Origin of the sequence: Bacillus sp. BS98 (genome assembly GCF_008432245.1) — a bacterium.
GTDB classification, from domain to species: domain Bacteria; phylum Bacillota; class Bacilli; order Bacillales; family Bacillaceae_G; genus Bacillus_A; species Bacillus_A toyonensis.
The window spans coordinates 90001-147671 of sequence record NZ_CP043830.1 but is presented as its reverse complement, the minus strand read 5'-3'; the positions used below and the strand labels follow the sequence as shown (position 1 = coordinate 147671).

General features: G+C 39.6%; 70 protein-coding genes, 2 rRNA genes and 2 other annotated features (2 of these 74 only partly in view). All 72 genes read right to left on the bottom strand.

Going from position 1 to position 57671, the window contains the following annotated elements; all coding sequences use genetic code 11:
* A protein-coding gene (locus F0362_RS00865; RefSeq protein ID WP_000256621.1) for an Mrp/NBP35 family ATP-binding protein crosses the window boundary here: on the bottom strand, nt 1-710 show its 5' portion. It extends 358 nt beyond the left edge of the window; the window shows 710 of its 1068 coding nt (coding positions 1-710); its start codon is at nt 708-710; the stop codon falls past the left edge of the window.
* Between the two features lie 143 nt (nt 711-853).
* On the bottom strand, nt 854-1567 hold the full coding sequence (cwlD, locus tag F0362_RS00860; RefSeq protein ID WP_000822443.1) for an N-acetylmuramoyl-L-alanine amidase CwlD: 714 nt from the start codon (nt 1565-1567) through the stop codon (nt 854-856).
* 66 nt (nt 1568-1633) lie between these two features.
* On the bottom strand, nt 1634-2062 hold the full coding sequence (locus F0362_RS00855) for a DUF2521 family protein (RefSeq protein ID WP_001101000.1): 429 nt from the start codon (nt 2060-2062) through the stop codon (nt 1634-1636).
* A 162-nt stretch (nt 2063-2224) separates the two neighbouring features.
* A complete protein-coding gene (rpsI, locus tag F0362_RS00850) occupies nt 2225-2617 on the bottom strand; it encodes a 30S ribosomal protein S9 (protein ID WP_000079986.1) in 393 nt (130 codons plus the stop codon).
* 21 nt (nt 2618-2638) lie between these two features.
* Nucleotides 2639-3076: a 50S ribosomal protein L13 gene (gene rplM, locus F0362_RS00845; RefSeq protein WP_001260795.1), complete on the bottom strand. Its 438-nt coding sequence runs from the start codon at nt 3074-3076 to the stop codon at nt 2639-2641.
* A gap of 152 nt (nt 3077-3228) precedes the next feature.
* Nucleotides 3229-3972: a tRNA pseudouridine(38-40) synthase TruA gene (truA, locus tag F0362_RS00840; RefSeq protein WP_000439681.1), complete on the bottom strand. Its 744-nt coding sequence runs from the start codon at nt 3970-3972 to the stop codon at nt 3229-3231.
* A gap of 14 nt (nt 3973-3986) precedes the next feature.
* The gene (locus F0362_RS00835; protein WP_001186520.1) at nt 3987-4781 is read right to left on the bottom strand and encodes an energy-coupling factor transporter transmembrane component T family protein; all 795 of its coding nucleotides are present in this window, start codon (nt 4779-4781) and stop codon (nt 3987-3989) included.
* The gene (locus F0362_RS00830; protein WP_149889612.1) at nt 4769-5650 is read right to left on the bottom strand and encodes an energy-coupling factor ABC transporter ATP-binding protein; all 882 of its coding nucleotides are present in this window, start codon (nt 5648-5650) and stop codon (nt 4769-4771) included. Before F0362_RS00830 ends, F0362_RS00835 begins: the two co-directional genes overlap by 13 nt.
* Nucleotides 5626-6468, bottom strand: a complete 843-nt coding sequence (locus tag F0362_RS00825) for an energy-coupling factor ABC transporter ATP-binding protein (protein WP_000711788.1) — start codon at nt 6466-6468, stop codon at nt 5626-5628. The genes F0362_RS00830 and F0362_RS00825 overlap by 25 nt, the downstream gene beginning before the upstream one ends.
* 103 nt (nt 6469-6571) lie before the next feature.
* Nucleotides 6572-6934 carry a 50S ribosomal protein L17 gene (rplQ, locus tag F0362_RS00820; RefSeq protein ID WP_000331490.1) on the bottom strand — a complete coding sequence of 121 codons (363 nt, stop codon included), beginning with the start codon at nt 6932-6934 and terminating at the stop codon, nt 6572-6574.
* A gap of 35 nt (nt 6935-6969) precedes the next feature.
* The gene (locus F0362_RS00815) at nt 6970-7914 is read right to left on the bottom strand and encodes a DNA-directed RNA polymerase subunit alpha (RefSeq protein ID WP_000569643.1); all 945 of its coding nucleotides are present in this window, start codon (nt 7912-7914) and stop codon (nt 6970-6972) included.
* Between the two features lie 181 nt (nt 7915-8095).
* A complete protein-coding gene (rpsK, locus tag F0362_RS00810; RefSeq protein WP_000101797.1) occupies nt 8096-8485 on the bottom strand; it encodes a 30S ribosomal protein S11 in 390 nt (129 codons plus the stop codon).
* Nucleotides 8486-8509: 24 nt separating this feature from the next.
* Nucleotides 8510-8875, bottom strand: coding sequence for a 30S ribosomal protein S13 (gene rpsM / locus F0362_RS00805; RefSeq protein WP_000090793.1), 366 nt, complete (start codon nt 8873-8875; stop codon nt 8510-8512).
* A 21-nt stretch (nt 8876-8896) separates the two neighbouring features.
* Nucleotides 8897-9010, bottom strand: coding sequence for a 50S ribosomal protein L36 (rpmJ, locus tag F0362_RS00800; RefSeq protein ID WP_000868344.1), 114 nt, complete (start codon nt 9008-9010; stop codon nt 8897-8899).
* A 35-nt stretch (nt 9011-9045) separates the two neighbouring features.
* On the bottom strand, nt 9046-9264 hold the full coding sequence (gene infA / locus F0362_RS00795) for a translation initiation factor IF-1 (RefSeq protein ID WP_001029884.1): 219 nt from the start codon (nt 9262-9264) through the stop codon (nt 9046-9048).
* 68 nt (nt 9265-9332) lie between these two features.
* Entirely contained in the window at nt 9333-10079 is a 747-nt protein-coding gene (map, locus tag F0362_RS00790; protein ID WP_000582534.1) for a type I methionyl aminopeptidase, read from the bottom strand.
* Nucleotides 10079-10729, bottom strand: a complete 651-nt coding sequence (locus tag F0362_RS00785) for an adenylate kinase (RefSeq protein WP_001048991.1) — start codon at nt 10727-10729, stop codon at nt 10079-10081. The genes map and F0362_RS00785 overlap by 1 nt, the downstream gene beginning before the upstream one ends.
* 54 nt (nt 10730-10783) lie before the next feature.
* Nucleotides 10784-12085, bottom strand: coding sequence for a preprotein translocase subunit SecY (gene secY, locus F0362_RS00780; RefSeq protein WP_000490120.1), 1302 nt, complete (start codon nt 12083-12085; stop codon nt 10784-10786).
* Nucleotides 12085-12525 (bottom strand): 50S ribosomal protein L15, encoded by a 441-nt coding sequence (gene rplO / locus F0362_RS00775; RefSeq protein ID WP_000766083.1) that lies wholly within the window; start codon nt 12523-12525, stop codon nt 12085-12087. Before rplO ends, secY begins: the two co-directional genes overlap by 1 nt.
* A gap of 33 nt (nt 12526-12558) precedes the next feature.
* Entirely contained in the window at nt 12559-12741 is a 183-nt protein-coding gene (gene rpmD / locus F0362_RS00770) for a 50S ribosomal protein L30 (protein WP_001085231.1), read from the bottom strand.
* A gap of 13 nt (nt 12742-12754) precedes the next feature.
* Nucleotides 12755-13255: a 30S ribosomal protein S5 gene (gene rpsE, locus F0362_RS00765; RefSeq protein WP_000554646.1), complete on the bottom strand. Its 501-nt coding sequence runs from the start codon at nt 13253-13255 to the stop codon at nt 12755-12757.
* Between the two features lie 21 nt (nt 13256-13276).
* The gene (gene rplR, locus F0362_RS00760; RefSeq protein ID WP_000628818.1) at nt 13277-13639 is read right to left on the bottom strand and encodes a 50S ribosomal protein L18; all 363 of its coding nucleotides are present in this window, start codon (nt 13637-13639) and stop codon (nt 13277-13279) included.
* A gap of 31 nt (nt 13640-13670) precedes the next feature.
* The gene (gene rplF / locus F0362_RS00755; protein WP_000086552.1) at nt 13671-14210 is read right to left on the bottom strand and encodes a 50S ribosomal protein L6; all 540 of its coding nucleotides are present in this window, start codon (nt 14208-14210) and stop codon (nt 13671-13673) included.
* Between the two features lie 32 nt (nt 14211-14242).
* The gene (gene rpsH / locus F0362_RS00750; RefSeq protein WP_000245511.1) at nt 14243-14641 is read right to left on the bottom strand and encodes a 30S ribosomal protein S8; all 399 of its coding nucleotides are present in this window, start codon (nt 14639-14641) and stop codon (nt 14243-14245) included.
* A 29-nt stretch (nt 14642-14670) separates the two neighbouring features.
* Entirely contained in the window at nt 14671-14856 is a 186-nt protein-coding gene (gene rpsN / locus F0362_RS00745) for a 30S ribosomal protein S14 (protein WP_001085700.1), read from the bottom strand.
* Between the two features lie 33 nt (nt 14857-14889).
* Entirely contained in the window at nt 14890-15429 is a 540-nt protein-coding gene (rplE, locus tag F0362_RS00740) for a 50S ribosomal protein L5 (protein WP_001080829.1), read from the bottom strand.
* Nucleotides 15430-15455: 26 nt separating this feature from the next.
* Nucleotides 15456-15767 (bottom strand): 50S ribosomal protein L24, encoded by a 312-nt coding sequence (gene rplX / locus F0362_RS00735; RefSeq protein WP_000558200.1) that lies wholly within the window; start codon nt 15765-15767, stop codon nt 15456-15458.
* Between the two features lie 38 nt (nt 15768-15805).
* Nucleotides 15806-16174 carry a 50S ribosomal protein L14 gene (rplN, locus tag F0362_RS00730; protein ID WP_000615912.1) on the bottom strand — a complete coding sequence of 123 codons (369 nt, stop codon included), beginning with the start codon at nt 16172-16174 and terminating at the stop codon, nt 15806-15808.
* A 43-nt stretch (nt 16175-16217) separates the two neighbouring features.
* Nucleotides 16218-16481: a 30S ribosomal protein S17 gene (gene rpsQ, locus F0362_RS00725; RefSeq protein WP_000004106.1), complete on the bottom strand. Its 264-nt coding sequence runs from the start codon at nt 16479-16481 to the stop codon at nt 16218-16220.
* A 20-nt stretch (nt 16482-16501) separates the two neighbouring features.
* Entirely contained in the window at nt 16502-16702 is a 201-nt protein-coding gene (rpmC, locus tag F0362_RS00720; RefSeq protein ID WP_000855718.1) for a 50S ribosomal protein L29, read from the bottom strand.
* Nucleotides 16692-17126 (bottom strand): 50S ribosomal protein L16, encoded by a 435-nt coding sequence (rplP, locus tag F0362_RS00715; protein ID WP_000928969.1) that lies wholly within the window; start codon nt 17124-17126, stop codon nt 16692-16694. Before rplP ends, rpmC begins: the two co-directional genes overlap by 11 nt.
* A 1-nt stretch (nt 17127) precedes the next feature.
* The gene (gene rpsC / locus F0362_RS00710; protein ID WP_000529958.1) at nt 17128-17787 is read right to left on the bottom strand and encodes a 30S ribosomal protein S3; all 660 of its coding nucleotides are present in this window, start codon (nt 17785-17787) and stop codon (nt 17128-17130) included.
* Between the two features lie 3 nt (nt 17788-17790).
* On the bottom strand, nt 17791-18132 hold the full coding sequence (gene rplV, locus F0362_RS00705) for a 50S ribosomal protein L22 (protein ID WP_001148024.1): 342 nt from the start codon (nt 18130-18132) through the stop codon (nt 17791-17793).
* A gap of 17 nt (nt 18133-18149) precedes the next feature.
* Nucleotides 18150-18428 carry a 30S ribosomal protein S19 gene (gene rpsS, locus F0362_RS00700; protein ID WP_000124454.1) on the bottom strand — a complete coding sequence of 93 codons (279 nt, stop codon included), beginning with the start codon at nt 18426-18428 and terminating at the stop codon, nt 18150-18152.
* 60 nt (nt 18429-18488) lie between these two features.
* Nucleotides 18489-19319: a 50S ribosomal protein L2 gene (rplB, locus tag F0362_RS00695; RefSeq protein WP_000511583.1), complete on the bottom strand. Its 831-nt coding sequence runs from the start codon at nt 19317-19319 to the stop codon at nt 18489-18491.
* Between the two features lie 28 nt (nt 19320-19347).
* Nucleotides 19348-19638: a 50S ribosomal protein L23 gene (rplW, locus tag F0362_RS00690; RefSeq protein ID WP_001205558.1), complete on the bottom strand. Its 291-nt coding sequence runs from the start codon at nt 19636-19638 to the stop codon at nt 19348-19350.
* Nucleotides 19638-20261, bottom strand: a complete 624-nt coding sequence (rplD, locus tag F0362_RS00685; protein WP_001127258.1) for a 50S ribosomal protein L4 — start codon at nt 20259-20261, stop codon at nt 19638-19640. Before rplD ends, rplW begins: the two co-directional genes overlap by 1 nt.
* Nucleotides 20262-20286: 25 nt before the next feature.
* A complete protein-coding gene (rplC, locus tag F0362_RS00680) occupies nt 20287-20919 on the bottom strand; it encodes a 50S ribosomal protein L3 (RefSeq protein WP_000160209.1) in 633 nt (210 codons plus the stop codon).
* Nucleotides 20920-20953: 34 nt separating this feature from the next.
* Nucleotides 20954-21262, bottom strand: coding sequence for a 30S ribosomal protein S10 (gene rpsJ / locus F0362_RS00675; protein ID WP_001040595.1), 309 nt, complete (start codon nt 21260-21262; stop codon nt 20954-20956).
* A 397-nt stretch (nt 21263-21659) separates the two neighbouring features.
* Nucleotides 21660-22847: an elongation factor Tu gene (gene tuf / locus F0362_RS00670; RefSeq protein WP_001029617.1), complete on the bottom strand. Its 1188-nt coding sequence runs from the start codon at nt 22845-22847 to the stop codon at nt 21660-21662.
* 117 nt (nt 22848-22964) lie between these two features.
* On the bottom strand, nt 22965-25043 hold the full coding sequence (gene fusA / locus F0362_RS00665; RefSeq protein ID WP_000196385.1) for an elongation factor G: 2079 nt from the start codon (nt 25041-25043) through the stop codon (nt 22965-22967).
* Nucleotides 25044-25249: 206 nt separating this feature from the next.
* On the bottom strand, nt 25250-25720 hold the full coding sequence (gene rpsG, locus F0362_RS00660) for a 30S ribosomal protein S7 (protein ID WP_001137492.1): 471 nt from the start codon (nt 25718-25720) through the stop codon (nt 25250-25252).
* A 29-nt stretch (nt 25721-25749) separates the two neighbouring features.
* Nucleotides 25750-26172: a 30S ribosomal protein S12 gene (gene rpsL / locus F0362_RS00655; protein ID WP_001142341.1), complete on the bottom strand. Its 423-nt coding sequence runs from the start codon at nt 26170-26172 to the stop codon at nt 25750-25752.
* Between the two features lie 114 nt (nt 26173-26286).
* Nucleotides 26287-26535: a 50S ribosomal protein L7ae-like protein gene (locus F0362_RS00650; protein WP_000121831.1), complete on the bottom strand. Its 249-nt coding sequence runs from the start codon at nt 26533-26535 to the stop codon at nt 26287-26289.
* Nucleotides 26536-26648: 113 nt separating this feature from the next.
* Nucleotides 26649-30260: a DNA-directed RNA polymerase subunit beta' gene (gene rpoC / locus F0362_RS00645; protein ID WP_000567945.1), complete on the bottom strand. Its 3612-nt coding sequence runs from the start codon at nt 30258-30260 to the stop codon at nt 26649-26651.
* A gap of 37 nt (nt 30261-30297) precedes the next feature.
* Complete coding sequence (rpoB, locus tag F0362_RS00640; protein ID WP_000147560.1) at nt 30298-33831, bottom strand: DNA-directed RNA polymerase subunit beta; 3534 nt, start codon at nt 33829-33831, stop codon at nt 30298-30300.
* 291 nt (nt 33832-34122) lie between these two features.
* Entirely contained in the window at nt 34123-34722 is a 600-nt protein-coding gene (locus F0362_RS00635) for a class I SAM-dependent methyltransferase (RefSeq protein WP_000763276.1), read from the bottom strand.
* Nucleotides 34723-34796: 74 nt separating this feature from the next.
* A complete protein-coding gene (rplL, locus tag F0362_RS00630) occupies nt 34797-35156 on the bottom strand; it encodes a 50S ribosomal protein L7/L12 (protein WP_000159737.1) in 360 nt (119 codons plus the stop codon).
* A gap of 67 nt (nt 35157-35223) precedes the next feature.
* Nucleotides 35224-35724 carry a 50S ribosomal protein L10 gene (rplJ, locus tag F0362_RS00625; RefSeq protein ID WP_000048718.1) on the bottom strand — a complete coding sequence of 167 codons (501 nt, stop codon included), beginning with the start codon at nt 35722-35724 and terminating at the stop codon, nt 35224-35226.
* 39 nt (nt 35725-35763) lie between these two features.
* Nucleotides 35764-35908, bottom strand: a sequence feature (ribosomal protein L10 leader region).
* Between the two features lie 49 nt (nt 35909-35957).
* On the bottom strand, nt 35958-36650 hold the full coding sequence (gene rplA / locus F0362_RS00620) for a 50S ribosomal protein L1 (RefSeq protein WP_002093855.1): 693 nt from the start codon (nt 36648-36650) through the stop codon (nt 35958-35960).
* A gap of 179 nt (nt 36651-36829) precedes the next feature.
* Nucleotides 36830-37255, bottom strand: coding sequence for a 50S ribosomal protein L11 (gene rplK / locus F0362_RS00615; protein WP_001085872.1), 426 nt, complete (start codon nt 37253-37255; stop codon nt 36830-36832).
* Nucleotides 37256-37422: 167 nt separating this feature from the next.
* Complete coding sequence (gene nusG, locus F0362_RS00610; RefSeq protein ID WP_000415793.1) at nt 37423-37956, bottom strand: transcription termination/antitermination protein NusG; 534 nt, start codon at nt 37954-37956, stop codon at nt 37423-37425.
* Nucleotides 37957-38087: 131 nt separating this feature from the next.
* Nucleotides 38088-38267: a preprotein translocase subunit SecE gene (gene secE / locus F0362_RS00605; RefSeq protein WP_001241321.1), complete on the bottom strand. Its 180-nt coding sequence runs from the start codon at nt 38265-38267 to the stop codon at nt 38088-38090.
* Nucleotides 38268-38290: 23 nt separating this feature from the next.
* Nucleotides 38291-38437, bottom strand: coding sequence for a 50S ribosomal protein L33 (gene rpmG, locus F0362_RS00600; RefSeq protein WP_012260172.1), 147 nt, complete (start codon nt 38435-38437; stop codon nt 38291-38293).
* Between the two features lie 130 nt (nt 38438-38567).
* Complete coding sequence (locus F0362_RS00595) at nt 38568-39227, bottom strand: RNA polymerase factor sigma-70 (protein ID WP_000387198.1); 660 nt, start codon at nt 39225-39227, stop codon at nt 38568-38570.
* 67 nt (nt 39228-39294) lie between these two features.
* The gene (locus F0362_RS00590; protein WP_000997879.1) at nt 39295-39807 is read right to left on the bottom strand and encodes an NYN domain-containing protein; all 513 of its coding nucleotides are present in this window, start codon (nt 39805-39807) and stop codon (nt 39295-39297) included.
* A 3-nt stretch (nt 39808-39810) separates the two neighbouring features.
* Nucleotides 39811-40554 carry a 23S rRNA (guanosine(2251)-2'-O)-methyltransferase RlmB gene (rlmB, locus tag F0362_RS00585; protein WP_000093761.1) on the bottom strand — a complete coding sequence of 248 codons (744 nt, stop codon included), beginning with the start codon at nt 40552-40554 and terminating at the stop codon, nt 39811-39813.
* Entirely contained in the window at nt 40551-40958 is a 408-nt protein-coding gene (locus F0362_RS00580; RefSeq protein WP_000564265.1) for a Mini-ribonuclease 3, read from the bottom strand. Before F0362_RS00580 ends, rlmB begins: the two co-directional genes overlap by 4 nt.
* A 2-nt stretch (nt 40959-40960) precedes the next feature.
* Complete coding sequence (gene cysS / locus F0362_RS00575; RefSeq protein WP_000152286.1) at nt 40961-42358, bottom strand: cysteine--tRNA ligase; 1398 nt, start codon at nt 42356-42358, stop codon at nt 40961-40963.
* Nucleotides 42339-43004, bottom strand: a complete 666-nt coding sequence (cysE, locus tag F0362_RS00570) for a serine O-acetyltransferase (protein WP_000476498.1) — start codon at nt 43002-43004, stop codon at nt 42339-42341. The genes cysS and cysE overlap by 20 nt, the downstream gene beginning before the upstream one ends.
* A gap of 145 nt (nt 43005-43149) precedes the next feature.
* Nucleotides 43150-43398: a binding site (T-box leader), on the bottom strand.
* 47 nt (nt 43399-43445) lie between these two features.
* Entirely contained in the window at nt 43446-44903 is a 1458-nt protein-coding gene (gltX, locus tag F0362_RS00565) for a glutamate--tRNA ligase (protein WP_000415161.1), read from the bottom strand.
* An 89-nt stretch (nt 44904-44992) separates the two neighbouring features.
* Nucleotides 44993-45469: a 2-C-methyl-D-erythritol 2,4-cyclodiphosphate synthase gene (gene ispF / locus F0362_RS00560; protein WP_080326879.1), complete on the bottom strand. Its 477-nt coding sequence runs from the start codon at nt 45467-45469 to the stop codon at nt 44993-44995.
* A 116-nt stretch (nt 45470-45585) separates the two neighbouring features.
* Nucleotides 45586-46266 (bottom strand): 2-C-methyl-D-erythritol 4-phosphate cytidylyltransferase, encoded by a 681-nt coding sequence (gene ispD, locus F0362_RS00555; RefSeq protein ID WP_000288308.1) that lies wholly within the window; start codon nt 46264-46266, stop codon nt 45586-45588.
* Nucleotides 46267-46282: 16 nt separating this feature from the next.
* Nucleotides 46283-47386 carry a PIN/TRAM domain-containing protein gene (locus tag F0362_RS00550; protein ID WP_000919680.1) on the bottom strand — a complete coding sequence of 368 codons (1104 nt, stop codon included), beginning with the start codon at nt 47384-47386 and terminating at the stop codon, nt 46283-46285.
* A gap of 160 nt (nt 47387-47546) precedes the next feature.
* On the bottom strand, nt 47547-48620 hold the full coding sequence (gene disA, locus F0362_RS00545) for a DNA integrity scanning diadenylate cyclase DisA (RefSeq protein ID WP_000392164.1): 1074 nt from the start codon (nt 48618-48620) through the stop codon (nt 47547-47549).
* 3 nt (nt 48621-48623) lie between these two features.
* On the bottom strand, nt 48624-50000 hold the full coding sequence (radA, locus tag F0362_RS00540; protein ID WP_001085199.1) for a DNA repair protein RadA: 1377 nt from the start codon (nt 49998-50000) through the stop codon (nt 48624-48626).
* Nucleotides 50001-50095: 95 nt separating this feature from the next.
* On the bottom strand, nt 50096-52531 hold the full coding sequence (clpC, locus tag F0362_RS00535) for an ATP-dependent protease ATP-binding subunit ClpC (RefSeq protein WP_000971171.1): 2436 nt from the start codon (nt 52529-52531) through the stop codon (nt 50096-50098).
* A gap of 22 nt (nt 52532-52553) precedes the next feature.
* The gene (locus F0362_RS00530; protein WP_000050835.1) at nt 52554-53618 is read right to left on the bottom strand and encodes a protein-arginine kinase McsB; all 1065 of its coding nucleotides are present in this window, start codon (nt 53616-53618) and stop codon (nt 52554-52556) included.
* Between the two features lie 4 nt (nt 53619-53622).
* The gene (locus tag F0362_RS00525) at nt 53623-54171 is read right to left on the bottom strand and encodes a protein-arginine kinase activator protein McsA (RefSeq protein WP_000128388.1); all 549 of its coding nucleotides are present in this window, start codon (nt 54169-54171) and stop codon (nt 53623-53625) included.
* Nucleotides 54172-54341: 170 nt separating this feature from the next.
* Nucleotides 54342-54803, bottom strand: coding sequence for a transcriptional regulator CtsR (gene ctsR, locus F0362_RS00520; protein WP_001244560.1), 462 nt, complete (start codon nt 54801-54803; stop codon nt 54342-54344).
* A gap of 208 nt (nt 54804-55011) precedes the next feature.
* Nucleotides 55012-55127 (bottom strand): 5S ribosomal RNA (gene rrf, locus F0362_RS00515).
* A gap of 49 nt (nt 55128-55176) precedes the next feature.
* Nucleotides 55177-57671, bottom strand: a 23S ribosomal RNA gene (locus tag F0362_RS00510) (it continues 427 nt past the right edge of the window).

Sequence of the window (57671 nt, the reverse complement as noted above, 5' to 3'; positions counted from 1 at the left end):
AACATGGAATGCAAGTCTAGCGCAACATCACCTGTACCTGGCGGTAAATCTAATACTAAGTAATCTAAATCACCCCATTCTACTTCTGTGAAGAAATGATTTAACATTTTCCCAAGCATAGGTCCTCTCCAAATAACCGGTGCATTATCTTCCACAAAGAATCCCATTGAGATTACTTTTACACCTAGACGCTCCACTGGGATTATTTTATCTCCTCTTACAATAGGACGTTTTTCTATCCCCATCATATCAGGTACACTAAAACCGTAAATATCCGCATCAATGATACCAACTTTTTTCCCTAGACGAGCTAAAGCAATGGCAAGGTTAACGGAGACTGTTGATTTTCCCACTCCACCTTTTCCACTCGCAACTGCTAAAAATGTCGTTTTTGAATTCGGTGACAATAAAGATTCAATTTGCTCTTCTTCTTGCGGTGGTACAAACTGAGCTGATTCCTCTTCTGTAAATTCTGCAAAACGAAGTCCAACTGTTGCTGCCCCAAGTTCCTTCACTAACTTTACGATGCCCGACTGCAACTGCATTTGTTCCGCAGTACCTGTTTTTACAATTGCAATTTTAACACTCACATGTTCCTTCTCCGGCTTGACTGTTACCTCTTTAATTGCATTTGTTTCTTTTAACGTTTTATGTAAAAACGGATCTACAATCCCTTCTAACGCTTCCACTACTTGCTCTTTCGTTACCATAATTAGCCCAGCCCCCTGTATGAAAAATAACGTAATGTTAATTGAATTTATCTCTCTTTATCCTTGAAATAAATGCGTTTACATTTTCAGTATAACATATTTTCCGAAAACTTCGTTAACGAGAGAAACTCAAAAAATCCCCCTTATTCTGGAGGATTTCCTTTTTCCGTGAAATAACGTAATATACCTCGATATACGGCAGCCGCTACCTTTTGCTGATATTTTTCCGAATTTAACATATACCTTTCGTTCACATTCGATAAAAATCCAGCTTCAATTAAAGCGCCTGGTGTTTTCGCATACTTTAATAAATACACATGAGAAATCGTTTTAGCAGAACGGTTCGTATTTTCTAAACTCGTTCTCAATTCAGCTTGTATAAACTTCGCAGCACGTTCATTTTCAGTTAAAGAACGGTAGTAGAACGTTTGTGCTCCTTTAGAACCACTACTAGTTAATGCATTTAAATGAATACTTGCAAAGAAATCGACATCTGGCTTATTAATAATCTCCACACGTCTTCTTAAATCCTCTGCTTTACGTCTACTGTACGACTTTGTATCTTTGTTAGCTAAATCATAATCTCCTTCACGTGTCAAAATAACTAATGCACCTTGCTCTTGCAAATAATCTTGCACTTTTTTTGTAATTTCAAGAGTTATGTCTTTTTCTATAATATCCTTTCCACCAACAGCTCCTCCGTCTGGTCCACCATGCCCTGCGTCTAATACAATTACTTTCCCTGATAAGGGTAAATTCCACGCTCGCCACGATTTTGTAATTTGAAATTCTTGTTTGACTAAAAAAAACAAAACAACCGCAGCGAGCGCAAAAGAGATAATTCGAATTCTCTTCATACCTTTCCTCCTCCAGCTAGTCCCTCTAATTACTTATATGGGACAAGAGGAAAGTTTATGCTTGTCTTAATGTAGCTTTAAACGATATCTTCTTTCACCTTTTTCATATCCTTCCTGCCACCACAATCCGATAAACTGCTGACAAGATTCAAAAAGTAATTCCTCATCTTTTAACTTAATTTCTCGTATAGTCATACTCGTTAAAAATTGAAATAGTGTTTCCGTTAATTGTTGCTCTTCTTCTAAAGCCCTATATTTCACATCAAAGAACGATTCGCCATAATAACCAAACTTACTGTATCTCGCTCCTAATAAATAAGATTCTATTCCTAGTTCAATACAGTAATCTTCATACTGACGATGAAGCTCTTGCATGTGAAAGGCATCACGAATATTTGAACGCAACGTTTTTAATGATAATTCTCGTAGCATCTTCCGCTCGTATTTTAATTGCTTTTCTTTTTGTTTTTCTTTTAAGCTGACAATGACATTCATAGTACTTATAAAACCTCCCTAATACGTATTAGTCTAAACTTCTAAAGAAGAAGCATACGCGGGACGGTAGCACTAAAATATTCCAAACCTCAAAAATAAATAAGAGGAATTAAATATAAAAAAACCCCAACCAAAATGGTTGAGGTTTGTAGTTCGCAAAAATTAACGTTTTGAGAACTGAGGTGCACGACGTGCGCCTTTAAGACCGTATTTTTTACGCTCTTTCATACGTGCGTCACGAGTTAATAGACCTGCACGTTTTAGTGTTAGACGGTATTCTGGATCAGCTTTTAATAAAGCGCGAGAAATACCGTGACGAATAGCACCAGCTTGACCAGTGTATCCACCACCATTTACGTTTACAAGTACATCGTAGTTACCTAAAGTTTCTGTTGCAACTAGAGGTTGTTTAACTACTTCACGTAATGCAGCAAATGGGATATAGTTTTCAAAATCACGACCGTTAATGATAACGCGTCCTTCGCCTGGAACTAGGCGTACGCGCGCTACTGAACTCTTACGACGTCCAGTGCCATAGTATTGAACCTGTGCCAAAGTAAGCCCTCCTTTAATTAATTATCCGCGAAGTTCGTAAACTTCTGGTTTTTGTGCTTGGTGTGGATGCTCTGCTCCAGCATACACGTTTAATTTCTTAGATACTTGACGTCCTAAACGTCCTTTTGGAAGCATCCCTTTAATTGCAAGCTCTAACATTTGTACAGGGTAGTTTGTACGCATTTCTAGAGCTGTTCTTTGCTTAAGTCCACCTGGGTGGTTAGTGTGACGGTAGTAAATTTTATCGTTTAATTTATTACCTGTTAAATGAATTTTCTCAGCGTTAATAATAATTACATGATCACCCGTGTCAACGTGTGGTGTAAATGTAGGTTTGTTTTTACCACGTAAAATGGATGCTACTTCAGTAGATAGGCGACCTAAAGTTTGACCTTCAGCATCAACCACATACCATTTACGCTCAACTTCGTTAGCTTTTGCCATAAAAGTCGTACGCATGTGTTTCCCTCCTCGTTATCTTTTCCATAGAAAAAATCTATTGTTTATCTTAAACACGATTTCCTTCCGGGGCTAATCGTGGTTTTAGAAACAATACCATATGTTATGATATACTTTTGAGTTTCTAATGTCAAGCAAATGTTACACCAGGATTAGTTGTTATAGTTTACTTGCCATAAGTAAAGTCCATGACCTGGAGCCATCTTTCCAGCAAACTGGCGATTTTGTTTTGCTAAAATCTCTGGAATGCTATCAGGATCAAGCTTTCCTTGCCCTACGTTAAGTAACGTACCAACAATAATTCTGACCATATTATATAAAAATCCATTACCTACAAAACGAAAAATTAATTCATCATCTTGCTCAATTAACTCGATTTCAAAAATTGTTCGCACTTTATCTTTTTTGTCAGTTTTTGCCGAACAAAAAGAAGTGAAATCATGCGTTCCAATAAAATAAGGAATCGCTTTTCTTATAGAGTTTATTTCAAGCGGATATGGATATTGATATACGTAATTTCTACGGAATACATCCGCAGTCTTTGATAATAATACACGATAACGATATTCTTTTCTCTCAACACCGTAACGTGCATGAAATTCTTCTGTTTTCTTCTCTACTTGCCTGATAACAATATCATCTGGCAACATTGTGTTTAAAGCATTACTCCATTGCCACTCTTCAAGAGACAAAGGTGTATCAAAGTGTATGACTTGTCCTTTCGCATGAACGGTAGAATCCGTTCTGCCTGATGCCTGAACACGAACAAGTTCACCCTTATGCAATTTCTGTAATGCCTTCTCTATTTCTTGTTGAACAGTACGATGCTGTGGTTGAATTTGGTAACCACAAAAATGCATGCCATCATATGCAACTGTACATTTTATTCTTTCCATCTTTCCGTTCTCCATTACAATCGCAACCATACTAAAATACAAGCTAAACAAAGTAAACTTATAATTGTTACTGTATCGCTCATTTTCCAGCGTAGTTGCCTAAATTTAGTTCGTCCTTCACCATTTCGATATCCACGTGCTTCCATCGCAATTGCTAAATCCTCAGCACGCTTAAAAGCACTAATAAAAAGTGGAACGAGTAGTGAAATAATTGCCTTCATCCTATCTTTTATCGGACCTCCAGCAAAATCAATACCACGTGACGCTTGTGCTTTCATAATTTTACTCGTTTCATCCATTAATGTCGGAATAAAACGAAGAGAAATAGACATCATTAATGCGATTTCATGAACAGGAACCTTTATACGCTTCAACGGCTTTAATAACGTCTCCAAACCATCTGTAATCTCAATAGGTGTCGTTGTTAACGTTAATAATGTCGTCATTAAAATAATAACAAAGAATCGTATAGAAATGTATATCCCTTGCTCTAATCCCTTTTCATGTATTGAAAACCAACCAAGCTGGAATAGTACATCCCCTTCTTTAGTTGTGAAGATATGCAGGAAAAATGTAAAAAGAAAAATCCATAAAATTGGTTTTAAGCCCGAAAGTACATAACGAATCGGCACTTTTGCAAAAAATAAAGCAATGAGTGCATATAAAAATAAAAATCCATATGAAATCGCATTATTTGCTAAGAAAACAACAAATACATATAAAAAGACAATCAACAGCTTCGTACGAGGATCAAGTTGATGAATGAGTGACTTACCTGGAATGTATCTCCCAATAATCAACTGCTGCATGATTCATGACCACCTTTTCGTAACACCTGTACAACTTCATGAGTAAGATCCTCTAAAGATAAGGTAGCCTTTGGAATTGAAATACCAAACTTCTCTTCAATTGCACGTTTATACTTTAAAGACATCGGAAGGTCCACACCAATTTGTTCTAGTTCATCAGCATGTGAAAATACTTCCTCTGCACTTCCTTGCAAAAAGACCGTTCCTTTATGCATGACCACAATTTGATCTGCATACTTAGCGGCATCCTCCATATTATGGGTAACAAGAATGACTGTAAGCCCCTGCTCCTTATGCAAACTATAAAACATCTCCATAAGCTCGTGCTGTCCTTTCGGATCAAGCCCCGCTGTAGGTTCATCTAATACAAGTACTTCGGGTTCCATCGCAAGTACGCCCGCTATTGCAACACGCCTCATTTGCCCACCGCTTAATTCAAACGGAGAACGTGCTAATAACTCTATATCCAATCCAACAAGCTGAATGGCATCTTTTGCCTTTTGCTTTGCCACTTCTTCAGATAAACCGAAATTAGTAGGCCCAAAACAAATATCTTTCTTCACTGTCTCTTCAAATAACTGATGTTCTGGGAACTGAAAGACAACCCCTACTTTTTTTCGTAGTGGCTTAAGCTTCTTCTCTTTCTTCCCTGCTGAAATTAAATGTTCACCAATTTGAACCGTACCATTTGTCGGCTGCAATAAACCATTTAAATGTTGAATCATCGTCGACTTACCTGAACCAGTATGACCGATAATGGCATAATAGCCTCCACTTGGAAACGACACGTCTACATCATAAAGCGCGCGTCTTTCAAATGGAGTTTTATATTGATAACGATGTTCTACTTTTTGGAATGTAATCTCCAAAGTTCGTTCACCAAACTTTCCATTGTAAGATGCGTATTTTGCAAAAGAATTTCACTTCTTTTTAATAATTCTGCTATTTTTACTGAAAAAGGTACATCTAACCCAATTTCTTGGAGCATATGAGAGGACTTGAAAATTTGCTTTGGGGTCCCTTCCTCTAATATTTCTCCCTTGTTTAAAATAATGACACGGTCTGACTGTGCCGCTTCTTCTAAATCGTGCGTAATTGATAATACGGTAATACCTTTTTGATTAACAAGCTGTCTAACCGTTTCTACTACTTCACGTCTCCCTTGAGGGTCTAACATTGACGTTGCTTCATCTAGTATTAAAATAGATGGCTGAAGTGCTAAAACACCTGCTATTGCAACTCGCTGCTTTTGCCCACCAGATAACGAATGGGGCTCATCATTAAGAAAATCTTCCATACGGACAAGTCGCAGGGCTTGTTCTAATCTTTCTACCATCTGTTCCCTTGGCATTCCGATATTTTCTAAGCCAAATACAACGTCATCTTGTACTGTCGTTCCAACAAATTGATTATCTGGATTTTGAAATACCATTCCAATTTGTTTTCGAACATCCCATACCGTTTCTTCTGATAAAACCATTGTATCATTTACAGTAATTGTCCCTGATTCCGGCAAAAACAAACCATTCAATAATTTTGCAAGTGTAGATTTACCTGAACCATTTTGTCCGATAACAGATACCCATTCTCCTTCATATAAGGAAAACGAAACATCTTTTAATGCATACGAGGCTGCCCCAGGATATTGAAATGATACATTTTCTGTCCGAAGTTTCTCTTTTTTCAATACAAGGCACCCTTTCCTTCGCCAAGTTAGCCTTTTTTATATTTAAAAAAAAAGGGCCATGACCAGTTACTTGAAAAGAACTGTCCTGCCCTTTTAATTATCATTATACTAACTCGATAATTACCATTGGTGCTGCGTCTCCGCGACGTGGACCAATTTTTGCAATACGAGTGTATCCGCCTTGGCGCTCAGCATAGCGTGGAGCTACATCAGCGAATAATTTTTGAAGTGCATCTTGACCAGTCTCAGCGTTAGCAACTTCATTGCGAATGAAAGCTGCTGCTTGACGACGAGCGTGAAGATCTCCGCGTTTACCTAAAGTGATCATTTTTTCCACTACAGAACGAAGTTCTTTTGCACGAGTTTCTGTCGTTTGGATGCGCTCGTTGATAATTAAATCAGTAGCTAAATCACGTAACATAGCTTTACGTTGCGCACTTGTACGGCCTAATTTTCTGTATGCCATTCGTAGTTCCCTCCTTTGTTGATGGGTTTAAATCCTCAGTCGTCTTTACGTAAACCTAAACCTAATTCCTCAAGTTTATGTTTAACTTCTTCTAAGGATTTACGTCCTAAGTTACGAACTTTCATCATATCTTCTTCTGTTTTGTTCGCAAGCTCTTGTACAGTATTAATTCCTGCACGTTTTAGGCAATTATAAGAACGAACAGAAAGATCTAGTTCTTCGATAGTCATCTCAAGAACTTTCTCTTTTTGATCTTCTTCCTTCTCGACCATAATCTCAGCATTTTGTGCTTCATCAGTTAAACCAACAAAGATATTTAAATGCTCAGTTAAGATTTTGGCCCCTAAAGAGATAGCTTCTTTTGGCCCGATGCTTCCATCCGTCCATACATCAAGCGTAAGCTTATCATAATTAGCCACTTGTCCGACACGTGTCTTTTCCACTTGGTAAGTTACACGTGATACTGGAGTATAAATAGAATCAATAGGAATTACTCCTATTGGTTGATCTTCGCTTTTATTTGCATCAGCTGGCGTATACCCACGGCCACGCTTTGCAGTTAAACGCACGCGGAAATGCGCATCCTTTGCTAACGTTGCAATGTGTAAATCTGGATTTAAGATTTCTACATCACTATCGTGAGTAATATCAGCAGCTGTGACAATACCTTCGCCCTGCACATCAATTTCCAACGTCTTCTCTTCTTCAGAGTAGATTTTAAGAGCTAACTTTTTCAAGTTTAAGATGATCGTCGTAACGTCTTCTACTACGCCCTCAACTGTTGAAAATTCATGTAATACGCCATCGATTTGGATAGCAGTAACAGCGGCACCAGGGAGTGAGGATAAAAGAATACGACGTAAGGAGTTACCCAAAGTAGTACCATATCCACGCTCAAGCGGTTCAATTACGAATTTACCATATTTAGCATCTTCGTTAAGTTCAACCGTTTCGATTTTCGGCTTTTCGATTTCAATCATTAACTAAACCCTCCTTCAAAACGTCGAAACCCCGGTTAAACAAAGGTATACCCCTTTGATTAACCGAAAGTCCCCCTTAGGCAGTTCCCGATTGTGCACAACAAGCGATGTTTCTGTACGAAATTTCTCGATAATGCATCATATCCATTATAGACAAAAGGGAAAATTCTATACAGAAAAATTACACACGACGACGTTTTGGTGGACGACATCCATTATGAGGAACTGGAGTAACATCTCTAATTGCTGTTACTTCTAGACCTGCAGCTTGAAGAGCACGAATTGCAGCTTCACGACCAGCACCAGGACCTTTAACAGTAACCTCTAAAGTTTTTAAACCGTGCTCCATTGCAACTTTAGCAGCAGCTTCAGCAGCCATTTGCGCAGCGAATGGAGTAGACTTACGAGATCCACGGAAACCAAGTGCACCAGCACTAGACCAAGAAAGTGCGTTACCATGAGTATCTGTAAGTGTTACGATTGTGTTGTTGAAAGTAGAACGAATATGAGCTATACCAGCTTCAATATTCTTTTTCACACGTTTTTTACGAGTGTTTGTTTTACGTGCCATTGTTAGTTCAACCTCCTTTACTTATTATTTCTTTTTATTTGCTACTGTACGACGTGGACCTTTACGTGTACGAGCATTGTTTTTAGAGTTTTGACCACGAACTGGTAAACCACGACGGTGACGAAGACCACGGTAAGAACCGATCTCCATTAGACGTTTAATGTTAAGAGATACTTCACGACGAAGGTCTCCCTCAACTTTAATGCTATCGATAACATCACGGATACGTCCTAGTTCGTCTTCCGTTAAATCACGAACTCGTGTTTCTGAAGAAATACCAGCTTCAGTAAGAATTTTTTCAGCAGTTGTGCGACCAATGCCGAATACGTAAGTTAAAGAAATAACAACGCGTTTGTCTCGAGGAATATCTACACCTGCGATACGTGCCATTCTGAATGCACCTCCTTCTGATTAACCTTGTTTTTGTTTATGTTTAGGGTTTTCACAAATAACCATTACTTTTCCACGTCTACGAATAACTTTACATTTTTCGCAGATTGGTTTAACTGACGGTCTTACTTTCATGTCTCGAACCTCCTTAAAGATTACGGAGTGCTATATTATTTAAAACGGTACGTAATACGACCACGATTTAAATCGTACGGAGATAATTCTACCGTAACTTTGTCTCCTGGTAAAATACGAATGAAGTTCATACGGATTTTACCAGAAACGTGAGCCAATACGACATGCCCATTCTCTAATTCTACTTTGAACATAGCATTTGGCAACGTTTCAAGAACGGTACCTTCGACTTCAATTACATCATCTTTAGCCATTCAATAGTTCTCCCTTCTTCAAATCAGTAACATTTTACACTGCTCTGAAATTCCGGAGAGCCAGCTACTTATAAAGTGGTAAGGATTTCGTATCCTGCTTCTGTAAGAGCAATCGTGTGCTCAAAATGGGCACACCATTTACCATCTACCGTTACCACTGTCCAGTCATCAGATAGTGTTTTTACATATCGTCTTCCTTGATTCACCATCGGCTCAACACAGATGACCATTCCCGGCTTTAATCTAGGGCCTCTATTTGGAGGACCATAGTGCGGGATTTGAGGGTCCTCATGTAAGTCTTGCCCGATTCCGTGACCAACATACTCCCTAACGATCGAGAATCCGTTCTCTTCAGCATGGGTTTGAACCGCATGTGAGATATTTGATAATCTTTCGCCTGGTTTTACTTGTTCTAAACCAAGATACAACGATTTTTCTGTGACATCAAGTAGCTTTTGAACAGATTCAGAAATGTTTCCAACTGGATACGTCCATGCAGAATCTCCATGGTACCCATTGTATTTCGCACCAATATCGATACTGATGATATCGCCCTCTTCGAGCTTTCGCTTCCCTGGAATTCCGTGTACAAGCTCTTCATTTACAGAAGCACATATGCTCCCCGGAAATCCGTTGTATCCTTTAAAAGATGGCGTAGCACCATATTTTTGAATCGTCTTTTCCGCTATTTGATCGAGCTCTTTCGTTGTAATTCCTGGAGTAATATGCTGTTTCAACTCTTGATGAGTTAAAGCAACGATCCTGCCAGCTTCTCGCATGATTTCTATCTCGCGAGGAGTTTTGCAGATGATCATTACGCTAAGCCTCCGATGAGAACATCGATATCAGCAAATACTTTATTGATGTTTTGCTCACCATTAATGCTTTGCAAGTAACCAAGCTCCTCATAGAAATCAAGCAAAGGTTTTGTTTGCTTAATATTTACATCTAAACGATTTGCTACAGTTTCTTCATTGTCATCAGAGCGTTGATATAAATCGCCACCACATTTATCGCACACATCAGCGTTTGCTGGTGGATTGAATTCTAAGTGGTAAGTCGCACCGCACTCTTTACAAATGCGACGGCCTGTAAGGCGTTTTAATAACAACCCTGAATCCACATTAATGTTTAAAACATAGTCGATTTTTTTGCCAAGATCTTTCATAATCTCTTCAAGAGCTGATGCTTGTGCAACAGTTCGTGGGAAACCATCTAATAAGAATCCTTTTACACAGTCTTCTTGACTTAAACGTTCACGAACGATTCCGATTGTAACTTCATCTGGAACAAGAGCACCTTTATCAATAAAAGATTTTGCTTGTAAACCCATTTCAGTTTCAGCCTTCATAGCTGCACGGAACATATCTCCTGTTGAGATGTGAGGGATGTTATACTTGGCAACAATCTGTTCGGCTTGTGTACCTTTACCAGCACCAGGAAGCCCCATTAAAATTAAGTTCATCCTTGTTCCCCCTCAGTACATGAGCATGTAGGGAAGACAAGCCTTCCCACTTACTCATTGCTTGATAAACCCTTTGTAATGGCGTTTTACCAGTTGGCTTTCTAGCTGCTTCATTGTTTCTAAAGCAACGCCGACAACGATTAACATACTCGTTCCACCGATCTGTGCAGATGGAGGAAGATTTCCCAATTTCGTAAAGATAACTGGTAAGATTGCAATCGCTGCTAGGAAAATTGATCCTACAAAGGTCAAACGATACAAGATTTTTGTTAAATATTGTTCCGTATTCTTACCCGGACGAATACCTGGAACATATCCACCTTGCTTATTTAGATTCTCTGACATTTGCTCTGGATTAACCTGAACAAATGCATAGAAATATGTGAAGGCTACAATGAGCGCAACATATATGATCATTCCCACTGGGTGAGAATAGTTAAAGTTTGCAATAATCCACTGCGATACATCATGTTTCGGGAAGAACTGTGCAATAGTTGGAGGTGTAATTAAGAATGAAACAGCAAAAATGACTGGAATAACACCCGCACTATTTACCTTAAGTGGTAAATGAGTGTTTTGTGCTCCAGCATGATTCCCATTCGCTCCTGTTACACGCTTCGCATATTGAATTGGGATCTTTCTAACAGCCTGTTGAATGAAAATAACACCAACAATAACCGCTAGCACAGCTAGTAAGATCAATACAACTTTAACGATACTCATGAACAATTGATCTCCGATATTTTGAAACTGTTGTTGATACACTTGAGATATAACACTTGGGATCGCTGCGGCAATACCACCAAAGATAAGGATGGAAATACCATTACCTACACCTTTAGCTGTAATCTGTTCACCTAACCACATTAAAAATGCAGTACCAGCAGTCAGTACCGTAGCAATGTATAAATAAGTGCTCCAACCAGGATTCAAAATTAATTGCCCACCTACCATACCGTTAAAACCGATTGACATACCAAACCCCTGAATAAACGCAAGAACAATTGTAAAGTAACGCGTGAATTGCGTTAGTTTACGACGGCCCATTTCACCTTGCTTCGACCATTCCGAAAATTTAGGAACAACATCCATCTGCAATAATTGCACGATGATGGATGCTGTAATATACGGCATGATTCCCATCGCGAAGATGGAGAAGTTTTTCAAGGCGCCACCGCCAAATGTATTTAGGATACCTAAGGCATTTAATTGATCTTGTGCTTTCAGTACGTCTCCATTTGTAAATGGCACTGGGATAAACGTGCCAATCCTGAATACGATTAACATCGCTAAAGTGAATAATATTTTACGTCTTATCTCAGCAACGCGCATAAAGTTGGAGATTGTACGAAACATTAGATCACCTCAACTGATCCGCCAGCTGCTTCAATTGCTTCTTTAGCACTTGAAGAGAACTTGTGCGCTTTAACAGTTAATTTTTTCTCTACTGCTCCGCTTGCAAGAATTTTAACACCGTCGTTTAACTTGCTGATAACGCCAGTTTCCAGCAATAATTCAGGTGTTACTTCTGTACCATCTTCAAAACGATTTAACGTTGATAAGTTTACAATAGTAAACTCTTTACGGTTAATGTTTGTGAAGCCGCGTTTTGGTAAACGACGGAATAATGGAGTTTGACCACCTTCGAAGCCAAGACGAACACCGCCACCAGAACGTGCGTTTTGTCCTTTATGACCTTTACCAGCAGTTTTACCGTTACCAGAACCGATACCACGACCGACACGGTTACGTACTTTACGAGAACCTTCTGCAGGTTTTAATTCATGAAGTTTCATTCCCAGGCACCTCCTTATATTAATGAGTTATCCTTAAGCTTCTTTTACAGTTATAAGGTGAGAAACTTTGTTGATCATACCAAGAATAGCAGGAGTTTCTTCCTTAACTACAGTTGAATTCAACTTTTTAAGACCTAAAGCTTCTACCGTCGCACGTTGATCTTGTGGACGACCAATTACACTACGAGTGAGGGTAATTTCTAACTTTTTCGCCATTTGTTTTCCCTCCTTAACCTAGTAGCTCTTCTACAGATTTACCGCGTAATTTTGCAACATCTTCAGCGCGCTTAAGTTCGCTTAATCCGTTCACAGTAGCGCGAATCATGTTGATTGGTGTGTTAGAACCAAGAGATTTCGAAAGAATATCTTGTACACCAGCTAATTCAAGTACCGCACGAACAGGTCCACCAGCAATAACACCAGTACCTTCAGCAGCAGGTTTTAAGAATACTTCACCAGCTCCAAAATGACCGTTGATTGTGTGTGGAATTGTTGTACCAACTAATGGTACAGCGATTAAGTTTTTCTTAGCGTCTTCGATAGCTTTGCGAATTGCGTCTGGTACCTCTTGTGCTTTACCAGTACCGAATCCAACATGACCGTTTTTATCGCCAACTACAACTAGTGCAGCAAAGCGGAAACGACGACCACCCTTAACAACTTTCGCGACACGATTTATCGTAACTACACGTTCTTCAAGTTCTAATTTACTTGGGTCAATGCGATGCATCAATTTTCCCTCCTTTGACCATTAAAATTGTAATCCAGCCTCACGAGCAGCTTCAGCTAGAGCTTTAACACGGCCATGGTATAAGTAACCACCGCGATCGAATACTACTTCTTTAACGCCTTTCTCTACAGCACGCTTAGCAACTGATTCTCCAACTTTCGTAGCAGCTTCAGTATTGCTAGTACCGTTAAGAGCAAGGTCTTTATCAAGAGTAGATGCACTTACTAACGTTACACCATTCACATCATCAATAACTTGAGCGTAAATATGTTGGTTAGAACGGAACACGTTTAAACGTGGACGTTCTGCAGTACCAGTAAGTTTAGCACGTACACGTGCATGTCTTTTCTTACGAGTCGCATTTTTATCAGCTTTAGTGATCATTCTTGTCACTCCTTTCTCTCACCTAACGGGTTTACTTAGCAGTTTTACCTTCTTTACGACGAACAACTTCGCCTTCGTAACGAATACCTTTACCTTTATATGGCTCAGGAGCACGTACAGCACGGATGTTAGCAGCAAATTCGCCAACACGTTGCTTGTCGATACCTTTAATTACGATTTTAGTTGGTGCAGGTACTTCAACTTCGATACCTGCTTCCGGAGTCATTTCTACTGGATGAGAATAACCTACGCTTAATACAAGTTTATCTCCTTGTTTTTGAGCACGGTAACCAACACCGACTAATTCAAGTCCGCGTGCGAAACCTGTAGTTACACCTTCAACCATGTTTCCGATTAAAGCACGAGTTGTACCGTGTAATGCACGGTGTTCCTTCTGTTCAGATGGACGCTCAACTGTTAGTGTATTTTCTTCAATTTTGATAGACATATCAGCATTGAATTTACGAGTTAATTCACCTTTAGGGCCTTTTACTGTTACAGTATTGTCTTCTGCAATTGTAATAGTAACACCTGCAGGGATTTCAAGAATCTTTTTACCAATACGAGACATGTGGTCACACCTCCGTTCGTTTTAAATATATATTACCAAACGTATGCTACTACTTCTCCACCAGTTTGTAATTGACGAGCATCTTTGTCTGTCATTACTCCCTTAGATGTAGAAACAAGAGCGATACCTAATCCGTTAAGTACACGTGGTACTTCATCAGCTTTAGCGTAAACGCGTAAGCCAGGTTTACTGATACGTTTTAATCCAGTGATTACACGTTCATTGTTTGCACCATATTTCAGGAAAATACGAAGGATACCTTGTTTGTTATCCTCGATGTATTCTACATCACGAATGAAACCTTCACGTTTTAAAAGTTCAGCGATCTCTTTTTTGATTTTAGAAGCAGGAACCTCTAATTTCTCATGACGTACCATGTTCGCATTACGGATGCGAGTAAGCATGTCTGCAATTGGATCTGTCATCACCATGTGTTTTACCTCCTTCCCATTTGTGGGTTTTACCAACTAGCTTTTTTAACACCAGGAATTTGACCTTTATATGCAAGTTCACGGAAACAAATACGGCAAAGTTTAAATTTGCGGTATACAGAATGCGGACGACCGCAGCGTTCGCAACGTGTATACTCTTGTACTTTAAACTTAGGAGTACGCTTTTGTTTCGCTATCATAGATTTTTTAGCCACGTTTTCGCCTCCTCTACTTAGCGTTGGCTTCCATTATTTTTGGAATGGCATACCGAATTGTGTTAAAAGTTCACGAGCTTCTTCATCAGTTTTCGCTGTAGTAACGATTACGATGTCCATACCGCGGACTTTGCTTACTTTATCATAATCGATCTCAGGGAAGATAAGTTGCTCTTTAACACCTAATGTGTAGTTCCCACGACCATCGAATGATTTCTTAGAAACACCACGGAAATCACGTACACGTGGTAAAGAAACTGACACTAATTTGTCGAAGAACTCATACATTTGCTCGCCGCGTAAAGTTACTTTCGCACCGATTGGCATACCTTCACGAAGACGGAAACCAGCGATTGATTTTTTAGCACGAGTTACAACAGGTTTTTGACCTGCGATTTGTGTTAATTCTTCTACTGCATTGTCTAAAGCTTTTGAGTTAGATACCGCGTCACCAACACCAGTGTTGATTACGATCTTTTCGATTTTCGGTACTTCCATCACAGATTTATAGTTAAACTTGCTCACTAGAGCAGGAGTAATTTCCTTTTGGAACTTCTCTTTAAGGCGATTCAATGAAGTGACCTCCTTTCTTAAGAAAATTATTTATCTAATAATTCACCAGATTTTTTTGCAATACGAACTTTTTTACCATCTTCTACTTTGAAGCCTACACGAGTAGGTTCACCTGTTTTCGGATCTAAAATCATAACGTTAGAAACGTGAATAGGTGCTTCTTTAGTAATAATTCCACCTTGTGGATTTAATTGAGATGGCTTAGAGTGCTTCTTAACGATATTGACACCCTCAACGATAACACGGTTTTGCTTTGGGAAAGCCACAAGGATAACGCCTTGTTTTCCTTTGTCTTTACCAGTGATTACCTGTACTTTATCACCTTTTTTTACATGCATCTTAATTCTGCACCTCCTTAGCAAGGCAATACCTTAAATTATAGAACTTCTGGAGCTAAAGAAACGATCTTCATGAAGTTGCTATCACGTAATTCACGAGCTACTGGTCCGAAGATACGAGTACCACGTGGGCTCTTATCGTCTTTAATGATAACCGCTGCGTTTTCATCAAATTTGATGTAAGAACCGTCCGGACGACGAGCTCCGCTCTTCGTACGTACTACTACTGCTTTAACAACGTCACCTTTTTTAACAACGCCACCTGGTGTTGCTTGTTTTACCGTAGCAACGATAATATCACCAATGTTAGCATATTTACGACCAGAGCCGCCTAATACTTTAATTGTTAAAAGTTCACGTGCACCAGAGTTGTCAGCAACTTTCAAACGAGATTCTTGTTGGATCATGTTATGAAACCTCCCTTCGGACTAAAAATTCCGATTCGTCTATTTAGATAATAACCGCTTCTTCAACGATTTCAACTAAACGGAAACGCTTAGTAGCAGAAAGCGGGCGAGTTTCCATGATTTTAACGATATCGCCAAGTTTCGCTTGGTTTTGCTCATCATGGGCTTTGTACTTCTTAGAATACTTAACACGTTTTCCGTACAAGGAATGAGTTTTGTAAGTTTCAACTAAAACTGTAATCGTTTTGTCCATTTTGTCAGACACTACACGACCAGTATAAACTTTGCGTTGGTTACGTTCGCTCACTATGCAAACCTCCCCTCAATTTATCGATTAATTCCGATCTCTCTTTCACGAACTACAGTTTTCATACGAGCAATTGCTTTACGCACTTCACGAATGCGAGTTGGATTCTCTAATTGTCCTGTAGCAAGTTGGAAGCGAAGATTAAACAACTCTTCCTTTAAAGCTTTAACTTTTGTTTCGATTTCGGCAGTGGTTAATTCACGAATATCATTAGTTTTCATTAGATTCACCACCATTTTCTTCACGTTTTACGAATTTACATTTCACAGGTAACTTGTGAGCTGCAAGACGTAATGCTTCGCGTGCTACCTCTTCAGACACACCCGCGATTTCGAACATAATTTTCCCAGGTTTTACTACTGCTACCCAGCCTTCTGGTGCCCCTTTACCGGAACCCATACGTACTTCTAGAGGTTTTGCAGTGTAAGGCTTAGAAGGGAAAATTTTAATCCATACTTTACCGCCACGTTTCATGTAACGAGTCATTGCACGACGAGCAGCTTCGATTTGACGGTTTGTAATCCATGAAGCAGCTTGTGCTTGTAAACCGAATTCACCGAAAGCAATTTCAGTTCCACCTTTTGCACGACCACGCATTTTACCACGATGCTCTCTACGATATTTTACGCGTTTTGGCATTAACATATTATTTTCCTCCTTCCTCAGAAGCTTTCTTTTTTGTAGGAAGGACTTCTCCACGGTAGATCCATACTTTTACGCCTAATTTACCGTATGTTGTATCAGCTTCAACTGCTGCATAGTCAATATCAGCGCGAAGTGTATGAAGTGGAACAGTTCCTTCACTGTAAGATTCTGCACGAGCGATATCAGCTCCGCCAAGACGACCAGAAACCTGTGTTTTAATACCTTTAGCACCTGCACGCATAGCACGTTGAATAACTTGCTTTTGTGCACGACGGAATGATACACGGTTTTCTAATTGACGAGCGATGTTTTCGCCTACTAATTTAGCGTTAAGATCAGCTCTCTTAACTTCTAAAATGTTGATGTGTACACGCTTGCCTGTTAATTGGTTAAGAGCTTTACGAAGTGCTTCAACTTCAGTACCACCTTTACCAATTACCATACCAGGTTTTGCAGTGTGAATTGTAACATTTACACGATTTGCTGCACGTTCGATTTCTACTTTAGCAACAGCAGAATCTTTTAAGCGTACAGTAATGTACTCACGGATTTTGATGTCTTCATGTAATAATGTAGCGTAATCTTTCTCAGCGAACCAACGAGATTCCCAGTCACGGATAACACCGACACGAAGACCAATTGGATTAACCTTTTGACCCATCGATTATCCCTCCTTCTTTTCTGATACCACAACTGTGATGTGGCTTGTGCGTTTGTTAATTTGGCTTGCACGACCCATTGCACGTGGACGGAAACGTTTCAACGTTGGACCTTCGTCAACGAAAACTTTTTCAACAACTAGGTTGTTAATATCCATCTCATAATTGTGCTCTGCATTTGCGATTGCAGATTTTAAAACTTTTTCTACAACTGGAGAAGCAGTTTTTGGTGTGTGGTTAAGGATAGCAATCGCTTCACCCACTTGCTTACCTCGGATTAAGTCTACTACTAAACGAACTTTACGAGGAGCAATACGAACTGTTCTCGCTACTGCTTTAGCTTGCATTGAAGTGCCTCCTCTCATTATCTTCTAGTTTTCTTATCGTCAGCAAGGTGACCTTTATACGTACGAGTTGGTGCGAATTCACCTAACTTATGGCCAACCATATCCTCAGTGATGTACACAGGTACGTGTTTACGACCATCATATACAGCGATTGTGTGTCCGATGAACTGAGGGAAGATTGTTGAACGGCGAGACCAAGTTTTAACAACTTGTTTTTGCTCAGATGCAACTAATTTTTCCATTTTGCTCATTAAGTGATCATCGACAAATGGTCCTTTTTTTAAGCTACGAGCCATTTTGGTGCCTCCCTTCGTGATTGGCGTACGGTTCTAGAAATGAACCGTACTACAATCCCATTATTTTTTACGACGACGAACGATAAATTTATCAGACGCTTTATTTTTCTTACGAGTCTTGAATCCAAGAGTTGGTTTACCCCATGGAGACATTGGAGACTTACGTCCGATTGGAGAACGTCCTTCACCACCACCGTGTGGGTGATCAACCGGGTTCATTACAGAACCACGAACTGTTGGGCGTTTACCTAACCAGCGAGAGCGACCTGCTTTACCGATTTTGATAAGTTCGTGTTGTTCGTTACCAACTTGACCGATTGAAGCGCGACAAGCAGATAATACAAGACGTACTTCACCAGAAGTTAAACGTACAAGTACGTATTTACCTTCTTTACCAAGTACTTGAGCAGATGTACCAGCAGAACGAACTAATTGTCCGCCACGACCAGGCTTAAGCTCGATGTTATGAACAACAGTACCTACTGGAATGTTGATTAATGGTAATGCGTTACCGATTTTAATGTCAGCTTCTGGGCCAGACATAACTTCCATACCTACTTCTAAAGATTTAGGAGCAAGAATGTAACGTTTTTCACCGTCAACGTAGTTAATTAATGCGATATTCGCAGAGCGGTTTGGATCGTATTCGATCGTAGCAACGCGTCCTGGAATTCCATCTTTGTTACGCTTAAAGTCGATGATACGGTATTGACGCTTATGTCCGCCACCTTGATGACGTACAGTAATTTTACCTTGGTTATTACGACCCGCCTTCTTGCTTAAAGGAGCAAGTAATGACTTTTCGGGTCTGTCAGTCGTGATTTCAGCGAAATCATTCGTAGTCATATTACGACGACCGTTAGTAGTTGGATTATACTTTTTAATTCCCATCTCAATTTCCCTCCTTCTTTAGTAAGAATTAAACGCCTTGGAAGATTTCGATTTCTTTGCTGTCAGCAGTTAGCTTAACGATTGCTTTACGACGACGGCTAGTAAAACCAGCGTGACGACCAACGCGTTTTGCTTTCGGCTTGTAGTTCATGATGTTCACTTTTTCTACTTTAACACCAAAGATCGCTTCAAGAGCATCTTTAACTTCTGTTTTATTAGATTTAACGTCCACATCGAACGTGTATTTTTTTTCAGCCATCATTTCCATAGAACGTTCAGTGATAACTGGGCGCTTAATGATATCACGAGGATCTCTCATTATGCAAGCACCTCCTCTACTTTTTCCACTGCCGCTTTTGTCATGATTAGCTTATCATGATGAAGCACGTCTAAAACGTTTACGCCATCAGCAGTGATTACTGTTACTCCAGGGATATTGCGAGCAGATAACTCTACAGATTCGTTTGCATCAGCAGTTACGATAAGAGCTTTCTTCTCAACAGTTAATCCTTTAAGTACTGCTAGCATATCTTTTGTTTTTGGTGCATTTAACACTAGGTCTTCAAGAACTACAATGTTGTTCTCAACTACTTTAGTAGCTAATGCAGATTTGATTGCTAAACGACGAACTTTCTTAGGAAGTTTGTACGCATAGCTTCTTGGTGTAGGTCCGAATACCGTACCACCACCACGCCATTGAGGAGAGCGGATAGACCCTTGACGAGCACGTCCAGTTCCTTTTTGACGCCATGGTTTACGACCACCACCGCGAACTTCAGAACGAGTTTTTACTTTGTGTGTACCTTGACGTAAAGATGCACGTTGCATCATTACAGCTTCGAAAAGTACAGCTTCATTTGGTTCGATACCGAAAATAGCTTCAGCTAATTCGATTTCACCAACCTGTGAACCAGTTTGGTTATATACAGTAACTTTTGGCATTGGAATTCCTCCTTCCTATTGTGAATTATTTGCTAACCTTCACAGCGCCTTGAACAACTACAAGAGATTTCTTAGCACCTGGAACGTTACCTTTTACTAGTAATAAGTTGCGCTCAGTGTCAACTTGAACGATTTCTAAGTTTTGGATAGTAACTTGGTCTCCACCCATACGTCCAGCAAGTTTTTTGCCTTTGAATACACGGTTCGGAGCAACTGGGCCCATTGAACCTGGACGACGGTGATAGCGAGAACCATGAGACATAGGTCCGCGAGATTGTCCGTGGCGTTTGATAACACCTTGGAAACCTTTACCTTTAGAAATTCCTGTTACGTCAACGATTTCACCTGCAGCGAAAACTTCAACTTTTACCTCTTGACCAACCTCTAATCCGTCCACGTCTGCATCGCGGATTTCGCGAATGAAGCGCTTAGGAGTTGTAGATGCTTTAGCAGTGTGGCCTTGTTCAGGTTTGTTAGTTAACTTTTCACGTTTATCTTCAAATCCTAACTGGATTGCATTGTAGCCATCAGTTTCAGTTGTTTTCTTTTGAAGAACAACGTTTGGATTAGCAGCGATAACTGTTACTGGGATTAACTCACCGTTCTCAGCAAATACTTGAGTCATACCGATCTTTCTTCCTAAGATTCCTTTGGTCATGAGTTACACCTCCTACATTTTTAAGTTATATAATTTATAGTTTGATTTCGATATCTACACCAGACGGTAAGTCTAAACGCATTAATGAATCTACTGTTTGTGGAGTAGGACTCACGATATCGATTAAACGTTTGTGTGTGCGCATTTCGAATTGCTCACGAGAATCTTTGTACTTATGAACAGCACGAAGAATTGTGTAAATAGTCTTCTCAGTTGGTAATGGGATCGGACCAGAAACTGTTGCCCCAGAACGCTTAGCTGTTTCTACAATTTTCTCAGCTGATTGATCAAGAATACGGTGATCATAAGCTTTTAAACGGATACGAATTTTTTCTTTTGCCATTATTTTCCCTCCTTCGTTCGCCTATTTCTAAAATAGACCTTCTCCATGGAAATTTCCCCACACCATGCCATGGCAAAGCGGCCGGGTGTGTCAGCAACCTTCCACTTCATCGCAGTCAAAGACCAACATTGTCTATTATACAATGTTATTCGTCTAGATGCAAGCATCTTTTTGTTTGCATCTGCTTTTCTCTACTTTTGCTATTATACATGGCACTTTAAAGAATTTCAAGTTTTCATCTAACAGAATTCATTTTACAGTTTCTGGATTTTGTTTTGATGGTTTTATATTAATATAGAAGAAACTCGTCAAAACATAAAAATATAATCTTACTCATTATATAAACACAAACAAAAAACCCAAGGGAGAATCCCTTGGGTTTTTATATCAGTTAAGATTACTCAACGATAGTTGCAACTACGCCGTAACCTACTGTACGTCCACCTTCACGAATAGAGAATTTAGTTCCCTCTTCGATAGCGATTGGAGCGATAAGTTCGATAGTCATTTCGATGTTGTCACCAGGCATTACCATTTCAGTACCTTCTGGTAATTGGATGATACCAGTTACGTCAGTTGTACGGAAGTAGAACTGAGGACGGTAGTTAGCGAAGAATGGAGTGTGACGTCCACCTTCTTCTTTAGATAATACGAAAACTTCAGCTTTGAATTTAGCGTGTGCTTTTACAGAGCCAGTTTTAGCAAGAACTTGTCCACGTTGGATGTCTTCACGAGCAACCCCACGAAGAAGAGCACCGATGTTGTCTCCAGCTTGAGCTTGGTCAAGAAGTTTACGGAACATTTCTACACCAGTTACAGTTGTAGAAGCATTCTCTTCAGCAAGACCGATGATTTCTACTACGTCACCAACTTTAACGATTCCACGCTCTACACGACCAGTTGCAACTGTACCACGACCTGTGATAGAGAATACATCCTCGATAGGCATTAAGAATGGTTTGTCAGTTTCACGTTCTGGAGTTGGGATGTAAGCATCAACTTCAGTCATTAATTCAATGATTTTTGCTTCCCAATCAGCTTCTCCTTGAAGAGCTTTAAGAGCAGAACCTTTGATTACAGGAATGTCGTCGCCTGGGAATCCGTATTCAGATAATAGGTCACGAACTTCCATTTCTACTAATTCTAATAATTCTTCGTCGTCTACCATGTCGCATTTGTTTAAGAATACAACGATGTAAGGTACACCTACTTGACGAGAAAGAAGGATGTGCTCACGTGTTTGAGGCATTGGGCCATCAGCAGCAGATACTACTAAGATACCGCCGTCCATTTGAGCAGCACCAGTGATCATGTTTTTAACATAGTCAGCGTGACCTGGGCAGTCAACGTGTGCATAGTGACGAGTTTCAGTTTCGTACTCAACGTGTGCAGTTGAGATTGTGATTCCGCGCTCTCTTTCTTCTGGAGCAGCGTCGATTTGATCGTATCCGCGTGCTTCAGCACCACCAGCTTTTGCAAGAACTGTAGTGATCGCAGCAGTTAATGTAGTTTTACCATGGTCAACGTGGCCGATTGTACCGATGTTAACATGGGGTTTAGAACGTTCGAATTTAGCTTTAGCCATTCTAAATTCCTCCTTAGTTTATATAGGTTATTTTATATTTAGACTAGAAAGCGAAACCGAAGTCTCACTTTCTAAGCTTACATAAGTAGTTATACTTGAACAATCGATAAAAATCAATTATTCACCTTTATTTTTTTTAATAATTTCTTCTGAAACAGACTTCGGTACTTCTTCATAATGATCAAATGTCATTGAGAATGTTCCGCGTCCTTGAGTGTTTGAACGTAATGCTGTCGCATAACCGAACATTTCAGAAAGTGGAACCATAGCGCGAACAACTTGTGCGTTACCGCGAGCTTCCATACCTTCTACACGTCCACGACGAGATGTTACGTCACCCATGATGTCTCCCATGTATTCTTCAGGAATTACAACTTCAACTTTCATCATTGGCTCAAGAATTACTGGGTTACATTTAGAAACCGCAGCTTTAAGTGCCATAGATGCAGCGATTTTGAACGCCATCTCAGATGAATCGACATCATGGTAAGAACCGTCAACTAATGCTGCTTTAATGTCAACTAGTGGGTAACCAGCTAGTACACCATTTTTAAGTGAGTCTTCAAGACCCGCTCCAACAGCTGGGATGTATTCACGTGGAACTACACCGCCGACGATTTTGTTTTCGAATTCAAATCCTTTACCTTCTTCGTTAGGTGCAAACTCAATCCAAACGTGACCGAATTGTCCACGTCCACCAGATTGACGAGCGAACTTACCTTCAACTTTCGCAGCAGCGCGGAAAGTTTCACGGTATGCTACCTGAGGAGCACCAACGTTTGCTTCAACTTTGAATTCACGGCGCATACGGTCAACGATGATATCAAGGTGAAGTTCACCCATACCAGCGATGATTGTTTGGCCAGTTTCTTGGTCAGTGTGAGCACGGAATGTTGGATCTTCTTCAGAAAGCTTAGATAATGCTGTACCCATTTTATCTTGGTCAGCTTTAGATTTTGGTTCGATAGCTACAGAGATAACTGGCTCTGGGAATTCCATAGACTCAAGGATAACAAGGCTCTTCTCGTCACAAAGAGTATCACCAGTAGTAGTATCTTTTAAACCTACAGCAGCAGCGATGTCACCAGCGTAAACTGTTGAAATCTCTTCACGGCTGTTAGCGTGCATTTGTAGGATACGACCTACACGCTCACGCTTACCTTTAGTTGAGTTTTTCACGTATGATCCAGAGTTTAACACACCAGAGTACACACGGAAGAACGTTAACTTACCAACATAAGGGTCAGTCATGATTTTGAATGCTAAAGCTGCAAATGGTTCTTCATCGCTAGACTTACGTTCTACTTCTTCCTCTGTATCCGGAAGAGTACCTTTAATAGCAGGTACATCTAATGGAGATGGTAGGTAGTCGATAACTGCGTCTAACAGAATTTGAACACCTTTGTTTTTGAATGCAGAACCACAGATTACTGGGAAGAATTCTACAGAAGTTGTAGCCTTACGGATACCAGCTTTAAGCTCTTCTACAGTGATTTCTTCACCTTCTAGGTACTTCATCATCATTTCTTCATCAAGCTCAGCTACCGCTTCAATAAGCTTTCCACGGTATTCTTCAGCTAGTTCTTTGTGCTCTTCAGGAATTTCGACACGCTCGATGTCTGTTCCTAAATCGTTACCGTACATGTAAGCACACTCTTCAACAAGGTCAATGATACCATTGAACTCATCTTCAGCACCGATTGGTAACTGAATTGGATGTGCGTTTGCTTGTAAACGATCGTGGATTGTTCCTACAGAGTATAAGAAATCTGCACCGATCTTATCCATTTTGTTAACGAATACGATACGAGGTACACCGTAAGTAGTAGCCTGACGCCAAACAGTTTCTGTTTGTGGTTCAACACCAGATTGTGCATCAAGTACTGCTACCGCACCATCAAGTACGCGTAAAGAACGTTCTACTTCTACTGTGAAGTCTACGTGTCCTGGAGTGTCAATGATGTTTACACGGTGACCTTTCCATTGAGCTGTAGTTGCAGCAGAAGTAATTGTGATACCACGCTCTTGCTCTTGCTCCATCCAGTCCATCTGAGATGCACCTTCATGAGTTTCACCGATTTTATGAATACGTCCTGTGTAATACAGAATACGCTCAGTTGCTGTAGTTTTACCAGCATCGATGTGAGCCATGATACCAATATTACGAGTGTTTTCTAAAGAGAACTCTCTTGTCATTTGGTGTCTTGCTCCTTCCATATATGGATTGGATTTTTTTATTTTAAGTAGCAAAAAAGCCACTTTATATTGTTACATATGCCAGTGTCCAGTACCCTCATTATGTAAAACGAGCGCCCAACGAAAGGGAGAGGCATTCTCCCTCTCCACACTTCCATAAGCGACAAATAAAGCGGTTTATGCTTACATTTATTTTACGTTGAATCCTACCAACGGTAATGAGCAAATGCTTTGTTAGCTTCTGCCATTTTATGAGTGTCTTCACGTTTCTTAACAGATGCACCAGCGTTGTTAGCTGCATCTAAGATTTCGTAAGCTAGACGCTCTTCCATAGTTTTTTCACCACGAAGACGAGCATAGTTTACTAACCAGCGAAGACCTAAAGTTGTACGGCGTTCTGGACGAACCTCAACTGGAACTTGGTAGTTAGCACCACCAACACGACGAGCGCGTACTTCAAGAACAGGCATGATGTTCTTAAGAGCTTGCTCGAATACTTCCATTGGTTCTTTATCTGAACGTTCACGAACGATATCGAAAGCGTTATAAAGAATTGTTTGAGATTTACCTTTTTTACCGTCAACCATCATTTTGTTGATTAGGCGTGTTACAAGTTTAGAATTGTACATTGGATCAGGTAACACGTCACGTTTCGCAACAGGTCCTTTACGAGGCATATTGAGTTCCTCCTTTCATTATAAGTTTATTATTTTTTAGCAGGTTTTGGTCGCTTAGTACCATATTTAGAACGTCCTTGCATACGTTTGTCAACACCAGCTGTATCAAGCGCTCCACGAACGATGTGGTAACGTACCCCTGGTAAATCCTTTACTCGACCACCGCGAATTAATACTACGCTATGCTCTTGTAGGTTATGACCGATACCTGGGATGTAAGCTGTAACTTCAATACCGTTTGTTAAACGTACACGAGCGTATTTACGTAACGCTGAGTTAGGTTTCTTTGGAGTCATTGTACCAACACGAGTACATACACCACGTTTTTGAGGTGCAGAGATATCAGTTGATTTTTTCTTTAAAGAGTTAAAACCTTTGTTTAACGCAGGTGATTTAGATTTCCATACTTTATCAGTACGACCATTTCTCACTAATTGGTTAATAGTAGGCATTTGATTATCCTCCCTTCGCATATTTGTATGACCACATATCCAGGTGGTTCATTATTAGTTGAAAACAAAGTTTTTGCAAGGAAGAGCAAATGCTCTCTCCTCACAAAAACAGTTTTAACTTATTATTCCTATTGCTGAAGCTCCCACTTGAATCCCCGAAACTTTTCCAAGCTTACGAACTGATTCAACTTTGGTTATGGGTATGTTATGTTGCAAAGCAGTGCGAATGATAATATGGGTTAACCGCACATCAGCATCTTCTGCAATAACAACTTCTTTAACTATACCATTTTTGATTGCTTCCAATGTTCGTTTATGACCAACGACTACATTTTCAGCATTTGACACTTTTTGATAAGACATATAAATATCCTCCAAAGCATCGTTCAGGAGCAACCTTGATTATAGTAACATTTTGACTCATACAATGTCAACTAGGATTAGATGTTTTTATACAAAATTTACGACGGAAAATTTTACTGTTCCACATAAATCTCATCGTTTTCTACATTCATGTCATCTTGTGTTGTTTTTACAAGATCAACTTTGCGATAACGATTCATACCTGTTCCAGCAGGAACAAGTTTACCGATAATAACGTTCTCTTTCAGTCCTAGAAGCTCATCACGTTTACCTTTAATTGCTGCATCAGTTAAGACACGAGTTGTTTCTTGGAATGATGCTGCAGATAAGAATGAATCAGTTTCAAGTGAAGCTTTTGTAATACCAAGTAGAACAGGTCTAGCCGTTGCTGGTTGTTTACCTTGCAGTAACACCTTCGCATTCGCATCAGTAAACTGATGGATATCTAGTAATGTTCCTGGTAATACATCTGTTTCACCTGCATCACTTACACGAACTTTACGTAGCATTTGACGTACCATTACCTCTACGTGTTTGTCACCAATTTCTACCCCTTGCATACGGTATACTTTTTGAACTTCACGTAATAAGTATTCTTGAACTGCCGTAATGTCCGTTACTTTTAGTAATTCTTTCGGATCAATAGAACCTTCTGTTAACTCTTTACCGTGGCTAATTGGCTGTCCTGGCGTTACTTTCAGACGAGCACCGTAAGGAATAGCATACGTACGAGCTTCAACCTCACCCTGTACAACTACTTCTTGGCGATCTTTAACATCGTTGATCGCTGCGATAACACCGTCGATTTCACTGATAACTGCCTGACCTTTCGGATTACGAGCTTCAAAGATCTCTTGGATACGAGGTAAACCTTGTGTGATATCATCACCGGCAACCCCACCTGTATGGAACGTACGCATCGTTAACTGTGTACCTGGCTCACCGATAGATTGAGCCGCGATAATACCTACCGCTTCTCCTACTTCTACGTCTGTACCAGTTGCTAAGTTACGACCGTAACACTTCTTACATACACCATGGCGAGTGTTACACGTAAACGCTGAACGAATGTTTACAGTTTCAACACCCGAATTTTCAACGATATGAGCGATATCTTCAGTAATTAATTGATTTTCAGCAACTAATACTTCACCTGTTTCAGGATGTTTTACAGTTTTTCTTGCAAAACGTCCAACAAGACGATCATATAATGACTCAATTACTTCATTACCCTCTTTAATCGCACCAATTAGTAAACCGCGATCTGTTCCACAATCATCTTCACGAACAATTACATCTTGTGCAACGTCTACAAGACGACGTGTTAAGTAACCAGAATCGGCAGTCTTAAGTGCTGTATCGGCAAGACCTTTACGAGCACCATGCGTAGAGATGAAGTACTCAAGTACTGTTAAACCTTCACGGAAACTTGATTTGATCGGAAGTTCAATGATACGACCAGATGGATTGGCCATCAGACCACGCATACCAGCAAGCTGAGTGAAGTTAGATGCGTTACCACGGGCACCGGAATCACTCATCATGAAGATTGGATTGCGTTTATTCAAGGACTTCATCAGTTTTCCTTGGATAACGTCTTTTGCATTACTCCAAATAGAGATAACACGATCGTAACGTTCTTCTTCCGTGATTAAACCGCGACGGAATTGTTTAATTACATTATCTACTTTTGCTTGTGCTTCGTGGAGAATTTCATCTTTTTCACCTAATACAAGAATGTCAGATACCCCAACTGTAATACCAGCTTTTGTAGAGTATTTAAATCCTAAGTTCTTCATACGGTCAAGCATGCGAGACGTCTCTGTAATTTTGAAACGCTTGAATACTTCCGCAATGATGTTACCAAGAATCTTCTTGCTAAATGGTGCCACTTCTTCGCGACTAGCAATAATTTCTTTAATGTTCGCACCTTTTTCAACGAAATATTCCGCTGGTGTTTCTTTTTCAAGGTTTGAGTTTGTTGGTTCGTTAATATAAGGGAACGACTCTGGTAAGATTTCGTTAAATATTAATTTACCAACTGTTGTTAATAGAAGCTTACCTTTTTGCTCTTCAGTAAACGTTACATTATTTACTGAACTTGCAGCAACTGCAACACGCGTGTGCAGATGTACATATCCATTTTGGTATGCAAGTATTGCTTCGTTGGCATCTTTGAAGACCATACCTTCACCGATTGCACCTTCACGCTCAAGTGTTAAGTAGTAGTTACCTAATACCATATCCTGAGATGGAGTAACAACTGGTTTTCCGTCTTTTGGATTCAAGATGTTTTGTGCCGCTAACATAAGAATACGAGCTTCTGCTTGTGCTTCTGATGATAACGGAACGTGAACCGCCATTTGGTCACCGTCAAAGTCCGCGTTGTATGCAGTACATACAAGTGGGTGAAGACGGATTGCACGACCTTCTACTAGTGTAGGTTCAAACGCCTGGATACCAAGACGGTGAAGTGTTGGTGCGCGGTTTAGAAGTACTGGATGTTCTTTAATCACAGATTCTAAAACGTCCCAAACTTCAGGTTGTACACGCTCGATTTTACGTTTAGCACTCTTAATGTTGTGTGCTAAACCTTTTTCAACTAACTCTTTCATAACGAAAGGTTTGAACAGTTCAAGCGCCATTTCTTTCGGTAATCCACATTGGTACATCTTTAAGTTCGGTCCTACAACGATTACTGAACGACCAGAGTAGTCAACACGTTTACCTAATAAGTTTTGACGGAAACGTCCTTGTTTACCTTTAAGCATGTGAGATAGAGATTTTAATGGACGGTTACCTGGTCCAGTAACTGGACGGCCACGGCGACCATTATCGATTAATGCGTCTACAGCTTCTTGTAACATACGTTTTTCGTTTTGAACGATGATGCTTGGTGCACCTAAGTCCAATAGACGTTTTAAACGGTTGTTACGGTTAATTACACGACGGTATAAGTCGTTTAAATCAGAAGTAGCAAAACGTCCACCATCCAACTGTACCATTGGGCGTAGTTCTGGTGGGATAACTGGAAGAACATCTAGGATCATCCAAGATGGGTGATTTCCAGAGTTACGGAATGCTTCTAATACTTCTAGACGTTTAATAGCACGAGTACGGCGTTGTCCTTGTGCTGTTTTTAATTCTTCTTTTAAGAAGTCTACTTCTTTATCTAAATCGATATCTTGTAGTAGCTTTTTAATCGCTTCTGCACCCATAGCAGCTTGGAATGTGCTACCATATCGATCACGATATGCACGGTATTCTTTTTCAGAAAGTAATTGCTTCTTATCAAGTGGTGTATCTCCACTTTCTGTTACAACATAAGAAGCGAAATAAATTACTTCTTCAAGCGCGCGAGGGGACATGTCTAAGACAAGTCCCATGCGGCTCGGGATACCTTTGAAATACCAAATATGAGATACAGGAGCAGCTAATTCGATATGACCCATACGTTCACGACGAACTTTTGCACGCGTTACTTCAACGCCACATCGATCACAAACTACACCTTTATAACGTACACGTTTGTATTTTCCGCAATGACATTCCCAGTCCTTTTGTGGTCCGAAAATACGCTCACAGAACAAGCCATCTTTTTCAGGCTTTAACGTACGATAGTTAATTGTTTCTGGTTTCTTAACTTCACCGTATGACCAAGAACGAATCTTGTCAGGTGAAGCAAGTCCAATCTTCATATATTCAAAGTTATTTACATCTATCAAGGGGCCTACCTCCCTTTTAGTCTACAGGTTATCCCAATTATTCCTTAGTTGTCTCAACTTCGACATTCAATTTATCTGCTGATTGATGATCGTCGTCATCTTCTGTATCACGCATTTCGATTTCTTTATCGTCGCTAGACATCATTTTAACGTCCATACCTAAACTTTGCAGTTCTTTAATCAATACTTTGAATGATTCAGGAACGCCTGGTTCTGGAACATTTTCACCTTTAACAATTGCTTCATACGTCTTAACACGTCCGATAACATCATCAGACTTCACTGTTAAGATTTCTTGAAGAGTATAAGCAGCACCATAAGCTTCAAGTGCCCAAACCTCCATCTCACCGAAACGCTGTCCACCGAACTGAGCTTTACCTCCAAGAGGTTGCTGCGTTACAAGTGAGTATGGTCCAGTAGAACGAGCATGAAGTTTATCGTCAACCATGTGCGCAAGTTTGATCATATACATGACACCAACAGATACGCGGTTATCGAATGGTTCACCAGTACGTCCGTCATACAGGATTGTTTTCGCGTCATTTGCCATACCAGCTTCTTCAATTGTGCCCCATACATCTTCCTCACGAGCACCATCGAATACTGGTGTTGCAATGTGAATGCCAAGGTATCTTGCTGCCATACCAAGATGAAGCTCTAATACCTGACCGATATTCATACGAGATGGTACCCCTAATGGGTTTAACATGATATCGATTGGCGTACCATCTGGTAAGTAAGGCATATCTTCTTCTGGTAAAATACGAGAGATAACACCTTTGTTACCGTGACGTCCTGCCATCTTGTCACCTTCAGAAATTTTACGTTTTTGAACGATATACGCACGTACAAGTTGATTCACGCCCGGTGGCAATTCATCGCCATCTTCACGGTTGAATACTTTTACGTCTAAGATAATACCGCCACCACCATGTGGTACACGTAGTGATGTATCACGTACTTCACGTGCTTTTTCACCGAAGATTGCATGTAATAGACGTTCTTCTGCTGTTAATTCTGTTACACCTTTAGGTGTTACTTTACCAACAAGTAGATCTCCATCTTTTACTTCAGCACCGACGCGAATAATACCACGCTCATCAAGGTTACGAAGTGCATCTTCTCCGACGTTTGGAATATCACGTGTAATTTCTTCTGGTCCAAGCTTCGTATCACGAGCTTCTGACTCATATTCTTCAATATGAATAGAAGTGTACACATCATCTTTTACAAGGCGCTCACTCATAATGATCGCATCCTCATAGTTATAACCGTCCCATGTCATGAAGCCAACAAGCACGTTACGTCCAAGTGCTAGTTCACCTAATTCCATAGAAGGACCATCCGCAAGGATTTCACCTTTTACAACTTCATTTCCAACACTTACGATTGGACGTTGGTTGTAGCAAGTTCCTTGGTTAGAACGAATGAATTTTTGCATTTTGTAGCGATCTAAGTCGCCTTTTACTGTTTGACCGTCAACTTCTACATAGCGACGTACCCAAACTTCACGTGCTTCTACGCGTTCAACAACACCAGGGTGTTTACAGATTACTGCAGCACCTGAGTCTTTTGCTGATACGTACTCCATACCTGTACCTACAATCGGTGATTCCGGATTCATTAACGGAACCGCCTGACGTTGCATGTTCGCTCCCATAAGTGCGCGGTTAGAGTCATCGTTTTCTAAGAACGGAATACAAGCTGTCGCTGCCGACACTACTTGCTTTGGAGATACATCCATATAGTCGATGCGTTCTTTATTTGTGACAATGTTTTCACCACGGAAACGAGCTACGATATCTTCATCAAGGAATTCTCCTTCTTCAGATAATTTCATATTCGCTTGGGCTACAACATAATTATCTTCTTCATCTGCTGTTAAATAATCAACCTGCCCTGTTACAAGACCAGTTTCTGGGTCAACACGACGGTATGGTGTTTCAATGAAACCAAACTCATTTACTTTCGCGAACGAAGATAATGAGTTAATCAAACCGATGTTTGGTCCCTCTGGTGTTTCAATCGGACACATACGACCGTAGTGAGAGTAGTGAACGTCACGCACTTCAAATCCTGCGCGCTCACGCGTTAAACCACCGGGTCCTAATGCAGATAGTCTTCGTTTGTGAGTTAACTCTGCTAATGGGTTTGTTTGGTCCATGAACTGAGATAACTGAGAACTTCCGAAGAACTCTTTAATAGATGCAATAACAGGACGGATGTTAATTAACGCCTGTGGTGTAATTGCATTTGTATCTTGAATCGACATTCTCTCACGAACAACACGTTCCATACGAGAAAGACCGATACGGAATTGGTTTTGTAAAAGCTCTCCTACTGAACGTAAACGACGGTTTCCTAAGTGGTCGATATCGTCTGTATCCCCTACTTTGTATAGTAGGTTGAAGAAGTAGCTGATAGAAGCAAGGATATCACCTGGTGTAATATGTTTTATATCACGAGTAATATTTGCATTACCAATTACGTTAATTACGCGTTCGCCTTCTGACTCAGGAGCATAAATCTTAATAGATTGCAGCTCAACATCGCCTGCTACCACTCCACCCATTGGTTTCGCTGTTTTGAATCCAATGTTTTTCTCTAAGTAAGGTAGAATGCGATCAAGCGTACGACGATCTAAGACTGTTCCTTCTGCCGCTAAAATTTCACCAGTTTCTGGATCCACCAGTGTTTCAGCTAAACGTTGGTTAAACAATCTATTTTTAATGTGTAGCTTTTTGTTGATCTTATAGCGACCTACATTTGCTAAGTCGTAGCGCTTCGGATCAAAGAAACGAGACACAAGTAAGCTCTTTGCATTTTCTACTGTTGGTGGTTCACCAGGGCGTAGACGCTCATAAATTTCAAGCAATGCTTTTTCTGTGCTATCTGTGTTGTCTTTTTCTAATGTGTTGCTTAAGTATTCGTTATCACCTAAAAGCTCGGTGATTTCTTGATCAGAGCCAAACCCTAATGCGCGTAACAAAACAGTTACAGGAAGTTTACGAGTACGGTCAATACGTACATATACAACATCCTTAGCATCTGTCTCATACTCTAACCAAGCCCCGCGGTTTGGAATTACAGTAGCAGTAAAACCACGTTTTCCGTTTTTATCCACTTTGCCACTATAGTATACGCTTGGAGAGCGAACTAACTGGGAAACGATAACACGTTCTGCACCGTTAATTACGAATGTTCCAGTCTCTGTCATGAGTGGGAAATCTCCCATGAACACATCTTGTTCTTTTACTTCACCAGTTTCCTTGTTGATTAGACGCACTTTTACACGAAGTGGTGCTGCATACGTCACATCACGCTCTTTGCATTCTTCTACAGAGTATTTAGGTTCACCTAAGCTGTAGTCGATAAATTCAAGCGATAGATTTCCCGTAAAGTCTTCGATCGGAGAAATGTCTTGGAACATTTCTCGCAAACCCTCATCAAGAAACCACTGATAAGAAGAGGTTTGAATTTCGATAAGATTTGGTAACTCTAATACTTCACTAATACGGGCATAACTTCTTCGTTGGCGGTGGCGTCCGTATTGAACTAGTTGACCTGTCAACTGCTTCACCCCTCAAATCATGAGTATTATAAATGCACAAAAAAATTTGTGCAAAATCACAAATAAATACAACTACTGCTATTAGCGTAGTTTTTTTCTCTTAAAGATAGATACGTTGAGTCTTTCTACCTGCTCAAAAAGAAAAATGGCTTCTTTAAGAAAACCATCATTCTGTTTCATAATCTGCTGATTTTACTATCTTTTCCAAGAGAAACAAAAATATACATCTTTTCTCAACGCAGAAAATCATATATTGGCATTGTATAATGTTAACATAGCCAAAAATAACCGTCAACGCTTTTTTGATTTTATGATATAATATCCTTTTTTCTTTTCTACAACTTCAACTTCAGAAAATACTTCTTCTAGTTTTTTTAGCGCAGATGGTGCACCTTGTTTCTTTTGAATAACAATCCACAATTCTCCACCTGAAACTAAATACTCTACAGCTTTTTCTAAAATCTCATGCACGATATCTTTACCAGCACGAATTGGAGGATTAGATAGAATAACAGCATACTTGCCATCTACATTTTCATAGACACTACTTTGCAAAATACGTACATTTTCAATTTTGTTATTAGCGGCATTTTCTTTTGCAAGCCCCAAGGCCCTTTCATTCACATCCACCATGTGAATTTCACGATCTTGAAACTCTTTCGCTAACGACAAACCGATTGGACCGTACCCACACCCTACGTCTAACACATTACCTTTAACATCTGGCATTTGAAACGCTTCAATTAAAAGACGAGAACCAAAGTCCACTTCGTTTTTCGAGAACACCCCATGGTCAGATAAAAAAGTAAATCGAGATTCACGAAGCGTAAATTCCCATCGTTTACGATCACTCTTACTAGAAGGGTCGTTAGAAAAATAATGGTCTGCCATATGGCCACCTCTTTTCTTTACAGTTAAAAAAAAAGCTCGCATGAGAGCGAGCTTTTTAAAGCATCAAAAGTTAATTACTTAACTTCTACAGCAGCGCCAACTTCTTCAAGTTTAGCTTTCATTTCTTCAGCTTCCTCTTTAGAAACGCCTTCTTTGATTGCTTTTGGAGTGTTGTCAACTAATTCTTTAGCTTCTTTTAAGCCAAGACCAGTGATTTCACGTACAGCTTTGATAACTTTGATTTTTTGAGCGCCAGCACTTGCAAGTACTACGTCAAATTCAGTTTTCTCAGCAGCAGCTTCACCAGCGCCACCAGCTACAGCTACAGGAGCAGCAGCAGTTACGCCGAATTCTTCCTCGATAGCTTTTACTAAGTCGTTAAGTTCTAATACAGTCATAGATTTAACTGCTTCAATGATTTGTTCTTTAGTCATTGTAAATATCCTCCCTTAAATAGGTTTGTATTGTTTTATAGATAACAAGTAATTATCTTTTAAAAAATTAAGCGCCTTGCTCTTCCTTTTGTTCTGCAACTGCTTTAGTAGCAAGTGCAAGGTTACGGATTGGAGCTTGAAGAACGCTAAGAAGCATAGAAAGTAAGCCTTCACGTGATGGAAGAGTAGCGATAGCTTTAACCTCATCAAGTGTTACAAGTTTACCTTCGATTACGCCCGCTTTAATTTCTAAAGCTTCATGTTTTGTAGCGAAGTCGTTTAATACTTTCGCAGGAGCAACTACATCCTCGTTACTGAACGCGATTGCGTTTGGTCCTGTTAAGAATTCGTTTAACTCAGCCATTTCAGCAGACTCTGCAGCACGACGAGTTAAAGAGTTTTTGTAAACTTTGAACTCAACGCCAGCTTCACGTAATTGCTTACGTAATTCTGTTGCTTCAGAAACTGTTAAACCACGGTAGTCAACAACGATTGTAGATTTACTAGCGCGAAGTTTGTCCGCGATTTCAGTTACAACTTGTTGTTTAGTTTCGATTACTTTGCTCATGTTATTACACCTCCTGTAGATTATATAGAAGATGTACCGAAAGTGCACTAAAAACCTCCATGCCCAACTTGTAGACATGGAGGCATATAGTCACAGAAAAAAGATTCCGCTTCGTATATTAACACCTAGGTAGGAAATTAAGTCGAATGACACCTACTGTCTACGGTACACTATTTAAATTCACAACATAAATGATTATATTAAAACTTCTTTATGAAGTCAACTTCCAATTTTTACGCAAGTGTAGAAACGTCTACGCGTACGCCAGGTCCCATTGTAGAAGCAACAGTTGCATTCTTCATGTAAGTACCTTTTGCAGCAGCTGGCTTAGCTTTTTGTAGCGTGTCAGCAATTGTTTTGAAGTTTTCTACTAGTTTAGCATCTTCGAAAGATACTTTACCGATTGGAACGTGGATGTTACCAGCTTTATCAACGCGGTATTCAACTTTACCAGCTTTGATTTCGTTAACAGCTTTAGTTACATCGAAAGTAACTGTTCCAGTTTTAGGGTTTGGCATTAAACCTTTAGGTCCTAATACGCGACCAAGTTTACCAACTTCACCCATCATGTCAGGAGTTGCTACTACTACATCGAAATCGAACCAACCTTGTTGGATTTTACCGATGTAATCAGCATCGCCTACGAATTCAGCGCCAGCAGCTTCAGCTTCTTTTGCTTTTTCGCCTTTAGCGAATACTAATACACGTTGTACTTTACCAGTACCGTGTGGAAGAACAACTGCGCCACGAATTTGTTGGTCAGCTTTCTTAGGGTCAACACCTAAACGGAATGCAGCTTCTACAGTTGCATCAAATTTAGCTGTGTTTGTTTTCTTTACTAATTCTACTGCTTCTGTTGCAGAGTAAGCAGTTGCACGATCGACAAGCTTCGCAGCTTCTACGTACTTTTTACCTCTTTTAGCCATTTTTATTTCCTCCTCGAATGTGGTTTTAGCGGAATAACCTCCCACGTTTACGCTTTTTTTCCAGGGATAACCTGAGGATGCGCGCCATCCTTTTATTTTAAAAAACGATAATCATTTACGATAATAAAGGTTGCGAATTGGAATTCCAGACCCGCAACCTTTTTTAAAAACAAATCGAATTAGTCTTCGATAACGATGCCCATACTGCGTGCAGTACCTTCAACCATACGCATTGCAGCTTCTACGCTAGCAGCGTTTAGGTCAGGCATTTTAGTTTCAGCGATTTCGCGTACTTTATCACGCTTAACAGTTGCCACTTTATTACGGTTTGGTTCACCAGAACCAGACTCAATACCAGCTACTTTCTTAAGAAGAACAGCAGCAGGAGGAGTTTTAGTAATGAAAGTGAATGAACGGTCCTCAAATACCGTAATTTCAACAGGGATGATAAGACCAGCTTGATCTGCTGTACGAGCGTTAAACTCTTTACAGAAGCCCATGATGTTAACACCTGCTTGTCCTAATGCTGGACCAACTGGTGGAGCTGGGTTAGCTTTACCTGCAGGAATTTGAAGCTTTACCATTTTAATTACCTTTTTAGCCACGAGACACACCTCCTTAAGTCCGTGATGTGGTCAATTGGACAGTGATTTGCCCTCCCACGTCATATTTTATCTGTAACGATAAAATCTTTCAAAAAACGTCTCCGATAACGAAGACGTACTGACTTAAAAGATATTATCACTTTTTACAATTCATTTCAAGTTTCATTTTATAATTTTTCAATTTGATGGAAGTCAAGTTCAACTGGAGTCTCGCGACCAAACATATCTACAAGCACACTAACTTTCTTCTTCTCCACATCAATTTCTTCAATAGCACCTGTATAATCTGCGAATGGTCCCTCATTTACACGTACTGTCTCATGAAGTTCAAAGTCGAAATCAACCACTTCATTGTCCATTCCCATATGCTTCATAATGGTAACAACTTCCTCTTCTAATAGAGGAGATGGTTTAGATCCAGAACCTGAAGAACCAACAAAACCTGTTACACCCGGTGTATTACGAACAACATACCAAGAGTCATCAGTCATGATTAGTTCCACTAATACGTAACCTGGGAACACTTTTCTTTTCATTATTTTTTCTTTACCATTTTTCATTTCTACTTCTACTTCTTCCGGGACAACAACACGGAAAATTTTATCTTGCATACCCATTGATTCTACACGTTTCTCTAGGTTTGCCTTTACTTTATTTTCATATCCAGAATAAGTATGGACAACATACCAACTTTTTTCCATTCATTTAGGACGAGCGTCCTTCCCTCCCTGACGTACATTTTTTTGCGCAAATGAAAAAACCCGTTCACCGGGCTTTTACACAGTTCTTATAAATAACATTATATCATGGATAAGTGCTTCTTATTCAAGAATTAACCAAGAATTAACCGAATTAAAGAAGAAATGCCCATATCAACTACTGCGAAGAAAATCGCAAAGAACACAACTGTAGCGATAACAGTCGCTGTTGAGCGGAGTAATTCATCTTTTTTAGGCCAACTTACTTTTTTCATTTCGCGACCTACATCGCCGAAAAAGTTCGTTAAACGCATCTGCGGGACCTCCAGTGTATTATTTATTTTGTTTCCTTGTGAACTGTATGCTTATTGCATGTTTTACAAAACTTCTTTATCTCAAGTCGCTCTACTGAGCTCGTATCTTTCATCGTAGAGTAGTTTCGATTTTTACACTCTTCACATGAGAGTACAACTTTTTTCCTCATTAGTTACACCAGCCTTGTAACATTATGTCCCTAAAAATGTATCATACAACAAAAGACAATGTCAATGTCATGACTCCCACTCTCTTTACAAAAAGAAAACAGGTGAATTAATTTACACCTGCGTTACTTTCTATGAATTTAAAGTTGTACTCTCTCTCATTTCCATATATCGTTCCAATTTCCTCTTCACCCGCTGTAAAGCGTTATCAATAGATTTCACATGTCTGTTTAACTGTTCCGAAATCTCTTGATAAGAGCGACCATCTAAGTATAAAGAAAGTACTTTTCTTTCTAAATCGCTTAATAATTCAGATATTTTAGACTCTATGTCGGTATATTCTTCTTGACTAATGATCATCTCTTCAGGATCAGTCACCTTCGCTTCGGAAATAACATCCAATAACGTTCGATCAGATTCCTCATCGTAAATCGGCTTATCTAAAGACACATACGAATTTAAAGGAATATGTTTTTGTCTTGTTGCTGTTTTAATAGCGGTAATAATTTGTCGAGTAATACACAGTTCAGCAAATGCTTTGAACGAAGACAGCTTGTCCTCTTTATAATCACGAATTGCTTTAAACAATCCAATCATACCTTCTTGAACAATATCTTCTCGATCGGCACCCACTAAGAAATAAGATCTTGATTTCGCGCGAACAAAGTTCTTATATTTATGAATTAAATATTCTAGAGCGTCAGTATTACCTTTTCGAACTAACTCAACGATTGCCTCATCCTCTAAATCACGAAATGTAACGTCGCCTACACTTACGAAGCCTGCTTCCACCTTGATCCCTCCGACCGCTATTTATTTAGCAATATTATACAGTAAAAAGACAAAGAGCGTCAATGCTTCAACGCTCTCCTCTTCTTAATTTTTCTAATTTTTCTGTAATATCCTCACTAAATATCTTTCGCATGGCAGGTTGCTTTTCTTTCGTGTCTTTTGTACGTCTTCTTACTTGTTGTTCCATCGCTTGTACTTCTAACTCTAATTCACGCGCAGATTTCCGAAGGGCACCTTGCGCAAATATAACCCATTGTTCCGTATAATCAGAAGTCGCAACATATATTTGTGTATTTATATTTCTAAGCTCAATCGCAAGTTTCTCTATCTTTTCGTCCGCAGTTTGATTTTTGCGCGTGAATATTACTTCCACCCGCGATTGTTTCATCTTTTTTTCAATACCGTGGACTGTATAGGCATCAAAGACTATCATTACTTTCGTTCCTGTATATCCTTGATAATCCGCCATCTTATCAATAAGCGCGTCTCTTGATGATTGCAAATCTACATCCCGTAGTTTTTTCAAGTCTCCCCAAGCTCCGATAATGTTGTAACCGTCAACGATTAAAATATCGTTCATTTTTTATTTACCAATTTCGTGACGTTTACGATATACCTCATACATTAACAAACTTGCGGCTACTGAAGCATTTAAGGATGTAACTTTACCAACCATCGGTAAAGTAATTAAGAAATCACACTTTTCACCAATAATACGACTCATACCTTTTCCTTCACTACCAATTACTAATCCAATCGGCATTTTACCATCTAAATTACGGTAATCCGTTTTTCCTTTGGCATCTGTACCAGCAATCCAAAGTCCGCGTTCCTTCAATTCATCAATTGTGCGAGATAAGTTTGTTACGCGCGCAACTGGAATATATTCAATTGCTCCTGTTGATGCTTTTGCAACTGATGCTGTAAGTCCTACAGCCCTTCTTTTCGGAATAATAACCCCATGAGCTCCTGTGGCATCAGCAGTACGCATAATAGAACCTAGGTTATGCGGATCTTCAATTTCATCTAAGATTAAGAAGAATGGATCTTCATTACGTTTTTCTGCTACTTTGAATAAATCTTCTAATTCAGCATACTGGTATGCAGCTACTTGAGCAATTACACCTTGATGATTACCCTCAACTAATTGATCTAACTTCTTCTTTGGTGCATGTTGTAAAATAATCTTATTTTCTTTCGCTAATGCTAGTACAATCTGCACTTGCCCTTTGGCAGCACCTTCCGCGATCCAAATTTTATTAATATCTCTCCCTGATCGTAACGCTTCAATTACAGGGTTACGTCCGATAATATATTCACTACTCATGATGATGTGCCCCCTTCCTTTTCTTCTAAAACTGCAATTGCCTTATATACAATTTCGTCTAATCTTTCACGATTATTTAATAAGTGATGATAACCAATTAGCGCTTCAAAGGCTGTACTATGTCGATATGTTTGTACATCCGTATTTTTCGGAACGGTACCTGAATTTGCATTACGCCCTCTTCTTAATACCGCCTCTTCTTCCTCTGTCAAAAATGACGTCTCTAATAAATGATAAACAACTTTCGCCTGTGCTTTTGCCGAAACAAAGCTCGTCCCTAAGCGATGTAATTGATTAGGACGAACCTTTCCTTTTTGAAGGAGGTGATAGCGGATATATTGTTCATATACCGCATCACCCATATATGCTAACGCTAAGCTGTTTAATTGCTTTGCATCAATCATTCTTATCCTCTTTTCCATCTTGTACCTTGTGCGGTATCTTCTAAAATAATATTACGTTCTTTTAAATCATCGCGAATTTGATCAGATAATGCGAAATCACGATTTTTACGAGCTTCAATACGCTTTTGGATAAGCACCTCAATTTCCTCATCAAGCAATTCTTCTTTTGCTAATTCTAATCCTAAAATATCGAATAATGTTTCAAGTTGTTTCACGTATGCTTCAATTACAACTTTAGAAGTATGTTCTTCTAATAAATATTGATTTGCGTGATTTGCTACATTATATAATTCAGTAATCGCATTAGCAGTATTGAAGTCATCATCCATTGCTTCTTCAAATGCAGCCTGGAATTTTTCCATCTCAGCTAACCATTTCTCATTATGATCTGTTAAATTCGCGCTACTTTCCATACGATGCTTTAAGTTACCGTAAGCTGTTTTAATTCTTTCTAGCCCGTTATTCGTACTTTGTAATAACTCTTCACTAAAGTTAATTGGATGACGGTAATGTACTGATAGCATAAAGAATCTAATTAACTGTGGATCATATTGCTTAATGATATCGTGAACTAAAATGAAGTTTCCAAGTGACTTAGACATCTTCTCATTATCAATATTAATATATCCATTATGCATCCAGTAACGTGCAAATGTTTTTCCAGTCAACGCCTCGGACTGTGCAATTTCATTTTCATGATGAGGAAATGCTAAGTCTTGACCACCAGCATGAATGTCAATTGTATCCCCTAAGTACTTACGTGCCATCGCTGAGCATTCAATATGCCACCCTGGACGTCCTTTCCCCCAAGGGCTTTCCCAGAAGATTTCTCCCTCTTTTGCAGCTTTCCATAAAGCAAAGTCAAGAGGGTCTTGTTTCTTTTCTCCTACTTCAATACGTGCACCATGACGTAAATCAGCGATTGGCTGATGCGATAATTTACCGTAACCTTCGAATTCTTTCGTTCTAAAGTACACATCACCTTCTGATTCATATGCATACCCTTTATTCACAAGTTCTTGAATAAATTCAATAATAATATCCATATTTTCTGTTACACGCGGATGAACTGTTGCATGTTTGCAACCTAGTGCGGTTACATCTTCAAAATATGCTTCAACGAAACGGTCAGCAATTGTCGGTACATCTTCACCTAATTCATTTGCTGCTTTAATTAATTTATCATCTACGTCAGTAAAGTTAGATACATACTGCACTTCGTACCCTTTGTATTCTAAATAACGGCGTACTGTATCGAACACCATAGGGGGTCTCGCATTCCCAATATGGATGTAGTTATATACTGTAGGACCGCAAACATACATCTTTACCTTATTTTCTTCTAATGGAATAAACTTTTCCTTTTGACGTGTTAGCGTATTATAAATGTGAATAGTCATTTTTATCCTTCCTTTCTACCTTTACTTCAAGTTGCTTTTTCAATTTATCAAGTTCTGCTTCCATAACCTTTAATTTATCAAAAATCGGATCCGGAAGATCGGAATGATTTAACTCTTGACCAATCTTCACTCCATTTTGAATAACGACTCGGCCAGGTATACCTACAACTGTAGAATGCGCAGGGACTTCTTTTAATACAACGGATCCTGCTCCAATTTTAGAATTCTCTCCAACAGTAATTGAGCCTAGTACTTTAGCACCTGTTGCAATTAATACATTATCCTGAATTGTAGGGTGCCTCTTTCCCTTTTCTTTTCCCGTACCACCTAATGTAACACCTTGATAAATTGTTACATTATCACCAATCTCACACGTTTCTCCAATTACAACCCCCATTCCATGGTCAATGAAAAAATGACGACCAATTGTTGCTCCTGGATGAATCTCAATGCCAGTAAAAAACCGACTAACTTGTGAAATCCAACGTGCAATAAAAAAGAAATTCTTTTTATAAAAAGCATGTGCAATTCGATGGGCCCAAACTGCATGTAATCCAGAGTAAGTCAAAATGACTTCGAAATAACTTCGTGCCGCTGGATCCTGTTCAAAAACGACTTCAATATCTTCCCGAAGCCTCTTAAACATCGATGTCCCCTCCCCTTTATGGGCTGCTTTTTCGAGTGAACTAACTCCCTTAACTCCCCACTTATCCTCTAAATCTTTATACAAGGAGATCAAACTTATACTTATACCCACTTTTACGGTATAAAAAAGACGCCTCTGTCATATTGACAGAGACGCCTTTTAAGCGCGGTTCCACTCTGTTTAGGCTAATAAAAAAGCCTCAAACTCATCCATGATAACGGTGTACACCGCTTCTGCTTACTTTACGCCCTAAGACATTTCACGAAACAATTCGTTGTTCAGCAGAAGACTCGAAGGGGCATTTCAAAAATCCGCTTATAAACCACTTCCAGCCTAAAGGTGGTTCTCTCTGTAAAAAGCCTGATTTTCTACTTCTCCTTCTCGTCGCTTTTCCTTATTAGATTTTAAGTATACTTATTATATTTCTAAACCTAGAAAATGTTAACCAATTACTTTTTGAAGACGATTTAAAACTTTTTCTTTCCCAAGAAGTGCAATCGCATTAGGAAGCTCTGGACCATGTGTTTGACCAGTAGTAGCAACACGGATTGGCATAAATAAGTTTTTACCTTTATGCCCTGTTTCCTTTTGAACTGCTTTAATAGCTGCCTTAATCGCTGCAGGCTCCATCGCTTCTAGAACTTCTATTTGACCAGCAAATGCACGAAGTACTTCAGGTACCTGTTCACCATTTAACACTTCTTGCCCTTCTTCTTCATAATCAACATGATCTTTAAAGAACATTTCAGAAAGCTCTACGATTTCAGCTCCGAAACTCATTTGGTCATGATATAAAGCAATTACATCACGAATCCAAGCTTGTTCTTGTTCACTTAAAGTTTCGCCCACACGTCCAGCTTTCACTAAATGCGGTAAACTTAACTCTACAACCGTATCTAAATCTTGCTTTTTCATATACTGGTTGTTCATCCATTTTAATTTTTGAGAATCAAATAATGCAGGTGATTTTGATAAACGAGCTGCATCGAACATTTTGATGAACTCATCTTTAGAGAAGATTTCTTCTTCTCCTACCGGCGACCAACCTAGTAGTGCAATAAAGTTAAAGATTGCTTCTGGAAGATATCCTAGCTCTTTATATTGCTCAATAAATTGAATAATAGATTCATCACGTTTACTTAACTTTTTACGGCTTTCGTTAACAATTAGGGTCATATGACCGAATTGTGGGATGTCCCAACCGAAAGCTTCATATATCATCATTTGTTTTGGCGTATTTGAAATATGATCATCGCCACGAAGCACATGTGTAATCTCCATTAAGTGATCATCTACTGCTACCGCAAAGTTATAAGTTGGAATTCCATCTTTTTTCACGATAACAAAATCACCGAAATCATTTGAATGGAATGCGACTTCATCTTTTACGATGTCTTTGAATGTGTAATCACGATCAGCTGGTACACGGAAACGAATACTTGGAATACGTCCCTCAGCTTCAAATTCTTTCATTTGTTCTTCAGTTAAATCACGATGGTTACCTGCATAACGAGGTGTTTCACCACGAGAAATTTGTCCTTCACGCTCTGCTTCCAGCTCTTCTTCTGTCATATAACATTTGTAAGCTAAACCACGCTCTAATAAATCTAGATATAATTTTTTATAAATATCTAAACGCTCTGTTTGACGATATGGTCCGAATTCACCACCAACATCAACACCTTCATCCCAGTCCATACCGAGCCATTTCAAGTATTTTAATTGGCTTTCTTCTCCACCTGCAACATTACGTTTTACATCAGTATCTTCAATACGAATAATAAACTTACCATCTTGATGACGAGCAAATAAATAATTAAATAATGCCGTACGCGCATTTCCGATATGTAAGTGTCCTGTTGGACTTGGCGCATAGCGCACTCTCACTTGCTTTTCCATAATTGGTACACCTTCCATTCTTAATGTCAACACATTCTATAATTGTACAACAAAAAAATGTGATTATCCATCTTACGAATTAAAAACCATTATTTTTTCTGTAATAATACCACTGCTTGAGAAGCAATTCCTTCTTCTCTACCTGTAAATCCTAATTTTTCTGTTGTTGTTGCCTTTACATTAATGTTATCTATAGACGTTTCTAACAGTTCACTAATACGTTTACGCATACTTTCAATATGCGGTGCCATTTTTGGCTTTTGAGCAATAATTGTACAATCTAGATTTCCTAGCTCGTAACCTTGTTCGCGTACAAATTCCCAAACCCTTTGTAGTAATATAGCTGAATCTGCATCTTTAAAGGCAGGATCAGTATCAGGAAAATGCTTTCCAATATCTCCTGCTGCAATTGCTCCTAGACATGCGTCAGCAATCGTATGTAACAATACATCCGCATCTGAGTGACCGATTAATCCCTTCTCATGAGGAATTGTAATTCCGCCAATAATTAACGGTCTACCTTCCGCAAATTCATGTACATCAAAACCTTGTCCAATTCGAAACATTCTTTACATCCTCCTTGAGCTAAACCACTGAGCTTTATGACTCTATATTATATCGATATCCTTACAAAGAAAAGCCCGGCTATTGCCGAGCTTTCCTTTGTTATACACCATCACGGCTATTTTTTCTGAACATGAAGGAAACTTTCAGCAATTAGTAAATCCTCTGGAGTCGTCACTTTAATATTATAGTAACTCCCCTCTACTACACCTACTTGCTTACCAATGCGTTCTACGAGACTTGCATCATCTGTACCAAGAAAACAGCTCTGTTTTGCACTTCTATGAGCTTCTAACAAAAGCGAAACAGAGAACCCTTGCGGTGTTTGTACAGCCTTAAGCTGAGATCGTTCTACCGTTTCGACAACAACACCTTGCTCTACTTTCTTCACTGTATCCTTTACTGGCACTGCACAAATGGAAGCCCCATATTTTTCTGCTGCTGTTAATACATCTTGAATCACTTTATTCGTTACGAATGGGCGCGCTCCGTCATGCACAAGAACGTATTCCACATCACTTGCATGCTGAATCGCGTTATATACACTATCTTGTCTTTCAGCCCCACCTTGAATAAATTGCACCTGTTTTTCAATCGGATACTTCTGCATTAATTCTTCAAAATACGGGCGTTCCTCTTCGTTAATTGCCATAACAATACTTTTGCACGCCTTATCTCTTTCAAAAGCACGTAATGTATGCACGATAATCGGTACTTCATTTATAAGTAAGAACAACTTATTTTTGCCAGCACCCATCCGCTTTCCTTGACCGGCTGCCGGAATAATTAATGTATACATATTAATAATCCTCTACCTATAATGCTTTTTCTAATAATTTACGTTTTGCGAAAATCATACGACCAGCCGATGTTTGTAATACGCTAGTAACTAGTACATTAAGTTGCGAACCTACATACTCTCTACCATCTTCTACTACAATCATCGTACCATCATCTAAGTACGCAACACCTTGGTTTTGCTCTTTACCATCTTTCACAACATAAACACTTAATTCTTCGCCAGGGAGTACAACTGGTTTAATTGCATTAGCTAAATCATTAATGTTTAACACCGTTACTCCTTGTAATTCAGAAACTTTATTTAAGTTAAAATCATTTGTTACTACAGTTCCACCGGTGATTTTAGCTAACTTTACAAGTTTGCTATCCACCTCTTGGATATCCTCGAAATCGCCTTCATAAATTTCTACCGGAATCGGCATCTCTTTTTGAATACGATTTAAAATGTCTAGTCCTCTGCGACCACGATTACGCTTTAAAGCATCGGAGGAGTCGGCAATATGCTGAAGCTCTTCTAATACGAATTGTGGAATTACAATTGTTCCTTCTAAAAACTTCGTTTGGCAAATATCAGCAATACGTCCATCAATAATTACACTCGTATCGAGAATTTTCCAATGAGCCGTAGATTTTTCTACCTCTATCTCTTCGTTCTCACTATTGTTTTTCTTCTTACCTCCGCGTTGGGGTAATGTAAATAATCCTAGCAATTCATTCCTCTTTTTAAATCCTACTTGGAATCCTAAATATCCAAGTAAAAGAGTAAAGAACACTTGCAATACTGTGCTAATAACCGGAATTGTAAATTCACGAATTGGTATTAAAATTAAATATGCAACAATGAGACCAGAGATTAAACCTAATGTACCAAATAAAACATCTGCTACAGGCGCCTTTACAAGAGCCTCTTCAATATGCTTAATAAGTTGAACAATATAATCTACAAGCCAAAATGTTGTTAAAAATAAAATAATTGCACCAATAATTGCACGAACATACGATCCTTCCAATAAAGGAACAGCACCGATGTCTAATACATTAATAACTTTTGGGATTAAGTAAATCCCTAACGCTCCCCCAATTACTAGAAAGAAGAGCTGTACGATCCGTTTTAACATCCAACCACCTCCTACTCATTATTAACCATTGTTTCGCTAATCAAAACGCCGAATGCAAAAGCGGACGTGTTTTTTTATAAATAGTTTTATTTACCAATATATCATATCATATACCAAAAATGTTCTAGTGTCGTTATATTATGGAATCAATGTAATATTCTTAATTGTGTCTACTCATATAGAGATGCTCTTGAATTCTTTTTAAGCCTTCTCGTATTTTCTTCGCCCTTACTTCTCCAATTCCTTCCACATCATCCAATTCATGAATAGTCGCGCGACAAACACCTTGCAACGTTTTGAATCGATTAATTAAATTTTCAATGATAAGTGGCGGAACACGAGAGATTTTGCTTGTGATTCGATATCCCCTTGGCGTCACACTTTCTTCTAAACTCGTTTGCCCTGGGTAGCCAAGTAATTTTACTAAATCACTATCCTCTAAAAGTTGTGTATTTGCAAGGTCCTGCAACTTTTTCAAAATTTGATGATGGTCTTGTGTTTTTTCTTGGTGATAATCTTTGATTAATAATGCTGCCTCTGCCTCTAAATCAGCTAGTAGTTCTGTAAGTTGTAAACGGATTAACCTACCTTCTGTTCCTAGCTCATGAATATAGCTCAATATTTCATTTTTAATACGCAGTACCATTTCAACACTATGTAAAACGTGAACGACCTCGGACATTGTAACGACCTCTTCAAATTCTAGAATGCCCAAATTCGTAATACCATCATTCCATACAGCCTTATATTTTTCTAACGTTTGAATAGCCTGATTTGCCTTTGTTAAAATAACCCCTATATCTTTTAGTGTATAACGTAAGTTCCCTTGATATAGCGTAATTACGTTACGTCTTTGTGAAATAGCTACAACAAGGCTACCAGTCTGCTTCGCTACACGTTCTGCTGTTCGGTGACGCATGCCTGTTTCAATAGAATCAATAGATGCCTCTGGAACTAACTGTGCATTTGCTATTAAAATTTTACTTCCCGTTTCATTTAAAATAAGTGCCCCGTCCATTTTTGCTAATTCATATAAACTAGCAGGAGAGAATGCACAATTAATGTGAAAACCGCCATCAACAATACTTTTAATCTGCTCATTATATCCAAGAACAATTAGTCCCCCTGTTTGTGCGCGAAGTACATTATCTATCCCTTCGCGCAGTGGTGTCCCTGGGGCCACGAGCTGTAAAATATTAATCATACTTTTGACACGTTGCTTATTTTCTTCCATAGCCTAGCCTCCTAATGTCAAACGAAGCGCTTCTCCTAAATTAGAAACACCTACAACCTCAATCCCATCTGGAATTGTCCATCCTCCTAAGTTTTTTCTAGGAATAATAACACGTTGAAATCCTAATTTAGCCGCTTCTTGTACACGTTGTTCGATTCTTGATACTCTTCTTATTTCTCCAGTTAATCCTACTTCTCCTATTACTGCATCGGTTGGTGCCGTAGATTTATCCCTAAAACTTGAGGCTATACTTAAAGCCACTGCTAAATCAATTGCCGGTTCATCTAATTTCAAACCACCAGCTACTTTTAAATATGCATCTTGATTTTGCAATAGTAAGCCTGTTCTTTTTTCTAATACTGCCATAATAAGCGAAACACGGTTATGATCAATTCCCGTCGCCATTCTTCGAGGATTTCCAAAACTAGTAGGGGAGATTAAAGCTTGTATTTCTACTAAAACCGGTCTTGTTCCTTCCATTGAAGCAACTACTGTTGACCCTGCAACACCAACCGGCCTTTCCTCAAGGAAGATTTCAGAAGGATTTAAAACTTCCGCAAGACCAAGCTCTTTCATTTCAAAGATACCCATTTCATTCGTGGAACCAAAACGGTTCTTCACAGCTCGTAAAATACGATACGTATGGTGTCGATCTCCCTCAAAGTAGAGAACTGCATCGACCATATGTTCTAACATACGAGGTCCTGCAATTGCTCCTTCTTTTGTCACATGCCCGACGATGAAAATAGGGATTCCTTTTGTTTTTGCAAGTTTCATTAATTCCGCTGTACATTCACGTACTTGTGCCACACTTCCTGGCGCTGACGTCACTTCAGGTAAATGTATCGTTTGAATAGAATCAATAACAACAAAAGCTGGATTCATTTCTTCAATATGTGCTGCAATACGCTGCAAGTCTGTCTCTGCTACAACAAATAGATTGCTACCCTTTACATGCAAACGATCTGCACGAAGTTTAATCTGCTTTGCCGACTCCTCACCCGATATGTATAATACATCATATGAAGAATCTGCTAATTGCGATGAAATCTGTAATAGTAATGTTGATTTTCCAATCCCAGGGTCTCCACCAATAAGTACTAAGGACCCATCTACAATTCCGCCACCAAGCACACGGTTAAACTCTTGAAATTCCGTTTCAATACGTGCCTCAGACTTTGTTTCTACTTCAGTAAGACGTCTTGGTTTTGTTACTTCCGTTTGAATTGCATTCGCGTAATTAAGGCGCCTTGATGATACAACTGGTTCCATCTCTTCAACAAGTGTATTCCATTGACCACATCCGGGACATTTACCCATATATTTCGGTGACTGATAACCACATTCTTGACATATAAATTTCGTTTTCTTTTTAGCCATACCTTTTTATAGTTCACTTCACTTTCGTCTATAAACGTTTATCCTTCTCGTACAAGAAAGAGGGCTATCGCGTAGCCCTCTTTGTTTGTCTATACTTATTTTACCTTTTCCGCACTATGAATGACAAATGATTCTCCTTCTACATCAAAGATAACTTTTTGTCCTTTCTCAATAGCACCTTTTAAAAGTTCTTCAGATAGTCTATCTTCTACATGCTTCTGAATTGCCCTACGAAGCGGACGAGCACCGTACTCACGATCAAATCCTTTATCAGCAATAGCAGAAATTGCCCCTTCTGTTAATTGCAATTCGATTTCTTGTTCTTTTAAGCGATTCACTAACTGATTTACCATAAGAGTTACAATTTCTTGAATATGTTTTTTCTCAAGCATATGGAATACGATAATTTCATCGATACGGTTTAAGAATTCTGGACGAAATGCTTTTTTCAGTTCATCCATTACTTTACCTTTCATATCCGAATAATCGCGGCTCTCATCTTGTACGTTAAATCCAAGATACTTATTACGTTTTAATGCATCTGCCCCAACGTTAGATGTCATAATAACAATTGTATTACGGAAATCTACTGTACGTCCTTTAGAATCGGTTAAACGACCATCTTCTAATACTTGTAGTAAAATATTAAACACATCCGGATGAGCTTTCTCTACCTCATCTAATAAGACAACTGAATATGGCTTGCGACGAACTTTCTCTGTTAATTGTCCACCTTCTTCATATCCAACATATCCTGGAGGAGAACCAACTAAACGGGAAGTAGAATGCTTCTCCATGTACTCTGACATATCGATGCGAATCATTGCATCTTCATCACCGAACATAGATTCTGCTAGTGCTCTTGCAAGTTCTGTTTTACCTACACCTGTTGGCCCTAAGAAAATAAATGAACCAATTGGGCGCTTCGGATCTTTTAATCCTGCTCTCGCACGACGAACAGCTTTTGCTACAGCTACTACCGCTTCATCTTGACCAATTAAACGATCATGAAGAATGGATTCTAAGTTTAATAATTTATCAGTCTCTGTTTGTGCAAGTTTAGAAACTGGGATACGCGTCCATGTAGAAACGACATTTGCAATATCTTCTACCGTAACCTCTGAATTTTCTTTTCCTTGTTGCTCTTTCCATTGACGTTTTGTATCTTCTAACTTCTCTCGTAAGCGTTGTTCCATATCACGTAAAGATGCAGCCTTTTCAAATTCTTGACTTTGTACAGCCGCATCTTTTTCTTTTCGAATCTCCTCAAGCTTCACTTCAAGCTCTTTTAAGTTTGGTGGTGTTGTATAAGAACGTAAGCGAACTTTTGAAGCAGCTTCATCAATTAAATCAATTGCTTTATCCGGTAAAAAGCGATCTGTAATATAACGATCTGAAAGTTTTACTGCTGCATCAATAGCGTCATCTGTAATAGATACACGGTGATGCGCCTCATAACGGTCACGTAAACCTTTCAAGATTTGAATCGATTCTTCTAAACTTGGCTCATCAACATGAATTGGTTGAAAACGTCTTTCTAAAGCCGCGTCTTTTTCAATATATTTGCGATACTCATCTAAAGTTGTCGCCCCAATACATTGCAACTCTCCTCGTGCTAAAGATGGTTTTAAAATATTCGATGCATCGATTGCACCTTCTGCTCCACCTGCACCAATTAATGTATGAAGCTCATCAATAAATAGAATAATATTGCCTGCTTGGCGAATTTCATCCATCACTTTCTTTAAACGGTCTTCAAATTCACCGCGATATTTCGTTCCAGCTACTACTGTACCCATGTCTAGTGTCATAACACGCTTATCTCTTAAAGTTTCAGGAACTTCATTATTTACAATTTGCTGTGCTAATCCTTCTGCAATTGCTGTTTTACCTACACCAGGCTCACCGATTAATACTGGGTTGTTTTTCGTTCTACGGCTTAACACCTCAATTACACGTTGAATTTCTTTACCACGTCCAATAACAGGGTCTAAGCGATTTTCACGTGCAACAACTGTTAAGTCCCTTGCTAAACTGTCAAGTGTCGGTGTATTTGCATTTGTTGCTGAACCACCTTGATGACCTGAACTAGCTTCATTACTTCCAAGAAGTTGTAACACTTGTTGTCTCGCTTTATTTAAACTTACACCTAAATTATTTAAAACACGTGCCGCTACACCTTCACCTTCACGGATTAAACCGAGTAAAATGTGTTCTGTTCCAACGTAAGAATGGCCTAGCTTACGCGCTTCATCCATAGATAATTCAATAACCTTTTTAGCACGAGGTGTATAATGTACAGTTTGAGAAGCTTCTGTTCCACGCCCAATTAACGCTTCTACTTCTTTTTGAACTTTCTCTGGACTTAATCCAAGAGCAATTAACGCTTTTGCTGCAATTCCTTCACCTTCGCGTACAAGCCCAAGTAAAATATGTTCTGTTCCAATATTATTATGCCCAATACGAATTGCTTCCTCTTGAGATAAAGCTAATACTTTCTGTGCTCTTTCTGTAAATCTTCCAAACATCATAGAAATCGCCTCCTACTTGCGCTTAGTTTTTTTCAATACGTAATCGCTCACGGATTAAGGTTGATCTTCGATAATCTCTTTCTTCTGGCCCTAAAGGTCCTCCCGCGTATTGTTGTAAAATGCCCGGTTGAGTAAGAACCATTAACTCCGTCAAAATATTTCTCGATATACCTTTTATATATCCTAGATCAATACCAAGTCGTACATCTGATAAGCAATTAGCAGCTTCTGCAGATTGAATTAAACGACTGTTTGCTAGTATGCCGTAAGAACGATAAACCTTATCTTCAAGTTCAATACTTGAATTTTGTACAATTAATTCTCTAGCCATTTTTTCTTGCTGTATAATTTGTTGAATGACACCTTTTAAATCTGCAATAATATCTTCTTCAGACTTTCCTAGCGTCATTTGATTTGACACTTGAAATATATTACCTAACGCTTCGCTACCTTCACCGTATATTCCTCTTACTACTAACCCTAATTTTTGAATTACTTGTATAATACGGCTAATTCTTTTTGTTAAAACCAGTCCCGGTAAATGAATCATCACAGAAGCTCTTAACCCTGTGCCAACATTAGTAGGACAGCTTGTAATATATCCAAGTGATTCATCAAAAGCGTATTCAACTTCTTTCTCAATCCAATTATCTATTTGATTGGCGCTTTGAAGCGCCTCTGATAACTGTAATCCTGAAAATAGGCACTGAATCCGAATATGGTCTTCTTCATTAAGCATAACACTAATATGTTCACTTTCTGATAGTAGACATGCTCCATATTCTGTCCCTGCAAGATTTGGACTAATTAAATGCTTTTCGACTAAAACTCTCCTTTGAAGAGGGGTTAATTCATTCATCTTTAATAGTCCAAACTCCCCAAAGGACCCTACTGCTTTATTTATAAATTTCTTTTTAAATAATTCATGAATCTGTTTAGCTTCTTCTTCGTTTTGCATAGTAGAAAATTGATATTGTTTAAAATTACGAGCCAAACGAATTCGACTACTTAAAACAATATCAGAATCAGGGCCATCCCCCTTCATCCATGGACTAATCGCTTCATTCATAATTTTGTCCAGTGACATAGAACTATTCCCCCTCTCTATGCTCACTAAGATGTATTTCAAGACCTCGAATCTTATCTCTTACCTCTGCAGCTTTCTCAAATTCCTCTTTCTGTACGCATTGTTTCAGAATGAGTTTTAGTTCATCTAATTCTTTCTTTAAGTGGATATTTCCTTCTATACGTTCCGGAATTTTTCCACAATGATCTGTATGCCCACCATGAAGACGTTTTAATAGTGGCTTTAAATGCTCCTTAAATGTATCGTAGCAAGAAGAACAGCCAAAACGTCCCACTTTTGTAAATTGTTCATATGTCATCTTACAATCTGGGCATCTTACTATATTTGCATTTGAAAATCCATTTTTTCCTTCTTCAAACATTGTTGATTCACCGTGTAATAAACCAGCAAATAAATCATGAAATGAAAAGTTAGACTGCGATGATTGAAAGAAAGACGTATAGCCACTTTGCTCTGCACATTGCTCACAAAGATGAACTTCCGCCTTCTTCTCGTTAATTACTTTTGTATAATGTAAAGTCGCTGGTCTTATATTACAGTTTTGACAAGTCATCACTATCCCCACCTTTACAACAGGAACGCTCTATCTCATGATACTTTTCATACATTACTAGATTGTTCGCTTTCCTGAATCCGTTTAAATAAAAGTGCATGTTCTTTTTCAAAACTTCTACAACATTTAATTGCTTTATCTTAGTCATCATTCTTTTACAAAAGCTATATTTATTTATATTTCAGTGTTCTTAACATTGCGCATAATATTCGAGCCCTAAGTTCATCTCGAGAAGGAACATCCATTGATAATACAGAACGATCTATTACGCTTAACATCAGTTTCGCTTCACGATTTGTTATGATTCCCTCTTCTATTAAACGTATAATCATGCTTTCTGCATTCCCTTGCGCAACACTATGATCAATCATATGAAGCATTTGATCAATAATGTCTATATCGTCATGCAGTTTGACTTTTATAATGCGAATGTAACCTCCTCCACCACGTTTACTTTCTACTACAAATCCTCTTTCTAACGTAAAACGGGTATTGATTACATAATTGATTTGAGATGGTACGCACTCGAACCGATCCGCAATCTCATTTCTCTTAATTTCAATCACATTATTATTGCTTAAGTCAATAACTTGCTTTAGATATTGCTCAATGATATCAGATATATTTCTCATTTATCCGCCACCTTTATTGACTTTGACTATCTTTGACTTTAATTATATACGTATTAATAAAATTTGCAACTCTTTTGCTTATTCACTATCCTAGCCACATTCTCCTGTATTTAATCAAAATATTAATACTTTAAACACATTTTTTTATTACTATGGATTATAAAATAAAACACGAAAAAACACGAGTCATTTGACTCGTGTTTTAGTTGCTTGGCGACGTCCTACTCTCACAGGGACAAGGTCCCAACTACCATCGGCGCTAGAGAGCTTAACTTCCGTGTTCGGTATGGGAACGGGTGTGACCTCTCTGCCATCATCACCAAACTATGAAGGCATATTCCTTCAAAACTAGATAACATTTGCTACATATTATATGGTTAAGTCCTCGATCTATTAGTATTCGTCAGCTCCACATGTCACCATGCTTCCACCTCGAACCTATCAACCTGATCATCTTTCAGGGATCTTACTAGCTTACGCTATGGGAAATCTCATCTTGAGGAGGGCTTCATGCTTAGATGCTTTCAGCACTTATCCCTTCCGCACATAGCTACCCAGCTATGCCCTTGGCAGAACAACTGGTACACCAGCGGTGCGTCCATCCCGGTCCTCTCGTACTAAGGACAGCTCCTCTCAAATTTCCTACGCCCACGACGGATAGGGACCGAACTGTCTCACGACGTTCTGAACCCAGCTCGCGTACCGCTTTAATGGGCGAACAGCCCAACCCTTGGGACCGACTACAGCCCCAGGATGCGATGAGCCGACATCGAGGTGCCAAACCTCCCCGTCGATGTGGACTCTTGGGGGAGATAAGCCTGTTATCCCCGGGGTAGCTTTTATCCGTTGAGCGATGGCCCTTCCATGCGGAACCACCGGATCACTAAGCCCGACTTTCGTCCCTGCTCGACTTGTAGGTCTCGCAGTCAAGCTCCCTTATGCCTTTGCACTCTACGAATGATTTCCAACCATTCTGAGGGAACCTTTGGGCGCCTCCGTTACACTTTAGGAGGCGACCGCCCCAGTCAAACTGCCCACCTGACACTGTCTCCCGGGTCGATAAGACCCGTAGGTTAGAATTTCAATACAGTCAGGGCGGTATCCCACCAGCGCCTCCACCGAAGCTAGCGCTCCGGTTTCAATGGCTCCCGCCTATCCTGTACAAACTGTACCAAAATTCAATATCAGGCTACAGTAAAGCTCCACGGGGTCTTTCCGTCCTGTCGCGGGTAACCTGCATCTTCACAGGTACTATAATTTCACCGAGTCTCTGGTTGAGACAGTGCCCAAATCGTTACACCTTTCGTGCGGGTCGGAACTTACCCGACAAGGAATTTCGCTACCTTAGGACCGTTATAGTTACGGCCGCCGTTTACTGGGGCTTCAGTTCAGAGCTTCGCTTACGCTAACCCCTCTCCTTAACCTTCCAGCACCGGGCAGGTGTCAGCCCCTATACTTCGCCTTACGGCTTCGCAGAGACCTGTGTTTTTGCTAAACAGTCGCTTGGGCCTATTCACTGCGGCTTTCCGTTAAGAAAGCACCCCTTCTCCCGAAGTTACGGGGTCATTTTGCCGAGTTCCTTAACCAGAGTTCTCTCGCACACCTTAGGATTCTCTCCTCGCCTACCTGTGTCGGTTTGCGGTACAGGCACCTTTTATCTCGCTAGAAGCTTTTCTTGGCAGCGGGGAATCAAAGACTTCGCTCCATAAGGAGCTTCCCCATCACAGCTCAGCCTTCACGATAAGCGGATTTGCCTACTTATCAGCCTAACTGCTTGGACGTGCACAACCAATCGCACGCTTCTTCTATCCTTCTGCGTCCCTCCATTGCTCAAACGATAAAGAGGTGGTACAGGAATATCAACCTGTTGTCCATCGCCTACGCCTGTCGGCCTCGGCTTAGGTCCTGACTAACCCTGAGCGGACGAGCCTTCCTCAGGAAACCTTAGGCATTCGGTGGACGGGATTCTCACCCGTCTTTCGCTACTCATACCGGCATTCTCACTTCTAAGCGCTCCACCAGTCCTTCCGGTCTGACTTCACTGCACTTAGAACGCTCCCCTACCACTGATACCATTGGTATCAATTCGCAGCTTCGGTGGTGTATTTAGCCCCGGTACATTTTCGGCGCAGAGTCACTCGACTAGTGAGCTATTACGCACTCTTTAAATGGTGGCTGCTTCTAAGCCAACATCCTAGTTGTCTAAGCAACTCCACATCCTTTTCCACTTAATACACACTTTGGGACCTTAGCTGGCGATCTGGGCTGTTTCCCTCTTGACTACGGATCTTATCACTCGCAGTCTGACTCCTAAGGATAAGTCATTGGCATTCGGAGTTTGACTGAATTCGGTAATCCGATGAGGACCCCTAGTTCAATCAGTGCTCTACCTCCAAGACTCTTACACTTAAGGCTAGCCCTAAAGCTATTTCGGGGAGAACCAGCTATCTCCAGGTTCGATTGGAATTTCTCCGCTACCCACACCTCATCCCCGCACTTTTCAACGTGCGTGGGTTCGGGCCTCCATTCAGTGTTACCTGAACTTCACCCTGGACATGGGTAGATCACCTGGTTTCGGGTCTACGACCACGTACTAAACGCCCTATTCAGACTCGCTTTCGCTGCGGCTCCGTCTCTTCAACTTAACCTCGCACGGGATCGTAACTCGCCGGTTCATTCTACAAAAGGCACGCCATCACCCATTAACGGGCTCTGACTATTTGTAGGCACACGGTTTCAGGATCTCTTTCACTCCCCTTCCGGGGTGCTTTTCACCTTTCCCTCACGGTACTGGTTCACTATCGATCACTAGGGAGTATTTAGCCTTGGGAGATGGTCCTCCCAGATTCCGACGGAATTTCACGTGTT

Bases quoted from the DNA above. Each gene is read 5' to 3' on its own strand.
- rplM (WP_001260795.1), bottom strand. From the start codon at position 3,076: ATGCGTACGACTTTTATGGCAAAAGCTAACGAAGTTGAGCGTAAATGG.
- map (WP_000582534.1), bottom strand. From the start codon at position 10,079: ATGATCATCTGCAAAACTCCTCGCGAGATAGAAATCATGCGAGAAGCT.
- rplA (WP_002093855.1), bottom strand. From the start codon at position 36,650: ATGGCTAAAAGAGGTAAAAAGTACGTAGAAGCTGCGAAGCTTGTCGAT.
- rpmJ (WP_000868344.1), bottom strand. From the start codon at position 9,010: ATGAAAGTAAGACCGTCAGTTAAACCAATCTGCGAAAAATGTAAAGTT.
- F0362_RS00835 (WP_001186520.1), bottom strand. From the start codon at position 4,781: ATGCAGCAGTTGATTATTGGGAGATACATTCCAGGTAAGTCACTCATT.
- rpsH (WP_000245511.1), bottom strand. From the start codon at position 14,641: ATGGTGATGACAGATCCAATTGCAGACATGCTTACTCGCATCCGTAAT.
- fusA (WP_000196385.1), bottom strand. From the start codon at position 25,043: ATGACAAGAGAGTTCTCTTTAGAAAACACTCGTAATATTGGTATCATG.
- rpsL (WP_001142341.1), bottom strand. From the start codon at position 26,172: ATGCCTACTATTAACCAATTAGTGAGAAATGGTCGTACTGATAAAGTA.
- ispF (WP_080326879.1), bottom strand. From the start codon at position 45,469: ATGTTTCGAATTGGACAAGGTTTTGATGTACATGAATTTGCGGAAGGT.
- F0362_RS00550 (WP_000919680.1), bottom strand. From the start codon at position 47,386: ATGTTAAAACGGATCGTACAGCTCTTCTTTCTAGTAATTGGGGGAGCG.
- F0362_RS00580 (WP_000564265.1), bottom strand. From the start codon at position 40,958: ATGATTGATGCAAAGCAATTAAACAGCTTAGCGTTAGCATATATGGGT.
- rpsM (WP_000090793.1), bottom strand. From the start codon at position 8,875: ATGGCACGTATCGCAGGTGTAGATATTCCTCGAGACAAACGCGTTGTT.
- cysE (WP_000476498.1), bottom strand. From the start codon at position 43,004: ATGTTTAAGAGGCTTCGGGAAGATATTGAAGTCGTTTTTGAACAGGAT.
- rpsS (WP_000124454.1), bottom strand. From the start codon at position 18,428: ATGGCTCGTAGCTTAAAAAAAGGACCATTTGTCGATGATCACTTAATG.
- rlmB (WP_000093761.1), bottom strand. From the start codon at position 40,554: ATGAGTAGTGAATATATTATCGGACGTAACCCTGTAATTGAAGCGTTA.
- rplX (WP_000558200.1), bottom strand. From the start codon at position 15,767: ATGCATGTAAAAAAAGGTGATAAAGTACAGGTAATCACTGGTAAAGAC.
- nusG (WP_000415793.1), bottom strand. From the start codon at position 37,956: ATGGAAAAAAGTTGGTATGTTGTCCATACTTATTCTGGATATGAAAAT.
- gltX (WP_000415161.1), bottom strand. From the start codon at position 44,903: ATGGAAAAGCAAGTGAGAGTGCGCTATGCGCCAAGTCCAACAGGACAC.
- rplW (WP_001205558.1), bottom strand. From the start codon at position 19,638: ATGAGAGATCCTCGTGATATCATTAAGCGCCCAGTTATCACTGAACGT.
- rpsK (WP_000101797.1), bottom strand. From the start codon at position 8,485: ATGGCACGTAAAACAAACACTCGTAAAAAACGTGTGAAAAAGAATATT.
- ctsR (WP_001244560.1), bottom strand. From the start codon at position 54,803: ATGAGAAATATATCTGATATCATTGAGCAATATCTAAAGCAAGTTATT.
- F0362_RS00815 (WP_000569643.1), bottom strand. From the start codon at position 7,914: ATGATTGAAATCGAAAAGCCGAAAATCGAAACGGTTGAACTTAACGAA.
- rplR (WP_000628818.1), bottom strand. From the start codon at position 13,639: ATGATCACTAAAGCTGATAAAAATGCGACTCGTAAGAAAAGACATGCA.
- secE (WP_001241321.1), bottom strand. From the start codon at position 38,267: ATGCGTTTAACGAACTTTTTCGGCGATGTAGGTCGCGAAATGAAAAAA.
- rpmD (WP_001085231.1), bottom strand. From the start codon at position 12,741: ATGGCGAAAAAGTTAGAAATTACCCTCACTCGTAGTGTAATTGGTCGT.
- radA (WP_001085199.1), bottom strand. From the start codon at position 50,000: ATGGCTAAAAAGAAAACGAAATTTATATGTCAAGAATGTGGTTATCAG.
- ispD (WP_000288308.1), bottom strand. From the start codon at position 46,266: ATGTATACATTAATTATTCCGGCAGCCGGTCAAGGAAAGCGGATGGGT.
- rpmC (WP_000855718.1), bottom strand. From the start codon at position 16,702: ATGAAAACTAATGATATTCGTGAATTAACCACTGCCGAAATCGAAACA.
- F0362_RS00785 (WP_001048991.1), bottom strand. From the start codon at position 10,729: ATGAACTTAATTTTAATGGGGCTTCCTGGTGCTGGTAAAGGTACACAA.
- infA (WP_001029884.1), bottom strand. From the start codon at position 9,264: ATGGCTAAAGATGATGTAATTGAAGTCGAAGGTACCGTTCTTGAAACG.
- disA (WP_000392164.1), bottom strand. From the start codon at position 48,620: ATGGAAGAAAATAAGCAACGTGTCAAAAGTATGATTAATATTTTACAG.
- rplD (WP_001127258.1), bottom strand. From the start codon at position 20,261: ATGCCAAAAGTTACTGTATATAACCAAACTGGTTCACAGGTTGGTGAA.
- cwlD (WP_000822443.1), bottom strand. From the start codon at position 1,567: ATGAAGAGAATTCGAATTATCTCTTTTGCGCTCGCTGCGGTTGTTTTG.
- rpsJ (WP_001040595.1), bottom strand. From the start codon at position 21,262: ATGGCAAAAGAAAAAATTCGTATCCGTTTAAAAGCTTATGATCACCGT.
- truA (WP_000439681.1), bottom strand. From the start codon at position 3,972: ATGGAAAGAATAAAATGTACAGTTGCATATGATGGCATGCATTTTTGT.
- rplP (WP_000928969.1), bottom strand. From the start codon at position 17,126: ATGTTAATGCCAAAACGCGTAAAATATCGTAGAGAGCATCGTGGTAAA.
- tuf (WP_001029617.1), bottom strand. From the start codon at position 22,847: ATGGCTAAAGCTAAATTCGAACGTTCTAAACCCCATGTTAACATCGGT.
- F0362_RS00855 (WP_001101000.1), bottom strand. From the start codon at position 2,062: ATGAATGTCATTGTCAGCTTAAAAGAAAAACAAAAAGAAAAGCAATTA.
- rplC (WP_000160209.1), bottom strand. From the start codon at position 20,919: ATGACCAAAGGAATCTTAGGAAGAAAGATCGGTATGACTCAAGTATTT.
- rplJ (WP_000048718.1), bottom strand. From the start codon at position 35,724: ATGAGCAAAGTAATCGAAACTAAACAACAAGTTGTAACTGAAATCGCG.
- F0362_RS00590 (WP_000997879.1), bottom strand. From the start codon at position 39,807: ATGAACGATATTTTAATCGTTGACGGTTACAACATTATCGGAGCTTGG.
- rpsE (WP_000554646.1), bottom strand. From the start codon at position 13,255: ATGCATCGCATTGACCCAAGTAAATTAGAACTTGAAGAACGTGTAGTT.
- F0362_RS00650 (WP_000121831.1), bottom strand. From the start codon at position 26,535: ATGTCTTATCAAAAAGTGTCAAATGCTGAAAATGTAGTCGTTGGTCAT.
- rpsG (WP_001137492.1), bottom strand. From the start codon at position 25,720: ATGCCTCGTAAAGGACCTGTTGCGAAACGTGACGTGTTACCTGATCCA.
- cysS (WP_000152286.1), bottom strand. From the start codon at position 42,358: ATGACTATTCACATTTATAATACGCTAACACGTCAAAAGGAAAAGTTT.
- rplN (WP_000615912.1), bottom strand. From the start codon at position 16,174: ATGATCCAACAAGAATCTCGTTTGAAAGTTGCTGACAACTCTGGTGCA.
- clpC (WP_000971171.1), bottom strand. From the start codon at position 52,531: ATGATGTTTGGAAGATTTACAGAAAGAGCACAGAAAGTATTAGCTTTA.
- secY (WP_000490120.1), bottom strand. From the start codon at position 12,085: ATGTTTCGTACAATCTCCAACTTTATGCGCGTTGCTGAGATAAGACGT.
- F0362_RS00635 (WP_000763276.1), bottom strand. From the start codon at position 34,722: ATGGCAGACCATTATTTTTCTAACGACCCTTCTAGTAAGAGTGATCGT.
- rplO (WP_000766083.1), bottom strand. From the start codon at position 12,525: ATGAAACTTCATGAATTAAAACCTGCAGAAGGTTCTCGTAAAGTACGT.
- F0362_RS00525 (WP_000128388.1), bottom strand. From the start codon at position 54,171: ATGACTTGTCAAAACTGTAATATAAGACCAGCGACTTTACATTATACA.
- rpsC (WP_000529958.1), bottom strand. From the start codon at position 17,787: ATGGGTCAAAAGGTTAATCCAATTGGTCTTCGTGTCGGTGTTATCCGT.
- rplV (WP_001148024.1), bottom strand. From the start codon at position 18,132: ATGCAAGCTAAAGCAGTAGCGAGAACAGTTCGTATTGCTCCTCGTAAA.
- rpmG (WP_012260172.1), bottom strand. From the start codon at position 38,437: ATGAGGAAAAAAGTTGTACTCTCATGTGAAGAGTGTAAAAATCGAAAC.
- rplL (WP_000159737.1), bottom strand. From the start codon at position 35,156: ATGACTAAAGAACAAATCATTGAAGCAGTTAAATCTATGACTGTATTA.
- rplQ (WP_000331490.1), bottom strand. From the start codon at position 6,934: ATGGCATACAGAAAATTAGGCCGTACAAGTGCGCAACGTAAAGCTATG.
- rplF (WP_000086552.1), bottom strand. From the start codon at position 14,210: ATGTCTCGTATTGGTAAAAAGATTCTTGAAATCCCTGCAGGTGTTACT.
- rplB (WP_000511583.1), bottom strand. From the start codon at position 19,319: ATGGGAATTAAAAAGTATAATCCAACTACTAACGGTCGTCGTAATATG.
- F0362_RS00530 (WP_000050835.1), bottom strand. From the start codon at position 53,618: ATGTCACTGGACAAAATTATGAATGAAGCGATTAGTCCATGGATGAAG.